The sequence below is a fragment of the Enterobacter cloacae complex sp. CARB60 genome (assembly GCF_036487345.1).
Taxonomy (GTDB): domain Bacteria; phylum Pseudomonadota; class Gammaproteobacteria; order Enterobacterales; family Enterobacteriaceae; genus Enterobacter; species Enterobacter asburiae_D.
The window spans coordinates 3,209,952-3,266,129 of the sequence record NZ_JAZKLC010000002.1; the positions used below are offsets into that span (position 1 = coordinate 3,209,952).

55 protein-coding genes and 2 pseudogenes (2 of these 57 running past the window's edge) are annotated in these 56,178 nt (G+C 57.6%); 29 read left to right on the top strand and 28 right to left on the bottom strand.

What is annotated here, in order from left to right; all coding sequences use genetic code 11:
• Positions 1-348 carry the 5' portion of an N-acetylmuramoyl-L-alanine amidase gene (locus V4835_RS16455; protein WP_331412878.1) on the bottom strand. 483 nt of this gene lie to the left of the window's left edge, so the window shows 348 of its 831 coding nt (coding positions 1-348); the start codon lies at positions 346-348; the stop codon falls past the left edge of the window.
• A complete protein-coding gene (locus V4835_RS16460) occupies positions 345-668 on the bottom strand; it encodes a heavy metal-binding domain-containing protein (RefSeq protein ID WP_023310944.1) in 324 nt (107 codons plus the stop codon). Before V4835_RS16460 ends, V4835_RS16455 begins: the two co-directional genes overlap by 4 nt.
• A 97-nt stretch (positions 669-765) precedes the next feature.
• On the opposite strand from V4835_RS16460, the gene V4835_RS16465 reads away from it, so the two are divergent.
• From V4835_RS16465 to artJ, 6 genes are all read left to right on the top strand, one after another.
• The gene (locus V4835_RS16465; RefSeq protein WP_063144468.1) at positions 766-1,284 is read left to right on the top strand and encodes a lipoprotein; all 519 of its coding nucleotides are present in this window, start codon (positions 766-768) and stop codon (positions 1,282-1,284) included.
• 226 nt (positions 1,285-1,510) lie between these two features.
• A complete protein-coding gene (artP, locus tag V4835_RS16470) occupies positions 1,511-2,239 on the top strand; it encodes an arginine ABC transporter ATP-binding protein ArtP (protein ID WP_023310942.1) in 729 nt (242 codons plus the stop codon).
• A gap of 19 nt (positions 2,240-2,258) precedes the next feature.
• On the top strand, positions 2,259-2,990 hold the full coding sequence (artI, locus tag V4835_RS16475) for an arginine ABC transporter substrate-binding protein ArtI (protein ID WP_008500032.1): 732 nt from the start codon (positions 2,259-2,261) through the stop codon (positions 2,988-2,990).
• 6 nt (positions 2,991-2,996) lie between these two features.
• The gene (gene artQ, locus V4835_RS16480) at positions 2,997-3,713 is read left to right on the top strand and encodes an arginine ABC transporter permease ArtQ (RefSeq protein ID WP_025756069.1); all 717 of its coding nucleotides are present in this window, start codon (positions 2,997-2,999) and stop codon (positions 3,711-3,713) included.
• Positions 3,713-4,381 carry an arginine ABC transporter permease ArtM gene (gene artM, locus V4835_RS16485; protein ID WP_063144469.1) on the top strand — a complete coding sequence of 223 codons (669 nt, stop codon included), beginning with the start codon at positions 3,713-3,715 and terminating at the stop codon, positions 4,379-4,381. The genes artQ and artM overlap by 1 nt, the downstream gene beginning before the upstream one ends.
• Positions 4,382-4,554: 173 nt before the next feature.
• Entirely contained in the window at positions 4,555-5,286 is a 732-nt protein-coding gene (gene artJ / locus V4835_RS16490; RefSeq protein WP_021240923.1) for an arginine ABC transporter substrate-binding protein ArtJ, read from the top strand.
• A 79-nt stretch (positions 5,287-5,365) separates the two neighbouring features.
• Here the strand turns inward: artJ and V4835_RS16495 are convergent, their stop codons facing one another.
• The 11 genes from V4835_RS16495 to nfsA all read right to left on the bottom strand — a co-directional run bounded on the left by V4835_RS16495 (position 5,366) and on the right by nfsA (position 16,131).
• Positions 5,366-6,835, bottom strand: coding sequence for a sensor histidine kinase (locus tag V4835_RS16495; RefSeq protein WP_331412880.1), 1,470 nt, complete (start codon positions 6,833-6,835; stop codon positions 5,366-5,368).
• The gene (locus V4835_RS16500) at positions 6,819-7,526 is read right to left on the bottom strand and encodes a response regulator transcription factor (protein ID WP_063144471.1); all 708 of its coding nucleotides are present in this window, start codon (positions 7,524-7,526) and stop codon (positions 6,819-6,821) included. Before V4835_RS16500 ends, V4835_RS16495 begins: the two co-directional genes overlap by 17 nt.
• A gap of 105 nt (positions 7,527-7,631) precedes the next feature.
• Complete coding sequence (gene rlmC, locus V4835_RS16505) at positions 7,632-8,771, bottom strand: 23S rRNA (uracil(747)-C(5))-methyltransferase RlmC (protein WP_331412882.1); 1,140 nt, start codon at positions 8,769-8,771, stop codon at positions 7,632-7,634.
• 40 nt (positions 8,772-8,811) lie between these two features.
• Entirely contained in the window at positions 8,812-9,285 is a 474-nt protein-coding gene (locus V4835_RS16510; protein WP_023335066.1) for a YbjO family protein, read from the bottom strand.
• A gap of 65 nt (positions 9,286-9,350) precedes the next feature.
• Entirely contained in the window at positions 9,351-10,196 is an 846-nt protein-coding gene (gene potI / locus V4835_RS16515; protein WP_023310934.1) for a putrescine ABC transporter permease PotI, read from the bottom strand.
• Positions 10,193-11,146: a putrescine ABC transporter permease PotH gene (gene potH / locus V4835_RS16520; protein WP_331412884.1), complete on the bottom strand. Its 954-nt coding sequence runs from the start codon at positions 11,144-11,146 to the stop codon at positions 10,193-10,195. Before potH ends, potI begins: the two co-directional genes overlap by 4 nt.
• Positions 11,147-11,155: 9 nt before the next feature.
• Positions 11,156-12,289 carry a putrescine ABC transporter ATP-binding subunit PotG gene (gene potG, locus V4835_RS16525; protein ID WP_331412886.1) on the bottom strand — a complete coding sequence of 378 codons (1,134 nt, stop codon included), beginning with the start codon at positions 12,287-12,289 and terminating at the stop codon, positions 11,156-11,158.
• Between the two features lie 143 nt (positions 12,290-12,432).
• Positions 12,433-13,545: a spermidine/putrescine ABC transporter substrate-binding protein PotF gene (gene potF / locus V4835_RS16530; protein ID WP_213328418.1), complete on the bottom strand. Its 1,113-nt coding sequence runs from the start codon at positions 13,543-13,545 to the stop codon at positions 12,433-12,435.
• Positions 13,546-13,896: 351 nt separating this feature from the next.
• Positions 13,897-14,373: a YbjN domain-containing protein gene (locus V4835_RS16535; protein ID WP_063144476.1), complete on the bottom strand. Its 477-nt coding sequence runs from the start codon at positions 14,371-14,373 to the stop codon at positions 13,897-13,899.
• 63 nt (positions 14,374-14,436) lie between these two features.
• Positions 14,437-15,339 (bottom strand): 30S ribosomal protein S6--L-glutamate ligase, encoded by a 903-nt coding sequence (rimK, locus tag V4835_RS16540; RefSeq protein ID WP_063144477.1) that lies wholly within the window; start codon positions 15,337-15,339, stop codon positions 14,437-14,439.
• Between the two features lie 69 nt (positions 15,340-15,408).
• Positions 15,409-16,131: a nitroreductase NfsA gene (nfsA, locus tag V4835_RS16545; RefSeq protein WP_331412889.1), complete on the bottom strand. Its 723-nt coding sequence runs from the start codon at positions 16,129-16,131 to the stop codon at positions 15,409-15,411.
• A 184-nt stretch (positions 16,132-16,315) separates the two neighbouring features.
• Here nfsA and V4835_RS16550 point away from each other — a divergent pair, with 184 nt between their 5' ends.
• Positions 16,316-16,585, top strand: a complete 270-nt coding sequence (locus tag V4835_RS16550) for a GrxA family glutaredoxin (RefSeq protein WP_006809455.1) — start codon at positions 16,316-16,318, stop codon at positions 16,583-16,585.
• Between the two features lie 30 nt (positions 16,586-16,615).
• On the opposite strand, the gene V4835_RS16555 is transcribed toward V4835_RS16550, so the two are convergent.
• Complete coding sequence (locus V4835_RS16555; protein WP_331412891.1) at positions 16,616-16,990, bottom strand: inner membrane protein YbjM; 375 nt, start codon at positions 16,988-16,990, stop codon at positions 16,616-16,618.
• A 273-nt stretch (positions 16,991-17,263) separates the two neighbouring features.
• Here V4835_RS16555 and V4835_RS16560 point away from each other — a divergent pair, with 273 nt between their 5' ends.
• Together V4835_RS16560 and V4835_RS16565 are read left to right on the top strand one after the other, a co-directional pair.
• Positions 17,264-18,949: an aspartate:alanine antiporter gene (locus V4835_RS16560; protein ID WP_014169303.1), complete on the top strand. Its 1,686-nt coding sequence runs from the start codon at positions 17,264-17,266 to the stop codon at positions 18,947-18,949.
• A 334-nt stretch (positions 18,950-19,283) separates the two neighbouring features.
• Positions 19,284-19,883, top strand: a complete 600-nt coding sequence (locus tag V4835_RS16565) for a GIY-YIG nuclease family protein (protein WP_331412893.1) — start codon at positions 19,284-19,286, stop codon at positions 19,881-19,883.
• Positions 19,884-19,919: 36 nt separating this feature from the next.
• Here the strand turns inward: V4835_RS16565 and V4835_RS16570 are convergent.
• Together V4835_RS16570 and V4835_RS16575 are read right to left on the bottom strand one after the other, a co-directional pair.
• Positions 19,920-20,122 (bottom strand): annotated as a pseudogene (locus tag V4835_RS16570) (ogr/Delta-like zinc finger family protein); the annotation flags it as partial.
• 166 nt (positions 20,123-20,288) lie between these two features.
• Positions 20,289-20,435, bottom strand: a pseudogene (locus tag V4835_RS16575) (hypothetical protein); the annotation flags it as partial.
• A gap of 309 nt (positions 20,436-20,744) precedes the next feature.
• Between V4835_RS16575 and V4835_RS16580 the strand changes: the two are divergent.
• The 5 genes from V4835_RS16580 to V4835_RS16605 all read left to right on the top strand — a co-directional run bounded on the left by V4835_RS16580 (position 20,745) and on the right by V4835_RS16605 (position 24,927).
• Positions 20,745-21,599, top strand: coding sequence for a DUF2971 domain-containing protein (locus tag V4835_RS16580; RefSeq protein ID WP_331412894.1), 855 nt, complete (start codon positions 20,745-20,747; stop codon positions 21,597-21,599).
• A 344-nt stretch (positions 21,600-21,943) separates the two neighbouring features.
• Positions 21,944-22,264 (top strand): metalloregulator ArsR/SmtB family transcription factor, encoded by a 321-nt coding sequence (locus V4835_RS16590; RefSeq protein ID WP_331412896.1) that lies wholly within the window; start codon positions 21,944-21,946, stop codon positions 22,262-22,264.
• Between the two features lie 40 nt (positions 22,265-22,304).
• Complete coding sequence (locus V4835_RS16595) at positions 22,305-23,594, top strand: arsenic transporter (protein ID WP_121425693.1); 1,290 nt, start codon at positions 22,305-22,307, stop codon at positions 23,592-23,594.
• 12 nt (positions 23,595-23,606) lie between these two features.
• A complete protein-coding gene (arsC, locus tag V4835_RS16600; protein ID WP_063143060.1) occupies positions 23,607-24,038 on the top strand; it encodes a glutaredoxin-dependent arsenate reductase in 432 nt (143 codons plus the stop codon).
• A gap of 118 nt (positions 24,039-24,156) precedes the next feature.
• Complete coding sequence (locus V4835_RS16605; protein WP_331412898.1) at positions 24,157-24,927, top strand: SDR family NAD(P)-dependent oxidoreductase; 771 nt, start codon at positions 24,157-24,159, stop codon at positions 24,925-24,927.
• Here the strand turns inward: V4835_RS16605 and V4835_RS16610 are convergent.
• A complete protein-coding gene (locus V4835_RS16610; RefSeq protein ID WP_033145035.1) occupies positions 24,924-25,475 on the bottom strand; it encodes a TetR/AcrR family transcriptional regulator in 552 nt (183 codons plus the stop codon). The two genes, V4835_RS16605 and V4835_RS16610, sit on opposite strands and share 4 nt — an antisense overlap.
• Before the next feature lie 81 nt (positions 25,476-25,556).
• Between V4835_RS16610 and V4835_RS16615 the strand changes: the two genes are divergently transcribed.
• Positions 25,557-26,771 carry an MFS transporter gene (locus V4835_RS16615; protein WP_331412899.1) on the top strand — a complete coding sequence of 405 codons (1,215 nt, stop codon included), beginning with the start codon at positions 25,557-25,559 and terminating at the stop codon, positions 26,769-26,771.
• Positions 26,761-27,573 carry a Cof-type HAD-IIB family hydrolase gene (locus tag V4835_RS16620; RefSeq protein WP_063143064.1) on the top strand — a complete coding sequence of 271 codons (813 nt, stop codon included), beginning with the start codon at positions 26,761-26,763 and terminating at the stop codon, positions 27,571-27,573. Before V4835_RS16615 ends, V4835_RS16620 begins: the two co-directional genes overlap by 11 nt.
• Positions 27,574-27,633: 60 nt before the next feature.
• On the opposite strand, the gene V4835_RS16625 is transcribed toward V4835_RS16620, so the two are convergent.
• Positions 27,634-28,866 carry an MFS transporter gene (locus V4835_RS16625; RefSeq protein ID WP_331412900.1) on the bottom strand — a complete coding sequence of 411 codons (1,233 nt, stop codon included), beginning with the start codon at positions 28,864-28,866 and terminating at the stop codon, positions 27,634-27,636.
• 168 nt (positions 28,867-29,034) lie between these two features.
• On the opposite strand from V4835_RS16625, the gene V4835_RS16630 reads away from it, so the two are divergent.
• From V4835_RS16630 to deoR, 3 genes are all read left to right on the top strand, one after another.
• Positions 29,035-29,763: a phosphatase PAP2 family protein gene (locus tag V4835_RS16630; protein ID WP_331412902.1), complete on the top strand. Its 729-nt coding sequence runs from the start codon at positions 29,035-29,037 to the stop codon at positions 29,761-29,763.
• Positions 29,764-29,770: 7 nt separating this feature from the next.
• On the top strand, positions 29,771-30,379 hold the full coding sequence (gene ybjG, locus V4835_RS16635; protein ID WP_063143067.1) for an undecaprenyl-diphosphate phosphatase: 609 nt from the start codon (positions 29,771-29,773) through the stop codon (positions 30,377-30,379).
• Positions 30,380-30,446: 67 nt separating this feature from the next.
• Positions 30,447-31,205: a DNA-binding transcriptional repressor DeoR gene (gene deoR / locus V4835_RS16640; RefSeq protein ID WP_008503427.1), complete on the top strand. Its 759-nt coding sequence runs from the start codon at positions 30,447-30,449 to the stop codon at positions 31,203-31,205.
• Positions 31,206-31,292: 87 nt separating this feature from the next.
• Here deoR and dacC read toward each other — a convergent pair whose 3' ends face one another.
• Positions 31,293-32,498: a serine-type D-Ala-D-Ala carboxypeptidase gene (dacC, locus tag V4835_RS16645; protein WP_063143225.1), complete on the bottom strand. Its 1,206-nt coding sequence runs from the start codon at positions 32,496-32,498 to the stop codon at positions 31,293-31,295.
• Positions 32,499-32,739: 241 nt separating this feature from the next.
• Here dacC and V4835_RS16650 point away from each other — a divergent pair, with 241 nt between their 5' ends.
• On the top strand, positions 32,740-33,366 hold the full coding sequence (locus V4835_RS16650) for a glutathione S-transferase family protein (RefSeq protein ID WP_331412905.1): 627 nt from the start codon (positions 32,740-32,742) through the stop codon (positions 33,364-33,366).
• Here V4835_RS16650 and V4835_RS16655 read toward each other — a convergent pair whose 3' ends face one another.
• Together V4835_RS16655 and bssR are read right to left on the bottom strand one after the other, a co-directional pair.
• The gene (locus V4835_RS16655) at positions 33,367-34,485 is read right to left on the bottom strand and encodes a PQQ-dependent sugar dehydrogenase (protein WP_331412906.1); all 1,119 of its coding nucleotides are present in this window, start codon (positions 34,483-34,485) and stop codon (positions 33,367-33,369) included.
• A 107-nt stretch (positions 34,486-34,592) separates the two neighbouring features.
• Positions 34,593-34,976: a biofilm formation regulator BssR gene (bssR, locus tag V4835_RS16660; RefSeq protein WP_023310914.1), complete on the bottom strand. Its 384-nt coding sequence runs from the start codon at positions 34,974-34,976 to the stop codon at positions 34,593-34,595.
• Positions 34,977-35,192: 216 nt separating this feature from the next.
• Here bssR and rimO point away from each other — a divergent pair, with 216 nt between their 5' ends.
• Positions 35,193-36,518: a 30S ribosomal protein S12 methylthiotransferase RimO gene (gene rimO / locus V4835_RS16665; protein ID WP_331412907.1), complete on the top strand. Its 1,326-nt coding sequence runs from the start codon at positions 35,193-35,195 to the stop codon at positions 36,516-36,518.
• A gap of 63 nt (positions 36,519-36,581) precedes the next feature.
• Here rimO and gsiD read toward each other — a convergent pair whose 3' ends face one another.
• From gsiD to iaaA, 5 genes are read right to left on the bottom strand one after another with little or no spacing between them, the layout of a single operon-like run.
• A complete protein-coding gene (gene gsiD / locus V4835_RS16670; RefSeq protein ID WP_193941952.1) occupies positions 36,582-37,493 on the bottom strand; it encodes a glutathione ABC transporter permease GsiD in 912 nt (303 codons plus the stop codon).
• Between the two features lies 1 nt (position 37,494).
• The gene (gene gsiC / locus V4835_RS16675; RefSeq protein WP_331412908.1) at positions 37,495-38,415 is read right to left on the bottom strand and encodes a glutathione ABC transporter permease GsiC; all 921 of its coding nucleotides are present in this window, start codon (positions 38,413-38,415) and stop codon (positions 37,495-37,497) included.
• Between the two features lie 5 nt (positions 38,416-38,420).
• The gene (gsiB, locus tag V4835_RS16680; protein ID WP_331412909.1) at positions 38,421-39,959 is read right to left on the bottom strand and encodes a glutathione ABC transporter substrate-binding protein GsiB; all 1,539 of its coding nucleotides are present in this window, start codon (positions 39,957-39,959) and stop codon (positions 38,421-38,423) included.
• A gap of 23 nt (positions 39,960-39,982) precedes the next feature.
• Entirely contained in the window at positions 39,983-41,854 is a 1,872-nt protein-coding gene (gsiA, locus tag V4835_RS16685) for a glutathione ABC transporter ATP-binding protein GsiA (RefSeq protein ID WP_311390881.1), read from the bottom strand.
• Between the two features lie 11 nt (positions 41,855-41,865).
• A complete protein-coding gene (iaaA, locus tag V4835_RS16690; protein WP_331412911.1) occupies positions 41,866-42,804 on the bottom strand; it encodes a beta-aspartyl-peptidase in 939 nt (312 codons plus the stop codon).
• A gap of 188 nt (positions 42,805-42,992) precedes the next feature.
• On the opposite strand from iaaA, the gene moeA reads away from it, so the two are divergent.
• Positions 42,993-44,225, top strand: a complete 1,233-nt coding sequence (gene moeA, locus V4835_RS16695; protein WP_331412912.1) for a molybdopterin molybdotransferase MoeA — start codon at positions 42,993-42,995, stop codon at positions 44,223-44,225.
• Position 44,226: 1 nt separating this feature from the next.
• Positions 44,227-44,979: a molybdopterin-synthase adenylyltransferase MoeB gene (gene moeB, locus V4835_RS16700; RefSeq protein ID WP_331412914.1), complete on the top strand. Its 753-nt coding sequence runs from the start codon at positions 44,227-44,229 to the stop codon at positions 44,977-44,979.
• An 89-nt stretch (positions 44,980-45,068) separates the two neighbouring features.
• Here the strand turns inward: moeB and fsa are convergent, their stop codons facing one another.
• Positions 45,069-45,731 carry a fructose-6-phosphate aldolase gene (fsa, locus tag V4835_RS16705; protein ID WP_010428983.1) on the bottom strand — a complete coding sequence of 221 codons (663 nt, stop codon included), beginning with the start codon at positions 45,729-45,731 and terminating at the stop codon, positions 45,069-45,071.
• A 128-nt stretch (positions 45,732-45,859) separates the two neighbouring features.
• On the opposite strand from fsa, the gene V4835_RS16710 reads away from it, so the two are divergent.
• The 4 genes from V4835_RS16710 (at position 45,860) to V4835_RS16725 (ending at position 51,583) form a co-directional block, all read left to right on the top strand.
• Positions 45,860-46,759: a glycyl-radical enzyme activating protein gene (locus V4835_RS16710; RefSeq protein WP_331412917.1), complete on the top strand. Its 900-nt coding sequence runs from the start codon at positions 45,860-45,862 to the stop codon at positions 46,757-46,759.
• Positions 46,760-46,763: 4 nt separating this feature from the next.
• The gene (locus V4835_RS16715) at positions 46,764-49,196 is read left to right on the top strand and encodes a formate C-acetyltransferase/glycerol dehydratase family glycyl radical enzyme (RefSeq protein ID WP_331412919.1); all 2,433 of its coding nucleotides are present in this window, start codon (positions 46,764-46,766) and stop codon (positions 49,194-49,196) included.
• Between the two features lie 165 nt (positions 49,197-49,361).
• Entirely contained in the window at positions 49,362-50,177 is an 816-nt protein-coding gene (locus V4835_RS16720; RefSeq protein WP_331412921.1) for a Cof-type HAD-IIB family hydrolase, read from the top strand.
• A 149-nt stretch (positions 50,178-50,326) separates the two neighbouring features.
• The gene (locus V4835_RS16725; protein WP_331412922.1) at positions 50,327-51,583 is read left to right on the top strand and encodes a DUF1479 domain-containing protein; all 1,257 of its coding nucleotides are present in this window, start codon (positions 50,327-50,329) and stop codon (positions 51,581-51,583) included.
• Here the strand turns inward: V4835_RS16725 and V4835_RS16730 are convergent.
• Positions 51,580-52,653 carry a LacI family DNA-binding transcriptional regulator gene (locus V4835_RS16730; protein ID WP_331412923.1) on the bottom strand — a complete coding sequence of 358 codons (1,074 nt, stop codon included), beginning with the start codon at positions 52,651-52,653 and terminating at the stop codon, positions 51,580-51,582. The genes V4835_RS16725 and V4835_RS16730 overlap by 4 nt on opposite strands.
• A gap of 288 nt (positions 52,654-52,941) precedes the next feature.
• Here V4835_RS16730 and V4835_RS16735 point away from each other — a divergent pair, with 288 nt between their 5' ends.
• Together V4835_RS16735 and V4835_RS16740 are read left to right on the top strand one after the other, a co-directional pair.
• A complete protein-coding gene (locus tag V4835_RS16735; protein WP_331412924.1) occupies positions 52,942-54,243 on the top strand; it encodes an MFS transporter in 1,302 nt (433 codons plus the stop codon).
• A 17-nt stretch (positions 54,244-54,260) separates the two neighbouring features.
• Positions 54,261-56,178: the 5' portion of a glycoside hydrolase family 31 protein gene (locus V4835_RS16740; protein ID WP_331412925.1), read on the top strand. 446 nt of this gene lie beyond the right edge of the window; 1,918 of the gene's 2,364 nt are visible here — the first part of the coding sequence; it begins with the start codon at positions 54,261-54,263; its stop codon lies beyond the right edge, outside the window.

Here is a 56,178-nt window from a genome sequence, read left to right on the forward strand (position 1 = left end):
GACAGACGTATCGTTGATGCGGTTGGTGCCGCGCCAGAAGCTGATGCCCGCATGCCAGGCCAGTTCGCTCTCGGGTACCAGCTGCCAGATGCGCGGCTTACCGTCCGGTGCCGGGGGCTTAGCGGGGATCAAATAGTGAGAGCTGACGTTCTTATCCGTCAGCGTGGCCAGCGAGCTGTCAAAATCATCTGCGGTGTAGTGGATCACCAAGACCTTGATGCGCGGATAAGCCGCCTGCGCCTGATGACGCGTATCCAGCTCGTAGGCGCCTTTGTCGATGATCCCTTTTTCGGTGGCACATCCTGCCAGCAGCAGCGCCAGCAGGAGTGTTGCAAACGAACGCGTCATCGGAGGGTTTTCACCGCCGTACCGCTTACGCTCACCATCAGCATGCTGGCATCTTTCCCGACCGTTTCGTAGTCGATATCAATCCCCACGACCGCATCAGCGCCGAGGGCTTCCGCCTGCTCGCCAAGCTCTTTAAAGGCGATTTCGCGCGCTTTACGCAGCTCTTTTTCGTATGCGCCCGAGCGGCCGCCAACGATATCGCGGATACCGGCAAAAAAGTCACGGAAGATATTGGCGCCGAGGATCGCTTCGCCGGTAACCACACCGCAATACTCGGTTATTGTCTGCCCTTCCAGGGTTGGCGTTGTTGAAAACTGCATGGTTTCTCTCCTTCTTTAGCGTTCAATGCCTTAGGCACAGCATTATCGGTTCGTTACGCTATGATTGAAAGGATAGTTAATAAATAAGGAAATCAACATGCGCTATTCTGCTTTAACACTTTTCGTGCCCTGCGCGCTGGTGCTCAGCGCCTGTACCACCACGGTCACGCCAGCCTTTAAGGATATCGGTACCCGCAGCGGCCCCTGCATCGAGGGCGGCCCGGACACCGTGGCGCAGCAGTTCTATGATTATCGCATTCAGCACCGCAGCAACGATCTCACCGGCCTGCGCCCGTATCTGAGCGACGGCCTGGCAAAACTGCTTAACGACGCCACCCGCGATCCGCAGCATAACGCCCTGCTGAAATCCGATCCGTTCTCCAGCCGCGCCACGCTGCCGGACAGCGCTGAAGTCGCCAGCGCGTCAACCATCCCGAACACGGATGCCCGCAATATTCCGCTGCGCGTGAAGCTGACGCAGGGAACCCAAACCTGGCAGGATGAAGTGCTGATGATCCGTGAAGGACAGTGCTGGGCGGTAGACGACGTGCGCTACGTGGGCGGCAGCGTTCATGCCCCGGCAGGCACGCTTCGCCAGTCGATTGAAAATCGCTAAACCCGCCGATACAACCGAGTAACCCCCGTAAAATGTGCGGCATTTCTTGCGGAATGCCGACATTTATACTCGCCGACCTTACCGCTCGCTATTTTGTGCTATGTTTAAGAGGAAACACGGGTTATATTTAACTTTTAACGCAGAAATATTGCATAACTATTCTGTCAACGGTACTATCTGCGGCCTCAATTGCTATAGATTGCCTGGATGAGTAAAGACTGCCCCGATGAGTATTAAACTAAACGGCATTAACTGCTTCTACGGCGCACACCAGGCGCTGTTTGACATCACGCTGAACTGCCCGGAAGGCGAAACGCTGGTTTTGCTTGGCCCAAGCGGTGCAGGCAAAAGCTCCCTTCTGCGTGTCCTTAATCTGCTTGAAATGCCCCGTTCAGGTACGCTGGCGATTGCCGGTAACCATTTTGATTTCGCGAAAACGCCGTCAGATAAAGCGATTCGCGAACTGCGTCAAAACGTCGGCATGGTCTTCCAGCAATACAATCTTTGGCCGCATCTGACCGTCCTGCAAAACCTGATTGAAGCGCCGTGCCGCGTGCTGGGGTTGAGCAAGGATCAGGCGATCGCCCGTGCCGAAAAGCTGCTGGATCGTCTGCGTCTTAAGCCTTACAGCGACCGCTATCCGCTGCACCTTTCCGGCGGTCAGCAGCAGCGCGTAGCCATTGCCCGCGCGCTGATGATGGAGCCTGCGGTACTGCTGTTTGATGAACCAACCGCGGCGCTGGACCCGGAAATTACTGCCCAGATCGTCAGCATCATTCGCGAGCTGGCGGAAACCAATATTACGCAGGTTATCGTCACCCACGAGGTGGAAGTGGCGCGTAAAACCGCCAGCCGCGTGGTGTACATGGAAAACGGCTATATCGTTGAGCAAGGTGATGCGAGCTGCTTCGCGAACCCGCAAACCGATGCCTTCAAAAACTATTTATCTCATTGATTGTGTCAGGGGAAATATAATGAAAAAAGTATTACTTGCCGTGCTGCTTGCTGGCGTTACCCTTTCCGCTACCGCAGCTCAGACCATTCGTTTCGCCACGGAAGCCTCTTACCCTCCGTTTGAGTCCATTGATGCGAACAACAAAATTGTTGGCTTCGACGTGGACCTGGCTAACGCCCTGTGTAAAGAGATCGACGCGACCTGTACCTTCAGCAACCAGGCGTTCGACAGCCTGATCCCAAGCCTGAAGTTCCGCCGCATCGACGCCGTGATGGCCGGTATGGACATCACCCCGGAGCGTGAAAAGCAGGTGCTGTTCACCACCCCTTATTACGACAACTCCGCCCTGTTCATTGGTCAGAAAGGTAAATTCACCTCTGTCGATCAGCTGAAAGGTAAAAAAGTCGGCGTGCAGAACGGCACCACGCACCAGAAATTCATCATGGATAAACATCCGGAAATCACCACCGTTCCGTATGACAGCTACCAGAACGCGAAGCTGGATCTGCAAAATGGCCGTATCGACGGCGTATTTGGTGATACCGCGGTCGTGACCGAGTGGCTGAAAGCGAACGACAAGCTGGCGCCAGTGGGCGACAAAGTGACCGATAAGGATTACTTCGGTACCGGTCTGGGGATTGCCGTTCGTCAGGGCAACACTGAGCTGCAGCAGAAATTCAACGCTGCGCTGGAAAAAGTGAAGAAAGACGGCACCTACGAAACCATCTACAAAAAATGGTTCCAGAAGTAATTCCTGATGAATGAAATTTTTCCTTTAGCAAGCGCCGCCGGGATGACCGTCGGCCTTGCCGTTTGCGCACTGATTATCGGCCTCGTGCTGGCGATGTTCTTTGCGGTGTGGGAATCCGCGAAATGGTTCCCCGTCGCCTGGACAGGCTCCGCGCTGGTCACCGTGCTGCGTGGGCTACCGGAAATTCTGGTGGTCCTGTTTATCTATTTCGGCTCTTCACAGCTGCTGCTCACGCTGTCTGACGGCTTCACCCTCAATCTCGGCTTTGCGCAGATCCCGGTGCAGATGCAGATTGAAAACTTCGACGTCAGCCCGTTCCTGTGCGGCGTGATTGCCCTCTCCCTGCTCTACTCCGCGTACGCGTCGCAAACCCTGCGCGGTGCGCTGAAGGCCGTGCCGCAGGGTCAGTGGGAGTCGGGTCAGGCGTTAGGCCTGTCGAAGTCAGCCATCTTCTTCCGCCTGGTGATGCCGCAGATGTGGCGCCATGCCCTGCCGGGCCTCGGCAACCAGTGGCTGGTGCTGTTGAAAGATACCGCGCTGGTGAGCCTGATCAGCGTTAACGATTTGATGCTGCAAACCAAAAGCATCGCCACCCGTACCCAGGAGCCCTTTACCTGGTACATTGTGGCGGCGGCTATCTACCTGGTGATCACGTTGCTCAGTCAGTACATCCTCAAGCGTATTGACCTGCGTGCGACGCGCTTTGAACGGAGACCAGGCTGATGCTTGAATATTTTCCCGAGCTAATGAAAGGGCTGCACACCAGCCTGACGCTAACCGTGGCGTCCATTATCGTGGCCCTGATCCTGGCGCTGATTTTCACCATCATCCTGACGCTGAAAACGCCGGTTCTGGTGTGGATTGTGCGCGCATACATCACCCTGTTTACCGGTACGCCGCTGCTGGTGCAGATATTCCTGATTTACTACGGCCCGGGCCAGTTCCCGTCACTGCAGGAGTATCCGGTTATCTGGCATCTGCTTTCTGAGCCGTGGCTGTGTGCCCTGATTGCCCTTTCGCTGAACAGTGCGGCCTATACCACCCAGCTGTTTTACGGGGCGATCCGCGCCATTCCTGAAGGACAATGGCAGTCCTGCGGGGCGCTGGGCATGAGCAAGAAAGACACGCTGGCGATCCTGCTGCCGTACGCCTTTAAGCGCGCGCTCTCCTCTTACTCCAACGAAGTGGTGCTGGTGTTCAAGAGTACGTCTCTGGCCTACACCATCACGCTGATGGAAGTAATGGGTCACGGACAGCTGCTCTATGGACGCACCTATGACGTGATGGTGTTCGGTGCGGCAGGCGTGGTCTATCTGGTGGTTAACGGTCTGTTGACGCTGATGATGCGCCTGATCGAGCGTAGAGCGTTAGCGTTTGAGCGCAGAAATTAACCACGCGAGTGCATAAAACGGTATTAATGAAGCGGGTAACCTGATGGGTTATCCGCTTTTTTTTTGCCATGACATAATATTTAATCATATTTATTGCATACAAATTCATTAAGTGGCATTGTACATCCATGCCGCAGACACGGCGCATAAATAAGACAGACGGGAGCATTACAATGAAAAAGTTAGTTCTGGCCGCATTACTCGCCACCTTCGCCGCTGGCGCATCCGCAGCTGATAAAATCAATTTTGGCGTATCCGCCACCTATCCGCCGTTTGAATCGCTGGATGCCAGCAACCAGATCGTCGGTTTCGATATCGATCTGGCGAAGGCGCTGTGCAAACAAATGCAGGCCGACTGCACCTTTACCAACCATGCCTTCGACAGCCTGATCCCGTCGCTGAAATTTAAAAAATACGATGCGGTGATCTCCGGGATGGACATCACGCCTGAGCGCAGCAAGCAGGTCGCGTTTACCGACCCGTACTACGCCAACTCGGCGGTAGTGATTGCGAAGAAAGGCGCTTATACCTCTTTCGATCAGCTGAAAGGCAAACGCATCGGGATGGAAAATGGCACCACGCACCAGAAATACCTCCAGGACAAGCATCCTGAAGTGAAGACCGTGGCCTATGACAGCTACCAAAACGCGATTATCGACCTGAAAAATGGCCGTATCGACGGCGTATTCGGCGATACCGCCGTGGTGAACGAATGGCTGAAAACCAATCCGCAGCTGGGCACAGCAACCGAGAAAGTGACAGATCCGCAGTACTTCGGCACGGGTCTGGGTATCGCAGTACGTCCGGATAACAAAGCCCTGCTGGAAAAACTGAACGGCGCGCTGAAAGCGATTAAAGCGGACGGTACGTATCAGAAAATCAGCGAGCAGTGGTTCCCGCAGTAATGTCTTTTGCCGGGTGACTCGGCCTACGGGGGTGGTAGTCTGTAGGCCGGGTAAGGCGAAGCCGCCACCCGGCACTCCCTCACAGCGGCACAAAGAACCTGAACCGTGCCCCGCTCGCCGACTCCATCAGCCTAATCCCACCGCCGTGCAGCTCCAGCATGCGTTTCACGATTAACAGCCCCAACCCGCCGCGATTCTCCCGCGATGCCTGGGTATTCAACGCCGATGGCCGCTGGAACAGATCGTCGCGCAGCGAGGCATCCACGCCCGTTCCGCTGTCCGCCACTTCGACCTGCAGCCGTTCATTCTCCTGCCAGACAGCCAGACGAATTTCCCCGCCGCCTGGCGTATGGCGCATCGCGTTATCGAGCAGGTTGGTCACCACGCGTTCGATCATCGACACATCGGCGTTAATCAGCGGCAGCGGCCCCGGCACGTCAATATGCAAATTCACCTCGCGCGTGCGGGCGGTGAGCTCAAACTTCTGCGCCACGTCGGAAATCAGCTCCCCCATCGCGAAACGCTCGCGCTGCGGCTTAATGCCGCCGTGCTCAAGGCGCGCCAGCTCAAACAGCTGCTGCGAAAGATGACGGACTTTTTGCCCCTGACGCAGCGCGGTGGCGAGATACTGCTGGTGCTCCTGCGGCGTCAGCGTGGCGGATTTTAGCGACAGGGTTTCCAGATAGCCCAGCAGCGAGGTCAGCGGCGTACGGAGATCGTGCGAAATGTTGGCGATAAACTCCCGGCGCTGGCGATCGCTGTCGGCCAGCTGGTCCCACTGGCGGGTGATTTTGCGCGCCAGCTCGATAAAGCTGTTGCGCAGGATCGCCACTTCATCCTTTGCCGCCGCGTCCGGCGCCTGTACCGCCAGCCGCCTGATAGCGCTTATGCTGTCCTGCTCCAGCCCGGCGACTTCGACCGTCAGCTGTTTCACCGGGCGCGTAACCCAGTACCAGACCAGTAAACCTGCCAGCAGGCCAAACAGCGCAACCCACAGCAGTGACCACAGCACCGTGCTCCACAGCGCCTTATGCCAGGCCATCTCCGCCAGGGCGTTGGACTCCTCGCCCTGCAAAATAATGTAGAGGTAGCCTTTTAGCTCGCCGTCCTGCCGCAGCGGCGTGGCGCTAAAGACCTTTTTATTTTGACTGCGCGGGTCGTCGCCCAGGATCGGTATGGCTGTCCCGCTCAGGAAGGTCTGAACCGGCGCCAGGTCGATTTTTTGCCGCTGAATATGCCCCGGCGGTGCAGCATCGGCCAGGATATCGCCGTCCGGGGAGACGACGTACAGCTCAACGCTCGGATTAAAGGTCATCAGCCGATCGAACAGCGGCTTGAGTGCCGTTCGGTCGACCCTGCCCTGCGCGTCCAGAATTGCTTCACGCTGGACTATCTGCTGCGCCAGCCCGCCCGAAAGCCGCTGCACCATCGCATTACCGTACTGCGTACTGGTGTAGAGCTGTACCGCGCAGGCGACGGTGGCGCAGAGCATCATCAGCAGGATGAACAGCAGCGTCAGGCGCTGGCTCAGGCTAAAGCGGCGCATCATGATTTGGCTCCGCAAATTTATAGCCCTTGCCCCAGACGGTGCGAATAATCTCCGGCTCGGCGGCGTCCTTCTCAATCTTGATGCGCAGGCGGTTGATATGGGTATTAACGGTGTGCTCATAGCCTTCGTGCTGATAGCCCCAGACCTGCTCCAGCAGCGCCAGACGCGAAAAGACCTCGCCAGGATGACGGGCAAAAAAGTAGAGCAGTTCGAATTCGCGCGGAGTGAGATCTACCACCTGGCCGTGAAGCAGCACGCTGCGCGCCAGCGGATCGATGGTCAGACCGTGGGCCTGAATTTGACCGTCGGTTTGCGCCTGCCCCATCGCCTGCTGGCGGCGGAACAGCGCTTTGATGCGCGCAATTAATTCCTGCACCGAAAACGGCTTAGCCAGATAATCATCGGCACCGGTTTCCAGCCCGGTGATGCGGTCGGTTTCGCTGCTGCGGGCGCTGATGATGATCACCGGCAGGTAGCGCGTCATCTGACGGATGCGGCGGCAAATCTCCAGACCGTCAACGTTGGGCAGCATCAGGTCGAGGATCACCGCGTCCCACGGCTGTTTTTCAAGGCGCAGCAAGGCGTTGCCCCCGTCGGGCTCGTGGGTAATGGCGTAGCCTTCATCTTCTAAATTGAGTCGCAGAAGCGCCGCGATATCGTGGTCGTCTTCCACCAGCAGGATCTGCTTCATGGGTAAGCCTTCAATCATTTCTTATGACGTAAGCTTACCTGATTTCGAGCGGGGGAAGAGTTCACATTTTGTTGAACATTGTGCGGGGTTCATGCCGGGTGGCGGCTACGCCTTACCCGGCCTACGGGTTAACAACGTCAACACTTCATAATGCGCGGTATGCGGGAACATATCGAAAAGCTGCACGCGTTCAATGCGGTAGCCCGGCAGGCTGGCGATATCCTTTGCCATGGTCTGAGCATTACAGCTGGAATAGACGATGTACTCCGGTGCCATCTGGCTCAGATAGTCGCACAGCGCTTTTCCGATGCCGCGGCGCGGCGGGTTGACCAGCACCAGCTCCGGCACGTTGCCCTGGCCGGTGGCAAACTGGGTGGAGTCCAGCGCCTGAAAGTGCAGATTCGTTAACCCCAGCTCGGCGGCGGACTGTTTCGCACAGGCAATCGCTTCGGCAGAAATCTCAATTCCGGTGAGCTGCATCTCTGGCGTGGCGCAGTGCAGGCCAAAGCCGCCCACGCCGCAGAAGAGATCCCACATATGCTGGATGTTTAACGCACGAACCCAGTCGCGGGCGGTGGCGTAGAGGCTGCTTGCCACGGTTGGGTTAGTCTGGAAGAAGCTTTGCGGGCGTATCCACAGCGGCACGCCGTTGAAGCTTTCGGCAAGCGCATGCCGTTCGGTGAAGAAAACCTCTTTCTCCCCTTCCATGATCGCCATATGCACCGGCTGAATATTCGCCGTAATGACCTTAAGCTGCGGAAGCTGTTCCTGCAGCCACGGCAGCGCCGCGCGCAGCTGCTCCAGTTTGGCTTCGGAGCGCAGCACAAAGCGCAGCATCATGCCGCCGTCGATCTGGCTTTCGGTCAGCAGAAGGTATTTCAGCTCGCCGCGCCTGCGGGCGACGTTGTAAGGCGTTAACCCTGCACGCGCAATAAACGGTTTCAGTGCGGCAAAGACGGGCTCAAACGAGGCGGGATAGAGCGGGCAGTCGGTTAAGTCTTCCGGCGTGCCGTCGCGGTGCAGCATCCCCAGCAGCGGTTTTTCAACGCTGCCGCTGACCACCATTTTGGCTTTATTACGAAAGCCTAGCTCCGGGCCGCTGACGGGTGCGCACCACTCGCCCACCGCGTGCGCTGCCAGCAGCTGTTGCAGGTCGGCCATTTTGGCGGTGAGTTGTTGAGAGACCGGCTGTTCTATCCACTGACAGGAGCGGCAGCGTCCGGCGTCATAGAGTGCGCACTGCATATGAAAACCTTAAGGATCACGAGGGCTGCGATTATACACATTATTGCAGGCGGAAGAACCGCCGACTGGAGGCGGGGATAAAAAGCAGGAACAGAACCAGCATGTCCGGGAGTTTTTGCATAAACAGCGCGCGGAGGATCTCGCGTTTGGATTCCCCGGCAATGCTGAACAGCTCCGGATAGCCATAGCCCAGCGAGGCGGCCCACAGATAGCTGGCGGCGGTCACCTGCGTAAGCAGATAGACCCAGCGCGCCCAGTTTCGCCCTTTGACCAGCGAAAAGGCGCAGTAGATCTCGATAAACACCAGCACCAGGCTGCTCAAAAAGACCAGCGTCAGATTCCACGTCTGCACGCTGCGGTGAATGAATTCACCGATGCCGCGCACGCCCAGGGTGTTCAGAATCATCAGCACGTCCAGGCAGCGGATCATAATAATGGCGAGCGCCGCCACCTGAACCAGTGCAGGTACGTTAGGTCGCGCGTGCGTAGTACGTGATTTTTTTAATAATCCCAATGTTTTACTTCCCTGAAAAACAGTGCCGCGTCATGCGCGGCACATCACTGGAAATTTTAAATCCTTCAGCCGCGTCTTGCACGCTGGATATCGCGCACGCGCTGCTTTTCCGCGCGCGCCATCAAATACCAGGCGATAAATCCGACAATTCCGACCACGCCGAGGATGATAGAGGCCAGGGCGTTGATCTCCGGGTTGACCCCCATGCGCACGCTGGAGAAGACCAGCATCGGCAGCGTCGTTGCGCCCGGTCCGGAGACAAAGCTGGCGATAACCAGATCGTCCAGCGACAACGTAAACGCCAGCAGCCAGCCGGAGATCACCGCTGGCATAATCATCGGCAGGGTGATGATGAAAAAGACCTTCAGCGGCGTCGCGCCAAGATCCATCGCCGCCTCTTCAATGGAGCGATCCAGCTCGCGCAGGCGCGAGGAGATCACCACCGCCACGTAGGCCGTACAGAAGGTGACGTGCGCCAGCCAGATGGTGAGCATGCCGCGATCCGCCGGCCAGCCGATGGCGTGCGCCAGGGCCACGAACAGCAGCAGCAGCGCGAGACCGGTGATCACGTCCGGCATAACCAGCGGCGCGGTGATCATAAAGGCGAACCCGTTCGAGCCGCGAAAACGCCCGAAGCGCACCATCACCAGCGCGGCGATCGTGCCCAGCACCGACGCCATTGTCGCCGCCAGGGCGGCAATGGTCAGGCTCAGCCCCACCGCGCTCATCATCGCATCATCGTGGAACAGCTCGCTGTACCAGCGCGTCGACCAGCCCGCCCAGACCGTCACCAGCTTGGAGCTGTTGAAGGAGTAGATCACCAGCATCAGCATTGGCGCATACAGGAAGGTAAAGCCGATCACGAGGATCGCAATTCGCCACGGTGAGCGCACTACCGGTAAGTTGTTCATCCGTGATCTCCCATCTGTTTCTGCTGATGCTTGTGGAACCACATGATCGGCACGATCAGCAGCAGGAGCATCACAATCGCCACCGCCGAGGCCACCGGCCAGTCGCGGTTATTGAAGAACTCCTGCCACAGCACGCGGCCAATCATGATGCTGTCCGGGCCGCCGAGCAGTTCCGGGATCACAAACTCCCCCACCGCCGGGATAAAGACCAGCATTGACCCGGCGATAATCCCGCCTTTGGTCAGCGGGACAATGACGCTGAAGAAGGTTTTTAACGGGCGGGCTCCGAGATCGAGCGACGCTTCCACCAGCGAGTAATCGATACGCGTTAGTGCCGTGTAGATCGGCAGCACCATAAACGGCAGATAGGCGTACACAATGCCGATATAGACCGCGAGGTTGGTGTGCAGGATCGTCAGCGGCTGATCGATAACCCCGAGCCACATGAGAAAGTTATTCAGCACGCCGTTGTTTTTCAGGATCCCCATCCAGGCGTAAACGCGGATCAGGAACGAGGTCCACGACGGCAGGATCACCAGCAGCAGCAGGATGTTACGCGTCGACGGCTTGCTGTGCGCCACCGCCCACGCCAGCGGATAGCCCATCACCAGGCAGCAGAGCGTCGAAATCGCCGCCACCTGCAGCGACTGCAGATACGCTTCGAAATAGAGCGGATCGTCGGTGAGCTGCAGGAAGTTGCCGAGATTAAGCGTCAGCGTTAGCTGCCCGTCGGCCCAGTCCAGCAGGTTGGTATAGGGCGGGATCGCCCGTGCCATTTCCGCCAGGCTTATCTTGAAAACAATCAGGAACGGCAGCAGGAACAGCAGGATCAGCCACACGTACGGCATGGCGATCACCAGCTTGCGGCCGTGTTTCATCTGCATGCGCGTCAGTAAACCGGCAAAGCCGCCCGACTTTTCTACGCGGGCTGGAGGTTCAAGTGTGCTCATGATCGCTCCTTATACCGTCAGCACGACGCAGCTGTCAGCATCCCAGCACAGGCGCACTTCGTCACCCCAGGTCGGCTGCCCCTTGCGATAGCGATGTTCGTTCTGTAGCTGCGCGCTAAGCATCTGCCCGCTTTTCAGGCGCACGTGGTAGATGGACAGATCGCCCAGATAGGCAATGTGCACCACTTCGCCCACGGCAAAGTTGTAGCCATCGGCAGGCGGATCCTCACAGAGCATGATCTTCTCCGGACGCAGCGCGACGTAGACCGGCACGTTATCCACCACGGAGTTATCAGGATCGACCTTAAGCGGATGCTGCAGCCCCGGCGATTCGATGACCAGGCCATCTTCCTGACGATCTTTCAGCAGCCCTTCGAAGACGTTAACCGAGCCGATGAACTCCGCGCTGTAGCGGGTGGTCGGATGCTCATAAATCTCTTCAGGCTCGCCAATCTGCACGAACTTCCCGCGGTTCATGATCGCGATACGCCCGGCCATGGTCATCGCCTCTTCCTGGTCGTGGGTCACCATCACGCAGGTCACGCCCACGCGCTCGAGGATATCCACCACTTCGAGCTGCATACGGTCGCGCAGCTTTTTATCCAGCGCGCCCATCGGCTCATCGAGCAGCAATAATTTCGGGCGTTTCGCCAGGCTTCTTGCCAGGGCCACGCGCTGGCGCTGGCCGCCGGAGAGCTGGTGCGGCTTACGCTTCGCGAACTCCTGCATGTGCACCAGGCTCAGCATCTCGGCCACGCGCGCGGAAATTTCGGCCTTCGGCAGCTTGTCCTGCTTCAGGCCAAAGGCGATGTTCTGCTCCACCGTCATGTGCGGAAACAGCGCGTAGGACTGGAACATCATGTTAATCGGGCGCTGATACGGCGGCACGCTGGAGAGATCCACGCCATCGAGCATGATTTGCCCGGCGGTGGGCTGTTCAAAACCGGCCAGCATACGCAGCAGGGTCGATTTACCGCAGCCAGAAGCCCCCAGAAGGGCAAAAATTTCGCCTTTATAGATAGTCAGGCTGACGTCGTCCACGGCATGCTGGCCATCGAAAGATTTGGTGAGGTTACGAATTTCAAGAAGCGGGGTCAGCGCTTTACGGACTTTCGCCTGCGGGCGGGGGATCGCGTCATTCACGGGGTGTTCTCCGGCATAGATCAATACTGGTGCAAACGCACCGTCAGGGTGCGCATCGCCGGGCGGCGCTAACGCCTGCCCGGCCTACGGGTTGTAGAAGCCCGGTAAGCGTTAGCGCCACCGGGCAACAATACCCAACGCCGTTATTTACCGCTTTTCACCTTGGTCCACGCGCGGGTACGCACGCGGTCAATTTTTGGATCCTGAACTTTCAGGGTGAAGAGCTTGGCGAACACATCCGCTGGCGGATAGATAGCCGGGTTGTTACGGATTTCTTCGCTTACCAGCGGCACGGAGGCCTTGTTACCGTTCGCGTAGTAAACGTGGTCGCTGATGTGGGCGATCACGTCAGGACGCATCAGGTAGTTGAGGAACTGATACGCTTCGTCTTTGTTTTTGGCGTCAGCCGGCATCGCGAAGACGTCGAAGAAGGCCAGCGCCCCCTCTTTCGGAATGAAGTAAGAGACGTTCACGCCGTTTTTCGCCTCTTTCGCGCGGTTAGCCGCCTGCCACACGTCCCCTGCCCAGCCGATCGCGACGCAGATGTCGCCGTTCGCCAGGTCGTTGATGTACTGAGACGAGTGGAAGTAACGAATGTTTGGACGCAGCTTCAGCAGCAGATCGGTCGCCGGGCCGGTGTAATCATCGGCTTTACTGCTGTTCGGGTCTTTGCCCAGGTAGTTCAGCACGGTGGCGAAAATCTCTTCCGGCGCATCGAGGAAGGAGACGCCGCAGCTTTTCAGCTTCTCAAGGTTTTCCGGCTTCAGCACCACGTCCCAGCTGTCCAGCTTGACGTCCGGGCCCAGCACCGCTTTGACTTTATCAACGTTGTAGCCGATACCGGTAGTCGCCCACAGGTAAGGCATGGCGTATTTGTTGTCCGGGTCATGCTTAGCCACCAGCTTCAGCACTTCTGGATCGAGGTTTTTCCAGTTCGGTAGCTTGCTCTTATCCAGCGGCTGGAAGACGCCTGCCGTCAGCTGACGCTCCAGGAAGCTTGCAGAAGGCACCACGAGATCAAACCCGGTGCTGCCCGCCATCAGTTTGCCTTCCAGCACTTCGTTGGAATCGAAAACGTCGTAGACCACTTTAATGCCGGTCTCTTTCTCAAAATTCGCCACCGTGTCCGGCGCAATATAGTCAGACCAGTTGTAAACGTGCAGCGTTTTTTGTTCCGCAGCGAGCGTGCCGGCAGAGACGGCCATCAGAGCACCCGCAACCAGACCCGATAACCATTTTTTATTCAAGGCGATCATATCTTTATTCCTTCTGAAAGCTCGTTAACAAACGAACTAAAACTGTGCAATCTGAAGATATGCAATAATCATGCATAGTTTGTCGCTCTGCCCAAAATAAAAAGAAACCTCTTTACCCGGCAGTTTCCGCTCGCTTTTTTAAGCACCGCAAGAATAACTGTAGCCCGTGTCTCCGGCTATAGCCCAGACGAAAAAACGCCTTTTATCAATTTTTTATGCAGGTTATGTCTACGTGATAAGCCGAAACGGCCTTCAGGGAGGTGAAAAATTCTTTAAAGAAAGGTTAAAAGCAGCAGAAAAAATGGCCTTCTGCAGCCGCTATGGCAGCGACTGCGCAAAAGTCAGACAGGCTTAGTGAAGAAAATTGGGAGATGCATCATTATTCTCTGCATCATCTTCCGCGCTATACAGCAAATGGTGTGCATTGGCTTCCATCATGACCATGGAAATTTGCTCTTCACTCAAGTGCATAAACGCGGAGAACTGCTTGAACGACAGCCCGGCACCGGAGAATAAAGACTGGCAAACGACCAGTTTTGGCAGATTATCATCCTGTATGTCGAGAAATGCTTTCACCGTCAAAGAACTGGCGTTGATCGCTGACAGGTCGGAGGCCAGCGCCAGCAGCGCAGACGGCTTCACTTCGGCCAGCGCGGAGAAAAGGATCACGTCGTTAATGAGATCGATTTTAGCATCGAAAATGCCGTCGAAATTCTGCATATGAGGCAGATGCAGCGCCTGGCAGGAATCGCATTCGAAGAACGTAATTCCGGCATCATCAAGCCATTGACGTAACGTATCCAGTGTAGGTACGACCTGTAAATCCATCGCTGTGCAGCCTCTTAATTAAAAACTTTGCTTAGATTACGCAAAAAGCGTGCTCAATACCATTTAACCGCCCGTTTTCAGACAGTAACCCGGCGTGGCATGACGCTCGATCCATGAGATCATTTTACCCGCAATATCGACACCTGTGGTTTTTTCCACGCCTTCCAGCCCCGGCGAGGCATTCACCTCCATGACCAGCGGCCCGCGCGTCGCCCGCAGAAGGTCTACGCCCGCGACGTCCAGCCCCAGGGTTTGCGCCGCTTTGACGGCAATTTCCCGCTCCCGATCGCTGATATCAGCGATTCTTGCAACGCCGCCGCGGTGAAGGTTAGAGCGGAAGTCGCCCTCTTTCGCCTGGCGCTCAATGGCCGCCACCACTTCATTGCCGACCACGAAGCAGCGAATATCGCGCCCTTTCGCCTCTTCGATGTACTCCTGCACCAGAATGTGGGCATTGAGGCCCCGAAAGGCGTCAACTACGCTCTCGGCCGCCTGACGCGTCTCCGCCAGCACCACGCCAATGCCCTGCGTGCCTTCCACCAGCTTGATGACCAGCGGCGCACCGCCCACCATGTCGATGAGATCGCTGGTGTCGTCCGGTGAATGGGCAATCCCCGTGACGGGGAGATCGATCCCCTGACGGGCGAGCAGCTGCAGCGAGCGCAGTTTGTCGCGGGCGCGGGATATGGCGACGGATTCGTTGAGCGGATAGCTGCCCAGCATCTCGAACTGGCGCAGCGCGGCGGTGCCGTAATAGGTGATCTGAGAGCCGATGCGCGGGATCACCGCATCAAAGTGCGGCAGCTTGCGGCCTTTGTAGTGAATCGACGAGGCGGCCGGATCGATGTTCATATAGCAGGACATCGGGTCGAGGATCTCAACCTGATGCCCGCGTTTCGCCGCCGCGTCTCGCAGGCGTTTACATGAATAGAGCGTTCCATCCCGGGACAATATGGCAATTTTCACCCTGCACCTCTCTGAAGACATGGAAAAAGCCTGCATATCATATACGCAGGCAGGCGCAGGAGGAATGGACTATCGCGTCGCCCAGCCCTGTTTGTGGAGGTAATCAAGAATAAACGGGCGGTTTTCTTTAATGATGGTGCGACGAATATGGTCAGTCCAGGTATCACGGCGGTTATTGCTGCCGCGCGTCATGTAGTAGTTCGCCAGCTCTTCGTCATAGTGATTCAGGACGTCCTGATCGACCGGCTGGTAGTGGTTTTCGTGCACCAGCATCGCGGCAGGAATGCGCGGCTTCAGATCCGGGTTATCCGCAGGCCAGCCGAGGCACAGGCCGAACAGCGGCAGCACGTGTTTTGGCAGCTTCAGCAGCTCGGTCACGCTTTCGATGTTGTTACGCAGGCCGCCGATGTAAACGCCGCCTAACCCCAGCGACTCCGCCGCCGTGAAGGCGTTTTGCGCCATCAGCGCGGTATCCACCACGCCCAGCAGCAGCTGTTCGGCCAGCCCCAGCTCGGCCTCAGGGCAGATCTGCAGGTGGCGGTTAAAGTCGGCGCAGAACACCCAGAACTCCGCCGCCTGAGCCACATGCTTCTGCCCGCCGGTCAGCGTGACCAGCTGCTCGCGCATGGCCTTGTCGGTGATGCGGATAATGGAAGTGCACTGCAGAAAGCTGGAGCTGGAGGTCGCCCTGGCGCTGTCAATAATCGCGGCACGCTGCGCCTCGGTAATCGGCTCATCGGTGAAGTGGCGAATGGAACGGTGGGAACGGAGCAGGTCAATCGTTGGTGTCATCTTGTCTCTCTTTGTCTTGCTTAAACCTTATGCCAGCCAGTATAGGCAATGATTTGCGTGATGTAATTGGCGAAACATAGCCTGACTGTATCAAAGCGACAGGCGAAACCTTCTTTAATGGCGGCAGGTTATCGGGCACTATATGTCCTATTCGCCGTCAGGCTTGTTTTTTGAGGAGAGAGAAATGTTTGCAGTAATTTTTGGTCGTCCAGGGTGCCCTTACTGTGTGCGCGCGAAAGAGCTGGCTGAGAAACTGACCGAAGAGCGCGATGACTTCAACTTCCGCTACGTGGATATCCACGCGGAAGGCATCACCAAAGCGGATCTCGAAAAAACCGTCGGCAAGCCGGTTGAAACCGTACCGCAGATCTTCCTCGATCAGAAACACATCGGCGGCTGCACTGACTTTGAAGCTTACGCCAAAGAGCATCTGGGACTGTTTGCTGCCCAGTAATGAAAGGACGCCCTCACCGAGAGGGCGTTTTTATTTGTGATGCCGTCGGTGTAGAAGCAGACTGCGCACAAATAAGTAGCAGAGCGCGCCAAGAGCGCACCAGAATACGGCGCTCATCAACCACGCCAGCTCCTGCCAGAAACTTCTCGTCGACACATACAGCAAGCGCATCAGCAGCAGACACAGCGGCGCGGCGAGTATGGCACCCAGAAGCGGTTTCACCACCTCCCCTTTACGGGAGAGAAAACTGGCTGCGGCACCCGGCAGCGTAAAAAAGAGCAGCCCCAGCTCCGGATGGCCCGACGCCCTGAATGCCCCTTTCACATTAAAAGCGAGCGACATGCACACGACGGTGAACAGCAAAAAGCAGCTGATCACCCCCGCCCAGTTTCGTTTAATGTTCAAACTATCCTCCTGACTTATCTCTATCAAATATACCTTCGTCGGGTAGACGCCCAGTCAGATAAAGCAGTGCGGCAATCCTTGCCAAAGTACGCACAGGGTGATGCGATAATCAGTAGCTGTCAGTAGCTAATGCGATTAAACTACACGCCAGCTAATGTTTTAGGGAATAAAGCAGGAAACAGGGAGCGTTAACGCCTTTCCCTGACCCAGAAAACAGTAGCCCAAAAAGTCCTTTCATTCAACAACTTACTGGTAAACAAGAAGTTAGCCTCCGTGAATATAAACGTCGCAGACTTGTTAAATGGGAATTACATCCTGTTATTATTTGTGGTACTGGCGCTAGGCCTTTGCCTGGGTAAATTGCGCCTGGGTTCAGTTCAACTTGGTAATTCCATTGGCGTTTTAGTCGTCTCCTTATTATTAGGCCAGCAACACTTCAGCATTAACACGGACGCGCTCAACTTAGGTTTTATGCTGTTTATTTTTTGTGTTGGCGTAGAAGCGGGGCCGAACTTTTTTTCAATTTTCTTCCGCGACGGCAAAAATTATCTGATGCTGGCGCTGGTGATGGTCGGCAGCGCGCTGCTGATCGCCTTAGGGCTGGGTAAACTGTTTGGCTGGGATATCGGGTTGACGGCCGGTATGCTGGCAGGCTCCATGACCTCCACTCCCGTGCTGGTGGGTGCCGGTGATACCCTTCGCCATTCCGGCATGGCCGGCGCGCAGCTCTCTACCGCGCTCGACCACCTGAGCCTCGGCTATGCCCTGACCTATCTGATTGGTCTGGTGAGCCTGATCGTTGGCGCACGCTACCTGCCAAAACTGCAGCACCAGGATTTGCAGACCAGCGCCCAGCAAATCGCGCGCGAGCGCGGTCTCGATACCGATTCCAAACGTAAAGTCTATCTCCCGGTGATCCGCGCCTATCGCGTCGGGCCAGAGCTGGTGGCATGGGCTGACGGCAAAAACCTGCGCGAGCTGGGGATTTACCGCCAGACGGGCTGCTATATCGAACGTATCCGCCGCAACGGCATTCTGGCGAACCCGGACGGCGACGCGGTGCTGCAGATGGGCGACGACATCGCGCTGGTGGGTTACCCGGACGCCCACGCCCGTCTCGACCCGAGCTTCCGTAACGGCAAAGAGGTGTTCGACCGGGACCTGCTCGACATGCGCATCGTCACCGAAGAGATCGTGGTGAAAAACCATAACGCCGTTGGCCGCCGTCTGGCACAGCTGAAGCTGACCGACCACGGCTGCTTCCTCAACCGCGTGATCCGCAGCCAGATTGAGATGCCTATCGACGATAACGTCGTGCTCAACAAAGGCGACGTTTTGCAGGTCAGCGGCGACGCGCGACGCGTGAAAACCGTTGCCGACCGCATCGGCTTTATCTCCATTCACAGCCAGGTCACCGACCTGCTGGCCTTCTGCGCTTTCTTTATTGTTGGCCTGATGATCGGGATGATCACCTTCCAGTTCAGCAACTTCAGTTTCGGCATCGGTAACGCCGCCGGGCTGTTGTTCGCCGGGATCATGCTGGGCTTCCTGCGAGCGAACCACCCGACCTTCGGCTACATTCCGCAGGGCGCGCTGAACATGGTGAAAGAGTTCGGTCTGATGGTCTTTATGGCGGGCGTCGGCTTAAGCGCGGGCAGCGGTATCGGCCACAGCCTTGGCGCCGTCGGCTGGCAGATGCTGGTTTCCGGACTTATCGTCAGCCTGGTGCCGGTGGTGATCTGCTTCCTGTTCGGCGCCTACGTGCTGCGCATGAACCGCGCCCTGCTCTTCGGGGCAATGATGGGCGCGCGTACCTGTGCGCCTGCGATGGAAATCATCAGCGATACCGCGCGCAGCAACATCCCGGCGCTGGGGTATGCGGGCACGTACGCTATCGCTAACGTGCTGCTGACGCTGGCCGGTACGCTGATCATCATCATCTGGCCGGGACTCGGATAACTCCTAAGTTTGCGCGTGGTGAAAATTATTTTCGTTACGCGCAGAACTTTTTTATCAGGGGGCAGTCATAACTAGTGCCACTGCTTTTCTTTGATGTCCCCAATTTGTGGAGCCCATCAACCCCGCCGTTTTGGTTCAAGGTTGATGGGTTTTTTGTTGCCTGAAATTCCCTCACACACAAAATCAATCGCTTACAGCCACGCTTTCTGATGCTGGGCGTCAGCGCCAGACAAAAAACCATATCCCCTTACTTTTTTCTTCCTAGCTTCTGAAAACTATCGCTCCCTGACAGCAAAAGAATAAAATCAGTAAAAACGTCAGCAAGGAAAGCCGCATGTTCGATTTTTATCCCGAGAAAACCTACAGCAGAACGGAAGTAATGAGCAAACCATCACCAGTTCCGCCAATAAATGGCGTCTACTTCTGGTGGTTTAAGGAAATCCCTCCAGGCGTGCCGACCGAGGGCTGCATAACCTCTGACGGCTACACGCTGCTGTACGTTGGTATTTCGCCCGACCACAGAGGGAAACCTAACAGCCGTTCGAACTTAAGGAAACGCATCAAAACGCATTACAGCGGCAATGCAGCTGGTTCGACGCTCAGGCGCACGCTGGGTGTGTTATTGAGTGGTTTAAGTGGCTTTCCTCTGCGCCGCGTGGGTTCTGGATCCAGAATGACATTTACTCACCCTGGCGAGCAGTGGCTGGATGTGTGGATGGAAAAGAATGCTAAAGTTCACTGGCTTCCTGTCGAAGCGCCCTGGGAACTTGAAGACACACTGATCGCATCGCTTTCCTTACCACTAAACATTCAGGGAAATACTCATGGCTTTAAAATGACGCTTTCCGGAATGAGTAGTCAGGCTGCTGCGGAGGCAAGATTGATGGAGATTGCTGATGAGCGGGGTTTCAGGAGACGGGTAATGGCGCAGTAATAAAAATACGCTAGTGTGCCTAGACGAGTCAGCCAATTGTTGCTGCATTCCTTTCGGACGGGGCGCTGCGGTGGTGACTTTTTGCTGACGGCAAACGGATCGTTCAAAAATCTTATATGTCACGAACGTATGTTCAAACTTAATATAGGGGCACTGGTTGTATCGTTCCTTAGTTTAGTAGAAACCTGAAAGCTATTGCGTGTATGCGCGGTCTGGCCGCACATTGGACAATTCATCATTTCGTTTATGTCATTCTTAGCCAGATCGCAATAATGTGACCTTACTGCTCTCCATTTGGAAATAATCATTCAAATTAGGATCCATCTATTATCGCTTAAAGATCCAGACTTGGCGTAAACCGTTATTCGGGCTGACCGAGTGCGTCACCGTGGTTATGGTCCATTATGCTTCATCAATGGGCTGCTTTAAGCCGCTCTTCTTTACTTGCATTTCTGTGTAAAGATCTGCCCAACCTTCTCCGAGCTGCAGGGAGAACTCCAAGCGCCTCCACTGCACCTTTGCGGCACGCTCAGCATTGCTGCGATTGGCATAGTAGATGGCTGGCAGCAAAAATGCTGTTTCGAAATTGCCGCCCTTACAAAGAGCCATCACCTGCTCATCCAACGATGGGCACCATCGGCACGCAGCGTTTCAGTCAGTTAATCCAGTTGGTTTTGGTTTCGATTTCTTCCCCTTTAACCAGCACAGCCAGTTTTCCCAATCCATTCGGTCACGGTACCCGTACGGATCAGGCGCATGATTTCTGTGAGTTATGTTAATGGGAGGAGATTGCATTACCATGAGTGATCGTAAAACTTGTTGTTATTGTGTAGTGTCTCTCACAATGGATTGATGATACTCTTGAATGAGCTCATAAAATTTATCCTAAAACGCGAGATTATTTTAGAAATGATTTTATATAAATACGTTGATTTAAATACGGCAAAAATAATAATAGAAAAATCAACTTTGAAATTTTCAATGGCATCTTCACTTAATGATCCTTTTGAACTTACTAGCTTGCATTATGGATCTGACATTCAATATAAAGATCAATTAATGAATTTTGTTGTTGCATCTATGTCATATGGAATCCTTTCGCTCACACGCAATCCTCTTAATCCTCTGATGTGGGCACATTATGGCAAGGGGGAAAAATTAGAAATTTCGAATGGAATCGATCTTGATCATGGGAATGGCTCTCACGCAGGAATTGTATTTGGAATCGACATAGATGAGGCTGGTTTAAATGATGATAGTTTTAATTTGATTCCAGCAAGATATGGCAATGTTATTTATGCTTCGACTAAACCTAATCACCCTTTCGAAAACTCGGATGACCATCATTTTTTCCAAGGATTATCGTTTGGCTTTACCTCAGAATTACTTGAAGTCCTTCAAAGAACTTTTTTGTACAAACCCGCATATTGGTCTTATGAAGAGGAAGTTAGGGTAGTCAGGAACGTTTGGAGACGAGCGACAGAAATTCAGGAGGTTAAAAGGTCATGCTTCAAAGAAATTTATATTGGAATCAGAAACTCTTTTAATAAAGACTACCTAATTCAATTCAAAGAGTCGATTGCCAGTTTATTACCTGAGTGCAAAGTGTATGTATGCAGCTTTGATAAATCAGAATGGACATTCAATAAAATAACAATTGATGAAGCTGTCCTTAAGTGCATTGAGCGTGAAGCACGATTAAACAAGCCAGCGTAGAAGAAAATCGTAAGTAAGCATCTTCAATTCGTTGTTGATGCTCAATAATTGAAGCTATGATTTTAAAGCTAAATAGTTTTTTATTCTGCTAATAATTCAATTAATAGACCTGCCATTTCTCTTAGCTCTCGATACCACTGACGCCATTTATCATCCACCTGTAAGCGCTGGTTCCGGAAGAACAGGCGCAGCTAGGCTCCAGACGGAAGATTGCCATCTCTCAACATCAGATCTACTTTCGCTTCAGTGGTGCCACCCACTCTCGCTCTCATTTCCGCTTTTCTCCCTCAGTTAAAACATATATGATCATCCATATATAAATCATTCCACCTGCAGGATCGCCCATGCTCCACCCGCTCCAGCTCTTCAAAACCCTCTCCGACGAAACGCGGCTCGCCATCGTCATGCTGCTCCGTGAAGCGGGCGAGCTGTGCGTCTGCGATCTCTGTTCCGCGACCACCGAGTCGCAGCCTAAGGTCTCCCGCCATATGGCGCTGCTGCGCGAGTCCGGGCTGGTTATCGATCGTCGCGAGGGCAAATGGGTCCATTACCGTCTCTCTCCCAACATGCCTGCATGGGCGGCAACCGTAATCGACAACAGCTGGAACTGCCTGCGGGAAGAGACGCGCCTGAAGCTTAAAAATCGACTTTCAGGTTCGTGCTGATAACAACACATTCACAAAAACAGATATAACGGAGTAAAAGATGTTTCTGGCAGGGGCTATTTTTCTGTTTACGCTGGTACTGGTCATCTGGCAGCCCAGGGGGCTCAGTATCGGCTGGAGCGCCACCATTGGTGCCGTGCTGGCGCTGGCCAGCGGCGTGATTCACATTAACGATATTCCTGTCGTGTGGAATATCGTCTGGAACGCCACGGCAACGTTCATTGCCGTCATTATCATCAGCCTGCTGCTGGATGAGTCCGGCTTTTTTGAGTGGGCGGCGCTGCACGTTGCCCGCTGGGGAAACGGTCGTGGACGATTGCTGTTTACGTATATCGTGCTGCTGGGCGCAGCCGTGGCGGCGCTGTTTGCCAATGACGGTGCGGCGCTGATCCTGACGCCTATCGTTATCGCCATGCTGCTGGCGCTGGGGTTCAGCAAGCAGGCCACGCTGGCGTTTGTGATGGCGGCGGGCTTTATCGCCGATACCGCCAGCCTGCCGCTTATTGTCTCGAACCTGGTCAACATCGTGTCGGCAGACTTCTTTAAGCTGGGGTTCAGCGAATACGCCTCGGTGATGATCCCGGTAGATATCGCCGCGATTGCCGCAACGCTGGTAATGCTGCATCTCTTCTTCCGCAAGGAAATCCCCCCGGAATATGACCTGACAAAACTCCGCGAGCCCGCCCGAGCCATTCACGACCTCCCGACGTTCAGAACGGGCTGGATCGTCCTGCTGCTTCTGCTCGTCGGTTTCTTCGTACTTGAACCTCTCGGCATTCCGGTGAGCGCCATTGCGACCGTCGGCGCGCTGATTTTATTCGCTGTCGCAAAACGCGGACATGCGATAAACACCGGAAAAGTGCTGCGCGGCGCGCCGTGGCAGATCGTTATCTTCTCGCTGGGGATGTATCTGGTGGTGTATGGCCTGCGCAATGCCGGGCTGACGGAGTATCTCTCAGGCGTACTGGATAGCCTGGCCGGACACGGGCTGTGGGCTACCACGCTGGGTACCGGGTTCATCACCGCGTTCCTGTCATCCATAATGAACAACATGCCCACGGTGCTGATTGGCGCGCTCTCCATTGATGGCAGCACGGCAACAGGATTGATTAAGGAAGCGATGATTTACGCCAACGTGATTGGCTGCGATCTGGGGCCGAAAATCACGCCTATCGGTAGCCTCGCCACCCTGCTCTGGCTCCACGTGCTGGCGCAGAAGAACATGACGATCACCTGGGGCTACTATTTCCGGACGGGCATCGTTATGACGCTGCCGGTCCTGTTTGTGACGCTCGCCGCGCTGGCGCTACGTCTCTCCTTCACACTGTAATGAGCCACTGATATGAGCCACATCACTGTCTACCACAACCCCGCCTGCGGCACCTCGCGCAACACGCTGGAGATGATCCGCAACAGCGGCACGGAGCCAGAAATTATCCTTTATCTGGAAACCCCACCGTCGCGCGATGAGCTCACCACACTGATTGCCGATATGGGCATTTCGGTGCGGGATCTGCTGCGTAAAAACGTAGAGCCCTATGAACAGCTCGGCCTTGCCGACGATAGCTTCACCGACGACCAGCTTATTGATTTTATGCTGCAGCACCCGATCCTGATTAACCGTCCGATCGTGGTAACGCCGCTGGGCACCCGCCTGTGCCGCCCATCTGAAGTTGTTCTCGACATCCTGCCCGATGTGCAGAAAGGGGCGTTTACGAAAGAGGATGGTGAAGCCGTGGTGGACGCCAGCGGGAAAAAAATCTCGCCAAAGTAACCCGTTGATAATGGCGCAGTAAGGCCTGCCAACCGCATGCCCCACCCATCGGCCAGATTGCATTCGCCGAAACCCGGCACATACTTTTGAGGGTTAATCCTGGTGAGGGTATGCAGGTATGGGCTTTAAAAACAAAACCGCCGTCATCTTCGGCGGCAGCGGCGCCATCGGCAGTTCAGTGGCGCACGCTCTGGCGCGTGAAGGGGCGGATGTATACCTCGCCGCACGTGACCACGCCAGGCTGGAGCAGGTTGCCAGCCGTATTCGTGCCGCCGGAGGGTCTGCCAGCACGTTTATGTTCGATGCGCTCGATGATTCCTCTCAGCTCCCGGACCTTGCCCGCATTGATGTCGTCGTCAACGCCACGGGCTTTATGCACGATCAGGGTAAACGCCTTGAGGCGTTAACGCTCGACGAGTTCAGGCAGGGTTTCGATCCCTTCCTGGCCGCGTATTTTAACATTGCGAAAGCCGCGTCGCCCCGTATGGGTGGCGAGCATGGCGGGACCATAATTACCGTCGTCGCCCCCGCCGCCAATATGACAATGGCGGGCCACCTCGGGCATATCGTCGGCTGCGCGGGAGCGGAAGCCTTGACCCGGGCGCTTGCTGCGGAGCTGGGGACACACAATATTCGCGTACTGTGCGTGCGTTCGCACGCGATAGCCGACGCGGTGCAGGCGGGTTCGTATGTGGGGACCATTTTCGCCGCCAAGGCGCAGGCGATGGGAATTACGGTCGAGCAGTTTCTCGGCGGTGCCGCGCAAAGTACCCTGACGCATCGCCTGCCGACGCTGGCGCAGGTGGCAGACACCATTGCGTTTCTGGCGTCAGATGCGGCAGGCGCCATCACGGGAACCACCGTCAATATGACCGCGGGCGCAACCTAGCGGCCGCCCTCGCCCGCAATCCTGCCCACCATCGCCCGGATCTCTTCGCGGGTTAACGGCGCCCGGTCGGTGACATAGTGCAGCGTCATCCCTTCGATAAACGCGTCCAGCGCGCGGGTGGTGACCGGGTCGAACCACTGCTCCAGCGTGGTCTGGCTCATCTTCATCCAGTCCTGCATCACCGTTTTGAGCGCCGCGCTGCGGTGCATAAAGGCGTAGAGCTGATACATCAGCGCCATGTTGTGCGGCGTGGTCACCTGCGAGCTGTGGATCAGCGTGGTGATAGATTCGCACGCCATTTCCGGCCCGGTGACGCCCGCAAAGAAATCCCGGTACTGCTGCGACATCTGCCGGGTAAACCACGTGAAGGCCTCCTCCAGCAGCGGCTCCATGCCGTCGAAATAGTAGGTCATCGACCCCAGCGGCACGCCCGCACAGGTGGCGATTTTACGGTGCGTGACGGCGTGAATACCGTGCTCGGCGATGGTATCGAGCGTTGCCTGCAGGATCTTCTCCCGTCGATGCGGATCGTTCGGTGGTCTGCTCATAAATTCCTCACGTGGTTTGTGTACAAATGTACACAAACTTGCTAGTGTTGTCGCTATTGTTGTACTTCTGGTGCTACCCCAATGACGCTGACCTCTCCCCGTAAAGCCCTGCAGCTACGCATGTGGGCGCTGTTTATGTTCTTCTTTATTCCCGGCCTGCTGATGGCCTCCTGGGCCACGCGCACCCCCGCCATTCGCGATATTTTGTCCGTTTCTACCGCTGAGATGGGCATCGTGCTGTTCGGCCTGTCGATAGGCTCCATGAGCGGCATTCTCTGCTCCGCTTGGCTGGTTAAGCGCTTCGGTACGCGGGCGGTGATCCGCACCACCATGTGTGTTGCCGTGTTCGGGATGGGGATACTGAGCGTGGCGCTGTGGTTTGCCTCGCCGCTGCTGTTCGCCCTGGGCCTGACGGTATTTGGCGGCAGCTTCGGTTCGGCTGAAGTTGCCATCAACGTTGAAGGGGCGGCGGTCGAACGTGAGATGAACAAAACCGTGCTGCCGATGATGCACGGCTTTTACAGCCTCGGCACGCTGGCCGGTGCCGGCGTGGGGATGGCGCTGACGGCAACCGGCGTGAGCGCGGATCTGCATATCCTGCTGGCGGCGCTGGTGTGCATCGTTCCGATTCTGACCGGCATCCGGGCCATCCCGGACGGTACCGGCAAAAACTCCGCTGACGAACAGCACTCGGCCGAAAAAGGGCTGCCCTTCTACCGCGATTTCCAGCTAATGCTGATCGGCGTGGTGGTGCTGGCGATGGCGTTCGCGGAAGGTTCTGCCAACGACTGGCTGCCGCTGCTGATGGTAGACGGTCACGGCTTTAGCCCAACCTCCGGCTCGCTGATTTACGCCGGGTTTACGCTGGGGATGACTGTGGGTCGCTTCACCGGCGGCTGGTTTATCGACCGCTACAGCCGAGTAGCGGTGGTACGCGCCAGCGCCCTGCTGGGCGGCCTGGGTATTGCGATGATCATCTTTGTCGACGTGGGCTGGATTGCCGGGGTCTCGGTGATCCTCTGGGGACTAGGCGCGTCGCTCGGCTTCCCGCTGACCATTTCAGCCGCCAGCGATACCGGCCCGGACGCCCCGACGCGCGTCAGCGTGGTGGCAACCACGGGCTATCTCGCCTTCCTGGTCGGGCCGCCGCTGCTCGGCTTCCTCGGCGAGCACTACGGGCTGCGCAGCGCCATGCTGGTGGTGTTAGGGTTGGTCATTATCGCGGCGCTGGTGGCGCGCGCGGTGGCAAAGCCGGAAACGAATCAAACGACACTGGAGAAGGGATATGAGCGTTAAACTGATCGCCGTCGACATGGATGGTACTTTTCTAAGCGATGCCAAGACCTATAATCGGCCGCGCTTTCTGGCGCAGTACGCCCGCATGAAGGCGCAAGGCATTCGCTTCGTGGTTGCCAGCGGCAACCAGTATTACCAGCTGATCTCCTTTTTCCCGGAGATAGCGCATGAAATCGCCTTCGTCGCCGAAAACGGCGGCTGGGTCGTGAGCGAAGGTGAGGATGTCTTTAACGGCGAACTGTCGAAAGCCCATTTCGAGACCGTCGCGAACGTGTTAAGCGACGTGCCGGGCATTGAGATCATCGCCTGCGGCAAAAGCAGCGCGTACACGCTGAAATGCTATGACGAGGGCTTTAAGGATATCGCGGCGAAATACTATCACCGTCTCGAAATGGTGAGTGATTTTGACAACCTGAACGATATTTTCTTCAAGTTCGGGCTTAACGTTTCTGACGATGAAATTCCGCGGATTCAGGCGCTGCTGCATGAACGGCTAGGCGACATCATGGTGCCCGTCACGACCGGTCACGGTAGTATCGACCTGATCATCCCCGGCGTGCATAAAGCCAACGGTCTGCGGATCCTGCAAAAGCGCTGGGGCATTGACGATAGCGAAGTGGTGGCCTTCGGCGACAGCGGCAACGACGTGGAGATGCTGCGTCAGTCCGGGTTCAGCTTTGCGATGGCGAATGCCAGACCGCATATTAAAGCGGTGGCGCGTTTTGAAGCGCCGCACAATAACGATGAAGGCGTTTTGAACGTGATTGAGAAGGTGTTGAACGGGGAGGCGCCGTTTAACTGATACCGTGCGGTCTGGTGCCCTCACCCTAGCCCTCTCCCACAGGGAGAGGGGATAAACAGGTTAAGGTTGCAGGGCGTTCCCGACGCGTTTGTCCTTCAGGAACACGAGCATCAGTCCAACCCACAGCACGCCGTTAGCGAGGTTAAACAGGCTGAACAGACCGTTGCCGCCCATCGCGTAGGCATGCTTGCTCACCTCAATACCGACGGTAAAAATCAGCATCTGCAGCATCCCCATCGCCGCTGAGACCGTGCCTTTACTCATCTCGCTGGCAAACAGCGTCAGGCGCACCAGCCCGGCGTTGGCCACGCCAATTCCGAAGGCATAGAGGCTGAGCCCCGCCGTCATCCACAGATAGGCATGGGATGACGCGACGGTCGCCACAGCAGCCAGAATCAGCCCTGCCGCAATCGGCCAGCCGCCCATGATAATCAGTGAACGCACGGTGCGGCGTGACGTCAGACGTGCCAGCACCAGGTTCCCGATAATCAGCGCGCCAAAGATCGGCACCTGCAGCAGGCCGTACTCATAGCTGCTGAGCTTTTCACCGCTGATGATAATGACCGGCGACTGGGCAATCCATGCCAGCAGCGGCAGGCTAACGAAACCGGTCGCCAGCGCGCCCGCCACAAAGCGGACATTCTTCAGCACTTCTTTGTAATCCCGCCCCAGCTCTTTCAGCGAGAGTTTCTCGCCGATGCGGGTGGCCGTTTCCGGCATCGCGCGGTGCAGGCCAAAGAACGCGAAGGCGGCGAGAAGCGCAAAGAGCACAAACATCCCTTCCCACGGCGCAACATGCACCCACGCGGCACCCACCAGCGGCCCGAGTAAGGGGGCGATCAGCGCCACGTTCGCCATCAGCGCGGTAATTTTGATGCACACCGCCTCTTCAAACGACTCCTGAATGGCGGCATACCCCACGGCGCCGATAAAGCACAGGCTCACCCCCTGCAGGAAGCGCAGCAGGGTAAATTGTTCAATGTTTTGCGCCAGCAGCGTGGCGAGACAGGTGACGATAAACCACACCACGCCCGTGAGCATCACCGGTCGGCGGCCAATACGATCCGACAGCGGCCCTAACAGCCACTGCAAAAACATGCCGCCGGCCAGATAGGCGGTCATGGAGGTCGGTACCCACTCAATTCCCGCGTTGTACTGCGCCACAACGGTCAGCATACCGGGCTGGATCATATCGTTGCCGATATAGGTAGAGAATTCGTAGAGCACCAGACACAGGGGGAAAAGCAGCGCCTGACGACCCAGACGTGAACCAGAAGAAGAACGGTTTAACATGCAATCTCTTAATAATGACAAAATCGCGACGAGTTTAATGAAATGCCGCAGCCCGAGATAGTGATTTATCGAGGGTAAACAGAAATAAAGCACATATCGTCTTCGTTTAAGGTTTCCTTAATTTGACAGATTTATGATAGCCCCATTACTCGTCAACGATCCCAAATTATGGCACCCACTTCCAGCCGTTCAGAATTGTCTAACTTACAGACAAATAAGACAAAACGACTTTACCGCTTGCCGTCCCGCTTTTATGGTTATCAGCTTTTCGTACTGATCGCCCTTGCCGTGCTTTTCACGTGGCTATCGCGCAATGAAGCGCTCGACAGAGGGATCACCGGTTTTTGGTATGACGCGGCAACGCAGAGCTTTCCGCTGCAGAAAGATCATCTGCTGGATCTGCTGAACCACCGCCTGGCGAAGTACATTGCCATCGCCTTAGGTGCCCTGGCGCTGTTTTACGGCGCTTACAAGCGTAACGCAAGGCTGGTCACGGCGGCGCTGCTGATGGGCGTTGGCGCGCTGGTGGTGGGCGTGCTGAAAAGCGTGAGCCATCACAGCTGCCCGTGGGATCTGGTGGAATATGGCGGTAAGGCGGTGTCTTATCCTCTGTTCAGCGCCGTCCCTGCCGACAGCGGTCCGGGGCGCTGTTTCCCCGGCGGTCATGCCTCCAGCGGCTTTATGGTGATGGGGCTGTTTTTTGCCTTCTGGCGCGAGCGTCCGCGTCTCGCCTGGTGCTTCGTCGCGCTGGGCGTGGTGTTAGGTCTGGCGATGGGCTATGGCCAGGTCATGCGCGGGGCGCATTTTTTCTCTCACAACCTGTGGGCCGGGTGGTGGGTCTGGTTTTCCCAGGTGGTGGTCTACGGGCTTATTTCCACCCGGTTTGCTAAAGAGTGATAACGCTATGTTAGAGAATCTGAATTATCAGCTGTTTTATCTGATCAACGCCACGCCAGCCTCGCCTGAGTGGACGATCGATTTTGCCACCTTCCTGGCAAAGGATCTAATCAGTATCGTTCCTGCACTGGCTGCGATTCTCTGGCTGTGGGGCCCCCGCAGCCAGGTGAAGGCACACCGCCAGCTGGTGATAAAAGTGGCGATGGCGCTGGGCGTGAGCATTCTGGTCAGTTTCGCACTGGGTCATGTATTCCCACACCCCCGTCCTTTTGTGGCTCACGTGGGCTATACCTTCCTGCACCACGCGCCGGATGACTCGTTCCCGAGCGATCACGGTACGGTGATCTTCACCTTCGCGCTGGCTTTCCTGTTCTGGCATCGCCTGTGGTCTGGTGCGGTCCTGATGGTGGCGGCCCTGGCAATCGCCTGGTCTCGCATTTACCTGGGCGTTCACTGGCCGATGGATATGGTGGGCGGTTTCCTGGTGGGGCTGATTGGCTGCGTGAGCGCGTCTATTCTGTGGAGCCTCTTCGGTGAAGCGCTCTACCGCACGCTTTCCTCACTCTATCGCGCCATTTTCGCTATCCCGATCCGCAAAGGCTGGATACGTGACTAACCCCAACCTGACAGGTTACACTTGAACCCCCGCCCTGCGGGGGTTCACTTTTTTATCCCGAGGAACTATGGAAACACGACGCGATGACCGCATTGCTCAGCTGCTACAGGCGCTGAAGCGCAGCGATAAGCTGCATCTTAAGGAAGCCGCCAACCTCCTCGGCGTCTCAGAGATGACCATTCGTCGGGATCTGAACAGCGAAAGCGCGCCCGTCGTGCTGCTGGGCGGGTATATTGTGCTTGAGCCGCGTAGCGCCAGCCATTACCTGATCAGCGACCAGAAGACGCGCCTGGTGGAAGAGAAACGCAAAGCCGCACGGCTTGCGGCTTCGCTGGTACAGCCGCACCAGACGCTGTTTTTTGACTGCGGCACCACCACGCCGTGGATTATCGAAGCCATCGACAGCAGCATCCCTTTCACCGCCGTGTGCTATTCCCTGAACACCTTTCTGGCGCTTCAGGAGAAACCCGAGTGTCGGGTGATCCTCTGCGGCGGTGAGTTTCACGCCAGCAACGCCATCTTTAAGCCGCTTAACCTGCAGGACACGCTCAGCAATCTCTGCCCGGATATCGCGTTTTATTCCGCCGCGGGCGTCAACGTGCGTCAGGGCGCGACCTGCTTTAACCTGGAAGAGCTGCCGGTGAAGCACTGGGCGTTAAGCGCGGCGCAGTATCATGTGCTGGTGGTCGATCACAGCAAGTTTGGTAAGGTGCGTTCGGCAAGAATGGGCGAGCTGGCGCAGTTCGATGCCATCGTCAGCGACTGCCGCCCGGACGACGAGATTGTGGCCCATGCAAAGGCGCAGCAGGTGAAGTTGATGTATTGAGGTTATGCCGGGTGGCGGCTTCGCCTTACCCGGCCTACAGCAGCTCGAACGTAGGCCGGGTAAGCGCAGCGCCACCCGGCAAAAAACTTAGCTGAACCAGCTGCCAAACCACCCGTGGAATTTCATCATCACGAAATCCCACATCCGGCTGAAGAAGCCGCCCTCTTCCACCGCTTCCATTACAATCAGCGGACGCTGTTCAATCGACTTACCGTTTAGCTGGAAATCAATCGTCCCGACCACCTGGCCTTTCTTCAGCGGGGCGGTGAGCTGCGGGTCGGTCAGGGTAAAGCTGGCCTTCAGGTTTTTCAGCTGACCGCGCGGAATGGTCACCGAGCCGCCTTCACCGGCGCCCAGATTCACTTCGCTCTTGTCGCCGAACCAGACGCGCTGGCTGACGAACGTGGCATCCGGTTTAATCGGCGTCACGGTTTCATAGAAGCGGAAGCCCCAGGTCAGGAGTTTTTCTGATTCGTTAAAACGGATGCGGTCGGTTTTGGTCCCCAGCACCACCGAAATCAGGCGCATGTCGCCCTGCGTCGCGGAGGCCACCAGGTTATAGCCTGCACCCGCCGTGGTGCCGGTTTTCATCCCGTCCACGTTAACGTTGCTGCTCCACAGCAGGCGGTTGCGGTTCGGCTGGCGGATTTTATTGAAGGTAAACTCTTTCTCTTTATGAATGGCGTATTCATCCGGCACGTCGTGGATCAGCGCTTTTCCCAGCAGCGCCATGTCGCGCGCGGTACTGAACTGTCCCGGGGAATCCAGACCGTGAACCGTTTTGAACGTGGTGTTGGTTAAGCCCAACTTCTGCGCGTAGCCATTCATCAGACCGATAAATGAATCCTGACTTCCCGCGACGTAATCCGCCAGCGCGATACAGGCGTCATTGCCGGACTGGATAATCACCCCTTTATTCAAATCAGATACGGAGACCTGATCCCCTGGCTTCAGGAACATCACTGAAGACCCGCGCAGCGCCGGGTTGCCGGTGGCCCAGGCATCCTTCCCGATGGTGACCATATCGTCCAGCTTGATCTTGCCCGCTTTCAACGCCTGGCCTACCACATAGCTGGTCATGATTTTGGTCAGGCTTGCCGGATCGAGTTTCTCATCCGCATTCCCTTCCGCCAGCACTTTACCGCTGGAGTAGTCCATCAGGATCCAGGCGCGCGCATCGACAGGTGGCGCTTCTGGTGCAGCCTGCTCAGCTGCGTAGAGAGTTGGTGCAAACAGGAAAAGGAGCGCAGAGCCTGCCGCCAGGCTGCGCAGAGAAGTCATTTTACGCGTCATAAATGCCACCCGAGTGTCCATTCAAAAATTACGTCACATCACCGTGTCGCAAGAAGCGATGAGTAATAGCGCACTAAAACGGTTAAAGAAACCCAACGAGGGTAAAGTTATTAAAGTTTATGCAATAACATTCAGATACGCTTTGATTAAGACGTTTTTTTTGTCTTCTGTTGCGTAATTGTTAGGTTTATCTCACCATGACGAGAAGCTGATTCGGATTCACATCTCATCGGGAGTAAATATGATTACGCTGTGGGGCAGGAATAATTCGACCAACGTTAAGAAAGTGCTCTGGACGCTGGAAGAGCTGGATTTACCGTTCAATCAAATCATGGCCGGGCTGTCGTTTGGCGTGAATAAAGAGGCCGACTATCTGGCCATGAACCCGAACGGCCTGGTGCCGCTGCTGCGCGATGATGAAACAGACGCGACGCTTTGGGAGTCCAACACCATTGTGCGTTACCTCGCCGCCCAGTACGGTCAGGGCCGCCTGTGGGTAGAAAGCCCGGCCCGCCGCGCCCAGGGCGAAAAGTGGATGGACTGGGCGAACCAGACGCTTTCACCCACCCACCGCGTGATCCTGATGGGGCTTATCCGCACGCCGGAAGCCGAGCGTGACTATCCGGCTATTCATGCCGCGCAGGATGTCTGCGAAAATCTGTTTGCGATGATGGATGACGAGCTGGCGAAGCACGCCTGGTTCTCCGGTGAGGCGTTCGGCACAGGCGATATCGCCGTGGCGCCGTTCGTCTGGAACCTGACCAACATGGGCCTGAAGTGGACGCCGCGCCCTCACCTTGAGCGCTGGCTTAAACAGCTGAGCGATCGCCCGGCGTACCGCAACGTGGTGATGATCCCGGTCACCTGATTACGCACCGGACGGGCTGACTTTTAACAGCTGCCCGTCCGTCTCGTCGGTCAGCACATATAAATAGCCGTCCGGCCCCACCCGCACATCGCGAATACGTTGATTCCGGTCGCCCAGAATGCGCCCGTCCTCCGTCACCTTGTTTCCCTCTACGCTCAGCACTATCACGTCTTTTTCCTTTAGCGCCCCAATAAACAGCTTGTTTTTCCACTGCGGGAAGACGTCGCTGTTGTAGAACGCCATGCCGCTGACCGCAGGTGACACTTTCCAGACGAACAGCGGTTTTTCGGTTCCCTCAACGTGCTCGCCTTTGGCTTCCGGAATTTTCAGACCGCTGTAGTTGATGCCGTGCGTCGCCAGCGGCCAGCCGTAGTTCTTTCCTTTCTCCGGGATGTTGATCTCATCCCCGCCGCGCGGGCCGTGCTCGTTCAGCCACAGCGTGTCGCTCCAGGGATTCATCGCCATCCCCTGCGGATTGCGTATGCCGTAAGACCAGATTTCGGGTCGCGCGCCGGGGGTATTCACAAAGGGGTTATCCGGCGGCACTTTTCCGTTTTCGGTGAGGCGCACCACTTTACCCTGCAATTTATCCAGATCCTGCGCCGTCGGACGCTGGTTGTTCTCGCCGAGTCCGATAAACAGAGCGCCTTTGCCGTCGAACACCAGTCGCCCACCAAAATGGTTACCGGTCGAGAGTTTCGGCATCTGGCGGAACACCACCTGGAAGGCTTCAATGCGCGTAAAATCGTCGCTCAATCGACCATAGCCCACCGCCGTACCGGCTTTGCCGTCACTCCCTTCTTCGGCGAAGCTCAGCCAGATGCGGCGCGATTTTTCAAAATCCGGGGCGAGGACCACGTCCAGCAATCCTCCCTGACCGTTTGCCCAGACCTTCGGCACGCCGACAATCGGATCGGACAGCCCTTTTCCGGCCTGCCAGCGTTTGAGCTGACCGCCCTTCAGGGTGACCAGCAGGCCTTTATTGTCCGGCAGAAACGCCAGAGACCAGGGGTGATCGAGTTTATTTTGCAGCACCTCGACCTTGACCGCCTCAGGGGCAGCAAGAAGCGAAAACGGAATGAACAACGCAGGCAGGGAAATTAGCGAGGATCGAGGCATAACGCGCTCCTTTATCGGCATATGGCATAAAGGTTAGCCACTGCATCCGGGCGCGTTACCACTTTTACAAAAGCTTAATCAGAAGGGGGAGTTGCCTCCCCCTGGGCTCAGTGCTGTTCAAGCTTCTCGTGCTCGTTCAGGCACATGATGCATAGAGAGAGCGTGGTCAGGCAGTTTTCAAGCTTCTCCGCGTTAACAGCGATAAAATTCGGGCAGTCGTGGCGTCCATTCATCAAACATACCCCAGCGATGGAGAGCACCTCAGCGGCCCGGCGCAGTGCGATTAGCTCACTTTCGCCGTATTTCGCCTTCAGGGTCGGTGCTTTTTCACGCATGAAATTGCAAAGTTCAAACAGGTTATCACGCAGATGTTCGCTTTCGCTGACTGACATATACCCTTTTGCCTTCCTCAACTGCAGGTACGCGGCCAGGTCGATTCGGGCGTTGATCAGCTTGTTCAGCAGATCGCGTTTTAGTCTGTCAACGGTCATGCTCTTTCCTCCTCTGTCAGCCATTGTGCATAATCAGGATAAGTACATTTTTTGTACAGTTTAATGCCTGGGATCAATTTTTATTAACTGATTAACATTATTTACAATGTTACAACCTCTGCCCGGCGCATCCGCCTTGCAAAGAGTGTATAAATCCCCCGCGATACGCTGTAAAATCCCGCCCTGATAACTCCATAATTGATGAATTTTTAACCTATGAGCAATGTTACGCACCAGCCGAAAATCGGCTTCGTCTCCCTGGGCTGCCCGAAAAACCTGGTGGATTCAGAACGCATCCTGACCGAACTGCGCACCGAGGGCTATGACGTGGTGCCAAGCTACGACAACGCCGATATGGTGATCGTTAACACCTGCGGGTTTATCGACAGCGCGGTTCAGGAGTCACTGGAAGCCATCGGTGAAGCCCTGACGGAAAACGGCAAAGTGATTGTTACCGGCTGTCTGGGCGCGAAAGAAGACCAGATCCGCGAAGTGCACCCGAAGGTGCTGGAGATCACCGGTCCGCACAGCTACGAGCAGGTGCTGGAACATGTTCATCACTACGTGCCAAAACCAAAGCACAACCCGTTCCTGAGCCTGGTGCCGGAACAGGGCGTGAAGCTGACGCCGCGCCACTACGCTTACTTAAAAATTTCCGAAGGCTGCAACCATCGCTGCACCTTCTGCATCATCCCGTCCATGCGTGGCGATCTGGTGAGCCGTCCGATTGGCGAAGTGCTGGCGGAAGCTAAACGTCTGGCCGATGCGGGCGTGAAGGAGCTGCTGGTCATCTCTCAGGACACCTCGGCCTACGGCGTGGACGTCAAACACCGCTCCGGTTTCCACAACGGCGAGCCGGTGAAAACCAGTATGGTCGGTCTGTGCGAGCAGCTTGCTAAGCTCGGTATCTGGACGCGTCTGCACTACGTCTACCCGTACCCGCACGTTGACGACGTGATCCCGCTGATGGCGGAAGGCAAAATTCTGCCGTACCTGGATATCCCGCTGCAGCACGCCAGCCCGCGTATCCTGAAGCTGATGAAGCGTCCTGGCTCCGTTGACCGCCAGCTGGCGCGCATCAAGCAGTGGCGCGAGATCTGCCCGGATCTGACCCTGCGCTCCACCTTCATCGTCGGCTTCCCGGGTGAAACCGAAGAAGACTTCCAGATGCTGCTCGACTTCCTCAAAGAAGCCCGTCTGGACCGCGTAGGCTGCTTCAAGTACAGCCCGGTAGAAGGCGCAACCGCCAACGAGCTGGCGGACCAGGTGCCGGAAGAGGTGAAAGAAGAGCGCTGGAACCGCTTCATGCAGCTGCAGCAGCAGATCTCTGCCGAGCGTCTGCAGGAAAAAGTGGGCCGCGAGATCATGGTGATCGTTGACGAAGTGGACGAAGAAGGCGCGATTGGCCGCAGCATGGCGGACGCCCCTGAAATCGACGGCGCGGTGTACCTGAACGGCGAAACCAGCGTGAAGCCGGGTGATATTATTCGCGTGAAGGTTGAAAACGCGGATGAGTATGACCTGTGGGGTAGCCGGGTTTAATCCCCCCACTCCACTTTTGTAGGCCGGGTAAGGCGTAGCCGCCGCCCGGCACATTTCACTGCACTACCCCTTAATCCTCGGATCCAGCGCGTCGCGCAGCCCGTCCCCCAGCAGGTTAAACGCCAGCACGGTCAGAAAAATCGCCAGACTCGGGAAGATCGCCACGTGCGGCGCAATCACCATATCCGCCCTCGCCTCGTTCAGCATCGCGCCCCACTCCGGCGTGGGAGGCTGCGCCCCTAACCCCAGAAACGACAGGCTGGCCGCCGAGATAATCGACACGCCGATACGCATGGTGAAATAGACCACGATGGACGACACCGTACCCGGCAGAATATGGCTGAACAGGATGGTGGCGTCGCTGGCCCCCATACTGCGGGCGGATTCGATAAAGGTCTGCTGTTTCAACACCAGCGTGTTGCCGCGCACCAGACGGGCAAAGGCCGGAATCGAAAAGACCGCCACCGCAATGATGACGTTCGCCATGCCGCTGCCCATGATCGCCACCACGGCAATCGCCAGCAAAATGCCGGGGAAAGCAAACAGCACGTCGCAGATACGCATGATGATGCGGTCCCACCAGCCTTCGTAATACCCGGCAACGAGACCCAGCACGGTACCGATGGCCGCGCCGATCAGCACCGCGAACACCCCGGCGGCAAGCGAAATCTGTGCCCCGACCAGCACGCGGCTAAAGATATCGCGCCCGAGGGAGTCCACGCCGAACCAGTGCAGCATCGACGGTCCGTCGTTCAAGCGGTCGTAGTCAAAATAGTTTTCCGCATCAAAGGGCGCCACCCACGGCGCAACGATCGCCACCGCAATCAGCAGCAGCACAAACAGCCCCGCGGTCATCGCGACCGGCTGACGGCGAAAACGCCGCCAGAATTCGGACCACGGGGTGCGGACGTGGTCCGGTTTTAGCCCCGGCATCGCGTTTAAAACGGCCTGACGTCGCCAGTTCAACAATCGCATCTTACTTGTACCTGATGGCCGGGTTAATGGCGGCGTAGAGCACGTCCACCACTAAGTTGATAAGAATAAACTCCAGCGAGAAAAGCAGGACTTCCGCCTGAATCACCGGGTAGTCGCGCATCTCGACGGAATCGACCAGCAGGCGTCCCAGCCCCGGCCAGTTGAAGACCTTTTCCACGACGATAGAGCCGCCCAGCAGGAAGCCAAACTGCAGCCCCATCATCGTCACCACCGGGATCATCGCATTGCGAAACCCGTGCTTGAGGATGACCCACTTCTCGCTGACCCCTTTCGCCCGCGCGGTCCGAATATAATCTTCGCTCAGCACGTCAACGAACGAGGCGCGGGTAAAGCGGGCCATCACCGCCGACACGGCAGCCCCCAGCGTCATGGAAGGCAGGATGTAATGCTTCCAGGTATCGGCTCCGACGGTCGGCAGCCAGCCCAGCTCGACGGAGAAGATCTGCATCAGCAGCATCCCCAGCGCGAACGCCGGGAAGGAGATGCCGGTCACCGCCAGCGCCATGCCGAGCTTGTCCGGCCAGCGGTTGCGCCAGACGGCTGCGACAATCCCGGCGCCAAGCCCAAACACGACCGCCCAGCTCATGCTGGCAATCGTTAACCAAAACGTCGGCATAAAGCGGCTGGCAATCTCCTCCGACACCGGACGGCGCGACACCATCGAGATACCAAAATCGCCCTGCAGAACGTTGCAGATGTAATGGATGAACTGCATATACAGCGGCTGGTCGAGGCCAAGCTGCTTACGCACCAGGTCAATAACGGTGGCATCCGCTTCAGGCCCGGCAACCAGACGCGCCGGATCGCCCGGCAGCATATGGACAAACAGAAACACCAGGACCGTCACAATCAGCAGCGTCGGAATAAGCCCCAGCAGGCGTTTACAAACATAATTCAGCATGAGGTTTATTTTAAATCCGCATCGTCAAAGCTAAAGCCCGTGTCCGGCATGATGTAGAACCCGGTCAACGCTTTGTTATGGGCTGACACCAGTTTCTCCACCACCAGCGGCACCCACGGTGACTCTTTCCAGATAATATCCTGCGCGTCTTTGTAGAGGCGCGCTTTCTCTTCCGGTTTGGTGGTTTTCAGGGCATCGGTCAGGTCTTTGTCCACCTGCGGATTGCTGTAAAACGCGGTGTTGAACAGGGTTGGCGGCCAGTTCTGCGAGGCGAACAGCGGCGACAGCGCCCAGTCGGCTTCACCGGTCGAGGCCGTCCAGCCGGTATAGAACATCCGCACCCCGCTCTCTTTCTGCCCTTTCCCCTCCACTTCTGCCGCACGCTGTCCGGCATCCATCGCGGTCACCTGCGCCTTGATGCCGACCTGCGCCAGCTGCTGCTGGGTAAACTGCAGCACCTTCTGGGCGGTACTGTGATTATGCGAGGACCACAGCGTGGTGCTGAAACCGTTCGGGAAGCCCGCCTCTTTCAGCAGCTCGCGCGCTTTGGCCGGATCGTACGGCCACGGCTGATAGCTTTGCGCATAGGCGATAGCCGGCGGCAGCACGCCGGTCGCCGGGGTGGCATAGCCCGCAAAGGCGACCTTCACCAGTGCCTGACGGTTAATGGCGTAGTTGATGGCTTCACGCACCTTCGGGTTATCGAACGGCTTTTGCGTGACGTTCATGCTGATGTAGCGCTGCATGATCGACGGGCTGGCGACCAGCTCCAGCTTGCTGTTTTTCTGCAAAATGGCGGCCTGCTCATACGGGATCGGGAAGGCAAACTGCGCCTCGCCGGTTTGCAGCATCGCCGCGCGGGTGTTGTTGTCCACCACAGGGCGCCAGGTGATGGTGTCCAGCTTCGGCAGCCCTTTCTGCCAGTAACCCGCGAATTTCTTCACCTTCACAAAATCGGTCTGGTTCCAGGTGAGCAGTTCGTAAGGGCCGGTGCCAACAGGGTGGAAGCCGATCTCCTTGCCGTATTTCTTCAGCGCGGCAGGGGAAATCATCGCCGTTGCCGGATGCGCCAAAATATTGATGAACGCGGAGAACGGCTCTTTCAGGGTGATTTTTACCGTCGCCGGGTCGACCACCTCGGTGCTGGCGATATTTTTATACAGGTTATAGCGCTTGAGGCTATTTTCCGGATTGCTGGCGCGATCGAGGTTAACCTTCACCGCTTCCGCGTTGAAATCTGTCCCATCCTGGAACTTCACGCCGGTTCTGAGCTTAATGGTATACGCCAGCCCGTCGTCGGACACGGTGTACCCCTCCGCCAGCACGTTTTTAAGCTTCATCTCTTTATCCAGGCCGAAAAGGCCCTGATAGAACGATTTTGCCACCGCCTGAGAAAGCGTGTCGTTGGCGTCATACGGATCGAGCGTGGTGAAATTCGAGCCGACGGCAACCACCACGTCTTTGGCAGCGAACGCGGGGGCAGCGGCCAGGGCTGCCGTCACGCTCGCGGCTAACAACCATCTACGCGCTACAAAAGTAACCATTGTGTTCTCCTGCCTGTTGTAAGTTATAACCGCGAAAACGCATTGTCCTGACGCGGGGGAGCGACGAAATGCCCCGGACCGACCTCGCGCAGCGTCACGCGCTCTACGGCCTCGCCGCGTTTACGAATATTGCTCGGCATTTCATCCTGCAGCAGCACGCGCTGGCCGTGACGATGCGCCGGATCGGCAACCGGGACCGCCGCGATAAGCTTGCGGGTATACGGGTGCTGCGGGTTCTCAAACACCGCTCTTCGCGGCCCAATCTCCACGATCTGCCCCATAAACATCACCGCCACGCGATGGCTGATGCGCTCGACTACGGCCATATCGTGCGAGATAAACAGGAAGGCAATCCCCATATCCCGCTGTAAATCCAGTAATAAGTTGATGATCTGCGCCCGGATAGAGACATCCAGCGCCGAGACGGACTCATCGGCAATCACCACTTTCGGGTTCAGCGCCAGCGCGCGGGCGATGCAGATACGCTGCCGCTGTCCGCCGGAAAACTCGTGCGGATAACGCCAGGCGTGTTCCGGCTTCAGGCCGACGCGCTCCAGCAGCCAGGCCACGCGACGCTGTGCCGCTTCACCGTCGAGCAGGTTATGTACCCGCAGCGGCTCCATGATCGAATACCCCACCGTATGGCGCGGATCGAGGGAGGCATACGGGTCCTGGAAAATAAACTGAATATCCCGCCGCACCGCCTGCAGCCTGCTGTCCGGAAGGGTATCAATACGCTCACCGTTAAAGGTAATGCTGCCTTCCTGTGATTCCACCAGACGAAGCAACGCGCGCCCGGTGGTGGATTTACCGCAGCCGGACTCCCCCACCAGCGCCAGCGTTTCGCCCGGCCAGAGATCGAAGCTGACGTTTTCCACCGCGTGCACTTCGCGCTTTACGCGGTTCAACACGCCGCTGCGCAGCGGAAAACGGGTGACCAGATCGCGCACTTCAAGAATGGGCTTGCCCGGCACCACGGTGTCCTGCTCGCGCTCATCCTCCTGCTGCTCAGACGCCTCGAGAGAAATCAGGGGGAAGCGGCGCGGCAAATCGCTGCCGTTCATCGCCCCCAGGCGCGGAACCGCCGCCAGCAGCGCTTTGGTGTAAGGATGCACGGGCGCGTGAAAAATCTGCTCGACCGGGCCGGTTTCCACCGCGCTGCCCTTGTGCATCACCAGCACCCGATCGGCGATATCGGCGACCACGCCCATATCGTGGGTGATAAATATCACCCCCATCTCCATCTCCTGCTGCAGCACTTTGATGAGCTGCAGGATCTGCGCCTGGATCGTCACGTCCAGCGCCGTCGTCGGTTCATCGGCAATCAGCACCGCCGGACGGCACGAGAGCGCCATGGCAATCATTACCCGCTGGCGCATGCCGCCGGAAAGCTGATGCGGATAGCGCCCCAGAATGGCCTGCGCCTCCGGAATGCGCACCAGCTCCAGCATCCGTCGGGCCTCGTTGAGCGCTTCATCGCCGCTCAGCCCCTGATGCAGGCGGATGGACTCGGCGATTTGTTCCCCGACCGGAAAAACCGGGTTCAGGGAGGTCATCGGCTCCTGGAAGATCATCGCAATATCCGCCCCGCGCACGCCCTGCATCTGCGAACCGCTCAGCTCAGTTAAATCAATGACCTGACGGTTGCGGCGGCGCAGGAGCATTTTCTCGCTGCTGATTTGCCCGCCCGTCTGTTCCAGCAGGCGCATCAGCGCCAGCGCGGTGACCGATTTACCGGAGCCGGACTCGCCAACAATCGCCAGCGTCTCGCCGCGCCTGAGCGTGAACGATAAATTCTGTACTGCGGGGATGAACTGCCGCTCTTCCTGAAACGCAATATTGAGCTGATGGACAGCCAGCACTTCACGGTTGTCCAGTTCTTCACTGTGCGGCACGCGCTGCCCCCTTATTCACGATAGATGCCCGTGCTCGGTTCATCACCGGCATAACCCCAGGCGCGATACATGCCTTCGCTGTTGAACGGCAAAGCCACGTTGCCCTCACGATCCACCGCAATGAGCCCGCCGACGCCGCCAAGCGCAGGCAGTTTTTCCATCACCACGCGCTCGCAGGCTTCACTGAGGCTTAAACCGCCGTAATCCATCAGCGCGGTGATGTCGTAGGCCGCGAGGGCGCGGATAAACACTTCCCCGGTTCCGGTACACGACACCGCCGCCGTCGCGTTATTGGCATAGCAGCCGGCGCCCGGCAGCGGGCTATCGCCGACGCGTCCGGGCAGCTTGTTGGTCATCCCGCCGGTTGACGTCGCCGCCGCGAGGTTTCCGGCCTTATCGAGCGCTACCGCGCCGACCGTGCCCATTTTGGTGGTTTCATCCAGCGGCGCACTGTGGTCAAGCTGCGTCATGCCCGCCGAACGGGCTTCCAGCAGCTGCTGATAGCGCGCTTCCGTGGAAAACAGATCCGGCGATACCGGTTCCATTCCGTGCTCGAAGGCAAACCTCTCTGCCCCGGCCCCCGTCAGCAGCACGTGCGGACTCGCTTCCATCACCAGACGCGCCGCCAGCACCGGATTACGCAGATGACTTACGCCCGCCACGGCGCCCGCTTTCAGGGTGACGCCGTCCATCACGCAGGCATCCAGCTCGTGCGTTTCATCCCGGGTAAAGACCGAACCAATCCCCGCGTTAAATAACGGGCACTCTTCCAGCAGCCGCACCGCCTCGGTGACCACATCCAGCGCGCTTTCGCCCGCTTCCAGCATTTTCTGGCCCGTTTCCACAATGGCGTACAGCGCGTCGATATAACGCTTTTCCTGCTCGGGACTGAGCTGTGCTCGGGTGATTGCCCCGGCGCCACCATGAATTGCGATTACCGCATTAACCATTCGCATCACCCGTTAGCCTGATTTGCGGCTTTTTCTATAAATATCATTATCGTCGATGAAACTTCAGATGATTTTTGAATATAGAAAGACGTAACTGTGATGTAAAGCGTACACCCATCGGGTCATACAGTTAGCCGCACTTTTCTGCCATAATGAGCGCTTTCGTTGTTACTCCGCAGGAGCCCACCATGGATTTTACCGCCGGACTGATGCCGCTTGAGACGGCACTCACGCAGATGCTTGACCGAGTTTCCCCGCTGCATGACGTTGAAACGCTGCCCCTTGTGCGCTGTTTTGGCCGTATCGCCGCGCGCGATATCGTCTCTCCGCTTAACGTGCCGGGGTTTGATAATTCCGCGATGGACGGTTACGCGGTACGCCTGGCGGATCTCCAGACGGGTAAGACCCTGCCGGTGGCAGGTAAAGCCTTTGCGGGTCAGCCGTTTAGCGGTGAATGGCCTGCGGGCACCTGCGTACGCATCATGACCGGCGCACCGGTTCCGGTCGGTTGTGACGCCGTGGTAATGCAGGAAGAGACCGAACAGACCGACGACGGCGTGCGTTTTACCGCGAGCGTCAAAGCGGGCCAGAACATCCGCCGCACGGGCGAAGATATCACGCTTGGCGCAACGGTCTTTGCCGCCGGACAGAAGCTGACGGTAGGTGAACTGCCCGTGCTGGCGTCGCTCGGCGTTGCTGAAATCGACGTTATCCGTAAAGTGCGCGTCGCCGTTTTCTCCACCGGCGACGAGCTGCAGCTTCCGGGCCAGCCGCTGCAGGAGGGCCAGATTTACGATACCAACCGTCTGGCGGTACACCTGATGCTGGAGCAGCTGGGCTGCGACGTGATTAACCTCGGCATTATTCCTGACGATCCGGAAAAACTGCGCGCCGCGTTTATTGAGGCGGATAAATCCGCCGACGTGGTCATCAGCTCCGGCGGCGTCTCCGTGGGCGAAGCGGATTACACCAAAACCCTTCTTGAAGAGCTGGGCGAAATCGCCTTCTGGAAGCTCGCTATCAAGCCGGGCAAACCGTTCGCGTTTGGCAAGCTTCCACACAGCTGGTTCTGCGGCCTGCCGGGTAACCCGGTTTCGGCGGCACTCACCTTCTACCAGCTGGCGATCCCGCTGCTGGCGAAGCTTTCAGGCAACAAGGCCAGCCCGCTGCCTGAACGTCAGCGCGTGCGCGCCGCCACGCGCCTGAAAAAATCACCGGGCCGCCTCGATTTCCAGCGCGGCATTCTGGCGCGCAGCGCGGACGGCGAATTGGAAGTGAGCACCACCGGGCACCAGGGCTCGCATATTTTCAGCTCCTTCAGCCAGGGCAACTGCTTTATCGTGCTGGAGCGCGAGCGCGGCAATGTGGAAGCAGGCGAGTGGGTTGAGGTAGAACGTTTTAACCACCTGTTCGGAGGCTGACATGACGGTGGAGCTGAGCGACCCGGAGATGATGCGCTACAACCGCCAGATTGTGCTGCGCGGGTTTGACTTCGAGGGCCAGGAAGCGCTTAAGGCAGCAAGCGTGCTGGTTGTCGGGCTCGGCGGTCTGGGCTGCGCCGCCGCGCAGTATCTTGCGGCGGCGGGCGTGGGCAGGATGACGCTGCTGGATTTCGATACCGTATCGGTGTCCAACCTGCAGCGCCAGACGCTGCACAGCGACGCGACGGTTGGCCAGCCGAAAGTGGACTCTGCCCGCACGGCGCTGTCGCGCATCAACCCCAACGTTCAGTTCACCCAGATTGACGCGATGCTGGATGACGACGCGTTGTCCGCGCAGATTGCGCAGCACGACCTGGTGCTGGACTGCACCGATAACGTCACCGTCCGTAACCAGCTCAACGCAGGCTGTTTTGCCCACAAAATCCCGCTGGTCTCCGGCGCGGCGATCCGCATGGAGGGGCAAATCAGCGTCTTCACGTACGCGGAAGGCGAACCCTGCTACCGCTGCCTGAGCCGCCTGTTCGGCGAGAACGCCCTGACCTGCGTTGAGGCGGGCGTGATGGCGCCGCTGGTCGGCGTGATTGGCTCACTGCAGGCGATGGAAGCGATCAAAGTCCTGGCGCACTACGGCACGCCTGCCGCGGGGAAAATCGTGATGTATGACGCGATGACCTGCCAGTTCCGCGAGATGAAGCTGATGCGTAACCCGGGGTGTGAGGTTTGTAGAGGTTAAAGCAAACGGCAACCTTCAGGTTGCCGTTTTAATGTTTGCTCCCTCTCCCTGTGGGAGAGGGTTGGGGTGAGGGCATCAGGCCGCACCCGTTAGATAGACGTCCGTCCAAACGCGCCCTGCCAGTCCTGCTCAAACTTCACAATCGCCGCGTCTACTGCCGGAGAGGTAATAAACTGCTGCGCCACGTCCAGCGGCAGCGTGATGGACTCGCACCCTGCCAGCAGGCAGTCCAGCGCCTGACGCGGCGTTTTAAAGCTCGCGGCCAGCACCTTTGACTGCGGGGCGTGCAATGTCAGCAGCTGCTGTAATTCCACAACAGTCTGGATCCCGTCCCCGCCCTGCGCATCCACGCGGTTAACGTAAGGCGCCACATACTCTGCACCCGCCAGCGCGGAGAGCATCCCCTGCGCGGCGCCGTATACCGCCGTACCCAGCGTCGGGATACCCTCTGCTTTCAGCATCTTGATCGCCGCCAGCCCTTCGGCGGTTACCGGCACTTTCACCACCAGGTCGTTAATGATGGCGCGCAGCTTACGCGCGTCCTCCACCATGCCTTCCGCGGTGGTCGCCATCACCTGGGCGAACAAACGGCCTTTGCCGCCCAGCGCGTCGTGCAGCTCTGGCAGCAACACGTCCAGCGGCGTTTTACCTGCGGCCACAATGCTTGGGTTAGTGGTCACGCCCGCCAGCGGGAAGATACGCGCCAGCTTTTTGACTGCCGCAACGTCAGATGTGTCGAGATAAAGTTCCATGATGTCACCCTCAAAATTAGCCTGCACTTACCCTATCACGACAAAACCTGCTCAGTAGTTGACTTGCATCAAGATAACTTTCATTCGAAAGTCATTTAATCTTCATATGCAAGATGAGAGGCGAAATCATGATCTTCAATATTCAGCGTTACTCTACCCACGATGGCCCCGGCATTCGAACCGTGGTGTTCCTGAAAGGCTGCTCGCTGGGCTGTCGCTGGTGCCAAAACCCGGAAAGCCGCTCCCGCAGCCGGGACGTGCTCTTTGATGCACGCCTGTGCCTGGACGGCTGTGACCTGTGTCAGCAGGCGGCACCGGGCTGTATCGAACGCGCGCTGAACGGGCTGGTCATTCATCGTGAGAAGCTTGATGAAGCCACGCTCACCGCCCTTACCGACTGCTGCCCGACGCAGGCGCTGACCGTCTGCGGTGAAGAACAGCAGGTCGAGGAGATCATGGCGACCGTGCTGCGCGATAAACCCTTCTACGACCGCAGCGGCGGCGGCATCACCCTCTCCGGCGGCGAACCGTTTATGAACCCAGAGCTGGCGCACGCGCTGTTTAAAGCCAGCCACGAACAGGGGATCCACACCGCCGTGGAAACCTGCCTTCACGTACCGTGGCATTATATCGAGCCGTCATTACCCTACGTCGATCTGTTCCTCGCCGACCTGAAGCACGTCGACGGTGAAGTCTTCAAACAGTGGACGGACGGTTCGGCTAAGCGGATCCTGGACAACCTGAAACGCCTTGCCGCGGTCGGGAAAAAAATCACCATCCGCGTGCCGCTGATCCAGGGCTTTAACGCGGATGAAGCGTCCATAACCGCCATTACCAACTTCGCCGCTGACGAACTCGGCGTCGAGGATATTCATTTTCTGCCGTATCACACGCTGGGCATGAACAAATACACCCTGCTCGGCCAACCCTACTCTGCCCCTGACAAACCGCTGGATAACCCTGCCCTGCTGGACTTCGCGCAGCAGTACGCCTGCCAGAAAGGGTTAACCGCGACCTTACGAGGATAAACCTATGACAACCCTGAATCTCAACACCCTCAGCGAGCGCATTAAAGCGCACAAAACGGCCCTGGTGCATATCGTTAAGCCGCCGGTCTGTACCGAGCGCGCGCAGCATTACACCGAAATGTACCAGCAGCACATGGACAAGCCGATCCCGGTGCGTCGCGCCCTGGCGCTGGCGCATCACCTGGCTGAACGCACCATCTGGATCAAACACGACGAGCTGATTATCGGTAACCAGGCAAGCGAAGTGCGCGCCGCGCCGATTTTCCCGGAATACACCGTCTCCTGGATTGAGAAAGAGATCGACGATCTGGCGGACCGCCCGGGCGCGGGCTTTGCGGTAAGCGAAGAGAACAAGCGCGTGCTGCATGAGATCTGCCCGTGGTGGCGCGGCCAGACGGTGCAGGATCGCTGCTACGGCATGTTCACCGACGAGCAGAAAGGCCTGCTGGAAACCGGCATTATCAAAGCCGAGGGCAACATGACCTCCGGCGACGCGCACCTGGCCGTTAACTTCCCGCTGGTGCTGGAGAAAGGCCTCGACGGCCTGCGCGCCAAAGTGGCCGAGCGCCGCACGCGCATCAACCTGACGGTGCTGGAAGACCTGCACGGCGACCAGTTCCTGAAGGCGATCGATATCGTGCTGGAAGCCGTAAGCCTGCACATCAAACGCTTTGCCGACCTGGCGCGTGAAATGGCCGCGACCGAAACCCGCGAAAGCCGCCGCGACGAGCTGCTGGCGATGGCGGAAAACTGCGACATCATTGCTCACGAGCCGCCAAAAACCTTCTGGCAGGCGCTGCAGCTGTGCTACTTCATTCAGCTGATCCTGCAGATTGAGTCCAACGGCCACTCCGTCTCCTTCGCGCGCATGGACCAGTATCTCTATCCGTTCTACCGCCGCGACGTGGAGCTGAACCAGAGCCTCGACCGCGAACACGCCATCGAGCTGCTGCACAGCTGCTGGCTGAAGCTGCTGGAAGTGAACAAGATCCGCTCCGGCTCGCACTCCAAGGCTTCCGCCGGTAGCCCGCTGTACCAGAACGTCACCATTGGCGGCCAGAAGCTGGTCAACGGTGAGCCAATGGACGCGGTGAACCCGCTCTCCTACGCGATTCTGGAATCCTGCGGTCGCCTGCGCTCCACCCAGCCGAACCTGAGCGTGCGCTACCACGCGGGCATGAGCAACGACTTCCTCGACGCCTGCGTGCAGGTGATCCGCTGCGGCTTCGGGATGCCCGCATTCAACAACGATGAAATCGTCATTCCGGAATTCATCAAGCTCGGCGTTGAACGAGACGACGCCTACGACTACGCGGCCATCGGCTGCATCGAAACCGCGGTGGGCGGCAAGTGGGGCTACCGCTGCACCGGCATGAGCTTTATCAACTTCGCCCGCGTGATGCTCGCCGCGCTGGAAGGCGGCCGCGACGCCACCAGCGGCAAGGTGTTCCTGCCGCAGGAAAAAGCCCTCTCTGCCGGTAACTTCGATAACTTCGAAGAGGTGATGGCGGCGTGGGACAGCCAGATCCGCTACTACACCCGCAAATCCATCGAGATTGAGTACGTGGTGGACACCATGCTGGAAGAGAACGTCCAAGATATCCTCTGCTCGGCGCTGGTGGACGACTGCATCGAGCGCGCGAAAAGCATCAAGCAGGGCGGCGCGAAGTATGACTGGGTCTCCGGCCTGCAGGTGGGGATCGCCAACCTCGGCAACAGCCTGGCGGCGGTGAAAAAGCTGGTGTTCGAACAGGGCACTATCGGTCAGCAGCAGCTGGCGGCCGCGCTGGCGGATGACTTCGACGGTCTGACCCACGAGCAGCTGCGTCAGCGCCTGATCAACGGCGCGCCGAAGTACGGCAACGATGACGACAGCGTGGACATGCTGCTGACGCGCGCCTATCAGACCTACATCGAAGAGCTGAAGCAGTACCACAACCCGCGCCACGGCCGCGGCCCGATTGGCGGTAACTACTACGCGGGCACCTCCTCGATTTCCGCAAACGTGCCGTTTGGCGCGGCAACGATGGCCACCCCGGACGGACGTAAGGCGCACACCCCGCTGGCGGAAGGGGCAAGCCCGGCTTCCGGTACGGACCACCTCGGCCCGACGGCGGTGATTGGCTCGGTGGGTAAACTGCCTACCGAGGCGATTCTGGGTGGCGTGCTGCTTAACCAGAAGCTGAACCCGTCGACGCTGGAAAACGACAGCGATCGCCAGAAGCTGATGGTGCTGCTGCGCACCTTCTTCGAGGTGCATAAAGGCTGGCATATTCAGTACAACATCGTCTCGCGCGAAACGCTGCTGGAAGCGAAGAAACATCCTGACCAGTATCGTGACCTGGTGGTGCGCGTGGCGGGCTACTCGGCGTTCTTCACCGCCCTGTCGCCGGATGCGCAGGACGATATTATCGCCCGTACCGAGCATACGCTGTAAAAAAACGCCCGGTGGTGCTGCGCTTACCGGGCCTACTCCTTCCTCCGTAGGCCGGGTAAGGCGAAGCCGCCACCCGGCTTTCTGACTTTCATTCGAAATTAAATTTGTGCTCCCCGTCACCTTGTTATTAGAATGTTTCAAAACGCAGTGACCCAGGAGCACAGTATGACCGTTAAAGTTATCGTCACCGATATGGACGGAACTTTCCTTGATGATGCCAAGCAGTACGATCGTGACCGCTTCCAGGCACAGTTTGAACAGCTTAAATCCCGCGACATTGAATTCGTTGTCGCCAGCGGCAACCAGTATTACCAGCTCATCTCCTTCTTTCCGGAACTGAAAGACAGGATCTCCTTCGTGGCGGAAAACGGCGCGCTGGTGTTCGATCGCGGTGAACAGATTTTCCACGGCGAGCTGACGCGGCATGAGTCGCAGATCGTCATCGGCGAACTGCTGAAAGACAAAGGCCTTAACTTCGTGGCCTGCGGGTTGGAAAGTGCCTACGTCAGCGACCAGGCCCCTGAAGCGTTCGTGGCGCTGATGTCAAAGCACTACCACCGCTTAAAGCGCATCAGCGATTACCGCGACATTGACGACGTGCTGTTTAAGTTCTCCCTGAACCTGCCGGACAGCGATATCCCGACGCTGGTGGATAAACTGCACGTCTCCCTCGACGGCATCATGAAGCCGGTCACCAGCGGCTTTGGTTTTGTCGATTTGATTATCCCCGGCCTGCACAAGGCCAACGGCATCAGCCGTCTGCTGAAACGCTGGAAAATCTCCCCGCAGGCGTGCGTGGCCATTGGCGACAGCGGCAACGATGCCGAGATGCTGAAGCTGGTGAAATATTCCTTTGCGATGGGCAACGCGGCGGAAAGCATCAAAGAAATCAGCCGCTACAGCACCGACGACAACAACCATCAGGGCGCGCTGAACGTCATTCAGGCCGTACTCGACAACCATTCCCCGTTCGACGTCTGATCCCTTCCTCGCCGGAGCCTTGCTCCGGCCTCTCACTCTTTTTCCGTCCTGTGGCTTGCGTCAAGTTTTTAAACTTGCATTAACTTATTTTTAACTTAAAGTATCACTTGTAGATATTTTTACTTTCGAATGAAAGATGCGAGGCAGTTATGACCTTTACCAGTGAAACTTTGCCAGCGGATCACAAAGCGGCAATCCGTCAGTTGAAACGTGAGCTGCGTGCGCAGATCGGCGACGTGCAGGCGGTGTTTAATAAGCTCAGCGATAAAATTGCCACCCGCGTGGCGGAAATCAACGCCCTTAAGAACAAAGGCGAAACCGTCTGGCCGGAGATCCCGTTTACGGACGTGAAAAACGGCACTATCACCGACGCACAGCGCGAAGCCGTTAAGCGCCGCGGCTGCGCGGTGATTAAAGGTCATTTCCCGCGCGAGCAGGCGCTGGCGTGGGATCAGTCGATGCTCGACTACCTCGATCTGAACAAATTTGACGACGTGTACAAAGGGCCCGGCGATAACTTCTTCGGCACCCTAACGGCCTCTCGTCCGGAGATTTTCCCGATTTACTGGTCGCAGGCGCAGATGCAGGCGCGCCAGAGCGAAGAGATGGCACAGGTGCAGTCGTTCCTGAACCGTTTATGGACATTCGAGAGCAACGGCAAGCAGTGGTTCAACCCGGACGTGAGCGTGATTTACCCGGACCGTATCCGCCGCCGTCCGCCGGGAACCACCTCGAAAGGGCTGGGCGCGCATACCGACTCCGGCGCGCTGGAGCGCTGGCTGCTGCCGGCCTATCAGCAGGTGTTTGCCCGCGTGTTTGACGGCAACGTCGATAAGTACGATCCGTGGAACGCCGCGCACCGTACCGAAGTGGAAGAGTACACCGTCGATAACACCACCAAGTGCTCGGTGTTTCGCACCTTCCAGGGCTGGACGGCGCTGTCGGACATGATCCCCGGCCAGGGGCTGCTGCACGTGGTGCCGATCCCGGAGGCGATGGCCTATATCCTGCTGCGTCCGCTGCTGGACGACGTTCCGGAAGATGAGCTGTGCGGCGTGGCGCCGGGGCGCGTGCTGCCGGTTTCCGAGAAGTGGCACCCGCTGCTGATTGAGGCATTAAGCAGTATTCCGGCGCTGGAAGCGGGCGATTCCGTATGGTGGCACTGCGATGTGATCCACTCCGTCGCGCCGGTGGAAAATCAGCAGGGCTGGGGCAACGTGATGTACATCCCTGCCGCCCCGATGTGCGAGAAAAACCTCGCCTACGCGAAGAAGGTCAAGGAAGCGCTGGAAACCGGCGCCTCGCCGGGGGACTTCCCGCGCGAGGATTATGAAAAGCGCTGGCAGGACCGCTTTACCGTGAACGATCTCAACATCCACGGCAAGCGTGCCCTGGGCATGGTCTAGCTGTCGTAAAGCCCTTCCCGCTCCACGGCGGTACGTCGTTTCCCCTGACGTATCCGCCGTACCGACTCCCTTACGGTCAGCGTACCGTTCAGCAGTAACGTCCCCACCGGCGCGTCCGGGCGCATCAGCCGCTGCTGGAGCATGTATACGGCTTCTGTTCCCAGCTCATCGCGCGGAACATGCACGGCCGTTAATGGAACATCCTGAATCGCCGCCAGGTTAAACCCGTCAATGCTCATCACCGACACGTCCTGCGGCACGCGAAGACCGTGGTTTTGTAATGCGCTAATGGTGCCCGCCGCCATAAAGTCGCCGCCGACCAGAAACGCCGTCGGCAGGTCTTTTCCCTTCTGCTGGTTAAGCCACTCGCTGACCAGGTGTTCTGTCTCTTTGGCGCTGAAGCTGGGCACCACCAGCAGATCGCGTTTATCGTTGAACGTCAGGTTGTGGGACTGCCACGCATCGCGGATCCCCGACAGGCGCTGCTCCATGGTGTAGCGACGCAGGCACAGCACGTTCATCACCTCACGGTGTCCCATCTCGAACAGATATTCCGCCGCCCGCTCGCCAATGGCGCGATGATCCGGCGCGACGGCAGGCAGACGCACGTGGCGGTCCCGGCAGTTAATCAGCATGCAGGGTTTACCCACGTCCACCGCCAGATCGTGGATATGGGGATCGTCGATGCCAAGAAGGATTGCCGCCTGCGTATCCGCTTCGTTCATGCGCGCCAGAAACAGCTGGGCGTCGCTGTCGTTCTCTTCCAGCGCGCAGTAGCGAAGGCGCACGTCGTGCGAGGCAAGTCCTTTACTCACGCTCTGGATCACGCGGTAGTAAAAGATGTCGGACCGCTCGTCGAAGGCGCGCTGCGGGGCAAAAACCACCAGGCTATTGAGCAGTAACCGACCTGCCGCCATGCCCTCCATCACCCCCAGCTCCAGCGCGCACGCCAGCACCTTTGCGCGCGCTTTTTCACTGGTATTGGCTTTCCCCGCCAGCACCCGCGACACGGTGCTGATCGAGAGCTGCGTACGGGCTGCGATCTCGGTGATTTTTAGCCTTTTGTCCATTTTGTGATCTGGCTCCATTTGCGAAATGAAAAAATTTTCATAGCGTATCCGTCAGGCAATAACTGACATGGATGTCATCATGCCAGAGCCTTTTCGTCAGTTATGAGAAATTTTGCACAAAATCCACTATTGCCTACTCATTTTCTCCCTTAAGGTGAACTTGTCACACAACTTCCATACTAGTTGTATACCAACTTAAGCAGTTTAAACGGATAGAAATCAAAGGCATAAAAATCCGTGTGACACCTGAACCTCCGTCCCCTTACCGTCCGTCTTGTGGAGAGTAAAATGAGTCAGGACATCAATAACACCGTTGCGACAAGCAAAACCCGTCGCGTCATCAAGAACCTGCGCTGGTACGTGCTGGTGCTGTTCTTACTTGGCGTCACCGTTAACTACATCACCCGAAACTCGCTCGGGATCCTCGCCCCGGAACTGAAAGAGAGCCTCGGGATCACCACCGAGCAATACTCCTGGATCGTTGGCGCATTCCAGATCGCCTACACCATTTTCCAGCCCCTGTGCGGCTGGCTGATTGACGTTATCGGCCTGAAGATTGGCTTTATGGTCTGCGCCGGGATCTGGGCGCTGATGTGTATTTTCCACGCGGGTGCCGGAACCTGGCTGCACCTGGCTATTCTGCGCTTCTTTATGGGTGCCTCTGAGGCCGCCGCTACCCCCGCGAACGCCAAAACCATCGGCGAATGGTTCCCGAAATCAGAGCGTCCCGTTGCCGCAGGCTGGGCGGGCGTGGGCTTCTCCATCGGCGCGATGCTGGCTCCGCCTATCATCTACTTTGCTCACGCCTCGTTCGGCTGGCAGGGCGCGTTCATGTTTACCGGCGTGCTGGCGCTGCTGTGGGTGATCCTGTGGTGGGCGTTCTACCACAACCCGGAGCAGCACCCGAACCTGAGCAAGGACGAGCTGGCGTTCATCAAGCAGGATAACGAACCGCCTGCGGTGAGACTGCCCTTCCTGACCGCGCTGAAAACCGTCTCGAAAAACAAACGCTTCTACGGTATCGCCATCCCGGCCTTTATGGCGGAACCCGCCTGGGCGGTGCTGAGCTTCTGGGTGCCGCTGTACCTCGCCAAAGAGCACGGCATGGATCTGAAGCAGATTGCGATGTTTGCCTGGCTGCCGTTCCTCGCCGCCGACCTCGGCAGCGTGGCGAGCGGCTACCTGACGCGTCTGTACACCCGCCTGTTCGGCTGCTCCCGCGTTAACTCGGTCGTTGCCAGCTCCGTGACGGGCGCGTTCCTGATGATCTCGCTGGGCATCGTGGCCATTACCCGCGACCCGTATATCACCATCGTGCTGATCTCCATCGGCGGTTTCGGGCACCAGATCATCTCCTGCATGCTGAGCGCCCTGGTCGTGGAGTCGTTCGACAAAGGCCAGATGGCGACCGTCAACGGCATGCGCGGCTCGGCGGCGTGGATCGCCAGCTTCCTGTTCTCGCTGTTAATCGGTGTGACCGCCGACAAAATCGGCTTTAACCCGCTCTTTATTGCCATGGGCTTCTTTGACCTGATTGGCGCCGTCTTCCTGGTAGCATTTATTGCTGAACGTCGCGCCAAGCGCGCCTGATAGTGGATGTATTGCATATGAAAACCCTGAAAAACTGGACCCTTGATACGCAGTCGGCAAACCATCTGGAACTGCTGATTGATAACCAGCACCGCCTGTGCCTGTACGTGCTGGAAGAGAACCTGTTCCGCGTGCTGATTAAGCGCAAAGGCGAGCTGGCGCTGGACCGCACCTGGAGCATCGCGCCGGAAAAAGACGTGCCCTGGGAAGGCCGCCGCCGTGACGACATAAGCGGTTTCTCCTGCCCGGCCTGGACGCTAATACAGCAGGGTGAGACGTTAACCGTGGCCACCGAACGGCTGCGCGTGACCGTCCACCAGCCGCTGTGGCTGGAGTGGCACTACCGCAATGAGGCGGGCGAGTGGCAGCCGCTGGTCAACGACCGTCCGACCAGCGCCTACCTGCTGAACGCCCACGGCGACGGCGTGGCGCACTATCTCAGCCGTCGTAAGGACGAGCGTTTCTACGGCCTGGGCGAGAAAGCGGGCGATCTGCAGCGCAACGGTAAACGCTACGAGATGCGCAACCTCGACGCGATGGGGTACAACGCGGCCAGCACCGACCCGCTCTACAAGCACATCCCGTTCACTATCGCCCGCCGCGACGACGTGAGTTACGGCCTGTTCTACGACAACCTGAGCAGCTGCTGGCTGGATCTGGGTAACGAAATCGACAACTATCACACCGCCTATCGTCGCTGGCAGGCGGAAGCGGGCGATATCGACTACTACATATTTACCGGCAAACGCGTGCTGGACGTCACCAAAGCCTTCGTGCGCCTGACCGGGAAAACGCTGTTCGGACCGAAATGGAGCCTGGGCTACAGCGGCTCGACCATGCACTACACCGACGCGCCGGACGCGCAAAACCAGCTGATGAACTTCATCCGCCTGTGCGAAGAGCACGCCATCCCGTGCGACTCGTTCCAGCTCTCCTCCGGCTATACCTCCATCAACGGCAAGCGCTACGTCTTTAACTGGAACTATGACAAGGTGCCGCAGCCGAAGGTGATGAGCCAGGCGTTCCACGACGCGGGGCTGCGGCTTGCGGCCAACATCAAGCCGTGCCTGCTGCAGGATCATCCGCGCTATAGCGAAGTGGCGGAAAGCGGTCTGTTCATTCGCGATTCAGAAACCGATGCACCGGAACGTTCCAGCTTCTGGGATGACGAAGGCTCGCACCTCGATTTCACCAACCCGCAGACGGTGCAGTGGTGGCAGAACGGCGTCACCACGCAGCTGCTGGAGATGGGTATCGACTCTACCTGGAACGACAACAACGAATACGAAGTGTGGGATGGGGAAGCGCGCTGCTTTGGCTTCGGCAAGGAGATCGCCATCAAGCACATTCGCCCGGTAATGCCGCTGCTGATGATGCGCGCCTCGCTGGAAGCGCAGCAGCGTTTCGCGCCGGAAAAACGTCCGTATCTCATCTCCCGCTCCGGCTGCGCCGGGATGCAGCGCTACGTCCAGACCTGGAGCGGCGACAACCGTACTAACTGGGACACCCTGCGCTATAACATCCGCATGGGGCTGGGCATGAGCCTGTCCGGGCTGTTCAACGTCGGTCACGACGTCGGCGGTTTCTCCGGCGACAAGCCGGACGCGGAGCTGTTCGTGCGCTGGGTGCAGAACGGCGTGATGCACCCGCGCTTTACCATTCACTCGTGGAATGACGATCGCACCGTGAACGAGCCGTGGATGTACCCGGGCGTCACGCCAGCCATTCGCGGCGCGGTTGAGCTGCGCTACCGCCTGCTGCCGTACCTCTACACCCTGCTGTGGCAGGCGCACGCCGACGACGAACCGATGCTGCGCCCGACCTTCCTCGATCACGAGCACGATGCGCAGACCTTTGAAGAGTGCGATGACTTCCTGCTGGGCCGCGATCTGCTGGTGGCCAGCGTGGTCGAAGCCGGGCAGCGCGAGCGCCGCG

What these genes read in the sequence shown, in the direction of transcription:
- V4835_RS16460 (WP_023310944.1), bottom strand. Translation starts at nt 668, where the DNA reads ATGCAGTTTTCAACAACGCCAACCCTGGAAGGGCAGACAATAACCGAG.
- V4835_RS16465 (WP_063144468.1), top strand. Translation starts at nt 766, where the DNA reads ATGCGCTATTCTGCTTTAACACTTTTCGTGCCCTGCGCGCTGGTGCTC.
- artP (WP_023310942.1), top strand. Translation starts at nt 1,511, where the DNA reads ATGAGTATTAAACTAAACGGCATTAACTGCTTCTACGGCGCACACCAG.
- artI (WP_008500032.1), top strand. Translation starts at nt 2,259, where the DNA reads ATGAAAAAAGTATTACTTGCCGTGCTGCTTGCTGGCGTTACCCTTTCC.
- artQ (WP_025756069.1), top strand. Translation starts at nt 2,997, where the DNA reads ATGAATGAAATTTTTCCTTTAGCAAGCGCCGCCGGGATGACCGTCGGC.
- artM (WP_063144469.1), top strand. Translation starts at nt 3,713, where the DNA reads ATGCTTGAATATTTTCCCGAGCTAATGAAAGGGCTGCACACCAGCCTG.
- artJ (WP_021240923.1), top strand. Translation starts at nt 4,555, where the DNA reads ATGAAAAAGTTAGTTCTGGCCGCATTACTCGCCACCTTCGCCGCTGGC.
- V4835_RS16495 (WP_331412880.1), bottom strand. Translation starts at nt 6,835, where the DNA reads ATGATGCGCCGCTTTAGCCTGAGCCAGCGCCTGACGCTGCTGTTCATC.
- V4835_RS16500 (WP_063144471.1), bottom strand. Translation starts at nt 7,526, where the DNA reads ATGAAGCAGATCCTGCTGGTGGAAGACGACCACGATATCGCGGCGCTT.
- rlmC (WP_331412882.1), bottom strand. Translation starts at nt 8,771, where the DNA reads ATGCAGTGCGCACTCTATGACGCCGGACGCTGCCGCTCCTGTCAGTGG.
- potI (WP_023310934.1), bottom strand. Translation starts at nt 10,196, where the DNA reads ATGAACAACTTACCGGTAGTGCGCTCACCGTGGCGAATTGCGATCCTC.
- potH (WP_331412884.1), bottom strand. Translation starts at nt 11,146, where the DNA reads ATGAGCACACTTGAACCTCCAGCCCGCGTAGAAAAGTCGGGCGGCTTT.
- potF (WP_213328418.1), bottom strand. Translation starts at nt 13,545, where the DNA reads ATGATCGCCTTGAATAAAAAATGGTTATCGGGTCTGGTTGCGGGTGCT.
- V4835_RS16535 (WP_063144476.1), bottom strand. Translation starts at nt 14,373, where the DNA reads ATGGATTTACAGGTCGTACCTACACTGGATACGTTACGTCAATGGCTT.
- nfsA (WP_331412889.1), bottom strand. Translation starts at nt 16,131, where the DNA reads ATGACACCAACGATTGACCTGCTCCGTTCCCACCGTTCCATTCGCCAC.
- V4835_RS16550 (WP_006809455.1), top strand. Translation starts at nt 16,316, where the DNA reads ATGTTTGCAGTAATTTTTGGTCGTCCAGGGTGCCCTTACTGTGTGCGC.
- V4835_RS16565 (WP_331412893.1), top strand. Translation starts at nt 19,284, where the DNA reads ATGTTCGATTTTTATCCCGAGAAAACCTACAGCAGAACGGAAGTAATG.
- V4835_RS16590 (WP_331412896.1), top strand. Translation starts at nt 21,944, where the DNA reads ATGCTCCACCCGCTCCAGCTCTTCAAAACCCTCTCCGACGAAACGCGG.
- V4835_RS16595 (WP_121425693.1), top strand. Translation starts at nt 22,305, where the DNA reads ATGTTTCTGGCAGGGGCTATTTTTCTGTTTACGCTGGTACTGGTCATC.
- arsC (WP_063143060.1), top strand. Translation starts at nt 23,607, where the DNA reads ATGAGCCACATCACTGTCTACCACAACCCCGCCTGCGGCACCTCGCGC.
- V4835_RS16605 (WP_331412898.1), top strand. Translation starts at nt 24,157, where the DNA reads ATGGGCTTTAAAAACAAAACCGCCGTCATCTTCGGCGGCAGCGGCGCC.
- V4835_RS16610 (WP_033145035.1), bottom strand. Translation starts at nt 25,475, where the DNA reads ATGAGCAGACCACCGAACGATCCGCATCGACGGGAGAAGATCCTGCAG.
- V4835_RS16615 (WP_331412899.1), top strand. Translation starts at nt 25,557, where the DNA reads ATGACGCTGACCTCTCCCCGTAAAGCCCTGCAGCTACGCATGTGGGCG.
- V4835_RS16620 (WP_063143064.1), top strand. Translation starts at nt 26,761, where the DNA reads ATGAGCGTTAAACTGATCGCCGTCGACATGGATGGTACTTTTCTAAGC.
- V4835_RS16625 (WP_331412900.1), bottom strand. Translation starts at nt 28,866, where the DNA reads ATGTTAAACCGTTCTTCTTCTGGTTCACGTCTGGGTCGTCAGGCGCTG.
- V4835_RS16630 (WP_331412902.1), top strand. Translation starts at nt 29,035, where the DNA reads ATGGCACCCACTTCCAGCCGTTCAGAATTGTCTAACTTACAGACAAAT.
- ybjG (WP_063143067.1), top strand. Translation starts at nt 29,771, where the DNA reads ATGTTAGAGAATCTGAATTATCAGCTGTTTTATCTGATCAACGCCACG.
- deoR (WP_008503427.1), top strand. Translation starts at nt 30,447, where the DNA reads ATGGAAACACGACGCGATGACCGCATTGCTCAGCTGCTACAGGCGCTG.
- dacC (WP_063143225.1), bottom strand. Translation starts at nt 32,498, where the DNA reads ATGACGCGTAAAATGACTTCTCTGCGCAGCCTGGCGGCAGGCTCTGCG.
- V4835_RS16650 (WP_331412905.1), top strand. Translation starts at nt 32,740, where the DNA reads ATGATTACGCTGTGGGGCAGGAATAATTCGACCAACGTTAAGAAAGTG.
- V4835_RS16655 (WP_331412906.1), bottom strand. Translation starts at nt 34,485, where the DNA reads ATGCCTCGATCCTCGCTAATTTCCCTGCCTGCGTTGTTCATTCCGTTT.
- bssR (WP_023310914.1), bottom strand. Translation starts at nt 34,976, where the DNA reads ATGACCGTTGACAGACTAAAACGCGATCTGCTGAACAAGCTGATCAAC.
- rimO (WP_331412907.1), top strand. Translation starts at nt 35,193, where the DNA reads ATGAGCAATGTTACGCACCAGCCGAAAATCGGCTTCGTCTCCCTGGGC.
- gsiD (WP_193941952.1), bottom strand. Translation starts at nt 37,493, where the DNA reads ATGCGATTGTTGAACTGGCGACGTCAGGCCGTTTTAAACGCGATGCCG.
- gsiC (WP_331412908.1), bottom strand. Translation starts at nt 38,415, where the DNA reads ATGCTGAATTATGTTTGTAAACGCCTGCTGGGGCTTATTCCGACGCTG.
- gsiB (WP_331412909.1), bottom strand. Translation starts at nt 39,959, where the DNA reads ATGGTTACTTTTGTAGCGCGTAGATGGTTGTTAGCCGCGAGCGTGACG.
- iaaA (WP_331412911.1), bottom strand. Translation starts at nt 42,804, where the DNA reads ATGGTTAATGCGGTAATCGCAATTCATGGTGGCGCCGGGGCAATCACC.
- moeA (WP_331412912.1), top strand. Translation starts at nt 42,993, where the DNA reads ATGGATTTTACCGCCGGACTGATGCCGCTTGAGACGGCACTCACGCAG.
- moeB (WP_331412914.1), top strand. Translation starts at nt 44,227, where the DNA reads ATGACGGTGGAGCTGAGCGACCCGGAGATGATGCGCTACAACCGCCAG.
- fsa (WP_010428983.1), bottom strand. Translation starts at nt 45,731, where the DNA reads ATGGAACTTTATCTCGACACATCTGACGTTGCGGCAGTCAAAAAGCTG.
- V4835_RS16710 (WP_331412917.1), top strand. Translation starts at nt 45,860, where the DNA reads ATGATCTTCAATATTCAGCGTTACTCTACCCACGATGGCCCCGGCATT.
- V4835_RS16715 (WP_331412919.1), top strand. Translation starts at nt 46,764, where the DNA reads ATGACAACCCTGAATCTCAACACCCTCAGCGAGCGCATTAAAGCGCAC.
- V4835_RS16720 (WP_331412921.1), top strand. Translation starts at nt 49,362, where the DNA reads ATGACCGTTAAAGTTATCGTCACCGATATGGACGGAACTTTCCTTGAT.
- V4835_RS16725 (WP_331412922.1), top strand. Translation starts at nt 50,327, where the DNA reads ATGACCTTTACCAGTGAAACTTTGCCAGCGGATCACAAAGCGGCAATC.
- V4835_RS16730 (WP_331412923.1), bottom strand. Translation starts at nt 52,653, where the DNA reads ATGGACAAAAGGCTAAAAATCACCGAGATCGCAGCCCGTACGCAGCTC.
- V4835_RS16735 (WP_331412924.1), top strand. Translation starts at nt 52,942, where the DNA reads ATGAGTCAGGACATCAATAACACCGTTGCGACAAGCAAAACCCGTCGC.